The 42705-nt window shown below is 74.5% G+C and carries 34 protein-coding genes; 15 read left to right on the top strand and 19 right to left on the bottom strand.

Features of this window, described 5'->3' with window-relative positions; genetic code table 11:
• Positions 1-114: 114 nt before the first annotated feature.
• Entirely contained in the window at positions 115-1251 is a 1137-nt protein-coding gene (locus ACFVVU_RS35410) for a hypothetical protein (RefSeq protein ID WP_387793993.1), read from the bottom strand.
• Between the two features lie 253 nt (positions 1252-1504).
• Here ACFVVU_RS35410 and ACFVVU_RS35405 point away from each other — a divergent pair, with 253 nt between their 5' ends.
• Positions 1505-3697: a DEAD/DEAH box helicase gene (locus ACFVVU_RS35405; protein WP_387793992.1), complete on the top strand. Its 2193-nt coding sequence runs from the start codon at positions 1505-1507 to the stop codon at positions 3695-3697.
• 137 nt (positions 3698-3834) lie between these two features.
• The gene (locus ACFVVU_RS35400; protein WP_387793991.1) at positions 3835-6648 is read left to right on the top strand and encodes an ATP-binding protein; all 2814 of its coding nucleotides are present in this window, start codon (positions 3835-3837) and stop codon (positions 6646-6648) included.
• 68 nt (positions 6649-6716) lie between these two features.
• Here the strand turns inward: ACFVVU_RS35400 and ACFVVU_RS35395 are convergent, their stop codons facing one another.
• The 5 genes from ACFVVU_RS35395 to ACFVVU_RS35375 form a co-directional block, all read right to left on the bottom strand.
• A complete protein-coding gene (locus ACFVVU_RS35395; protein ID WP_387793990.1) occupies positions 6717-8426 on the bottom strand; it encodes an urease subunit alpha in 1710 nt (569 codons plus the stop codon).
• Positions 8423-9157 (bottom strand): urease subunit gamma, encoded by a 735-nt coding sequence (ureA, locus tag ACFVVU_RS35390; protein WP_387793989.1) that lies wholly within the window; start codon positions 9155-9157, stop codon positions 8423-8425. Before ureA ends, ACFVVU_RS35395 begins: the two co-directional genes overlap by 4 nt.
• Positions 9158-9240: 83 nt before the next feature.
• Positions 9241-10443, bottom strand: a complete 1203-nt coding sequence (locus ACFVVU_RS35385) for an agmatine/peptidylarginine deiminase (protein WP_387793988.1) — start codon at positions 10441-10443, stop codon at positions 9241-9243.
• A gap of 210 nt (positions 10444-10653) precedes the next feature.
• Complete coding sequence (locus ACFVVU_RS35380; protein WP_387793987.1) at positions 10654-12363, bottom strand: serine/threonine-protein kinase; 1710 nt, start codon at positions 12361-12363, stop codon at positions 10654-10656.
• Positions 12364-12537: 174 nt separating this feature from the next.
• Positions 12538-13110 carry a TetR/AcrR family transcriptional regulator gene (locus ACFVVU_RS35375; protein WP_387793986.1) on the bottom strand — a complete coding sequence of 191 codons (573 nt, stop codon included), beginning with the start codon at positions 13108-13110 and terminating at the stop codon, positions 12538-12540.
• Between the two features lie 183 nt (positions 13111-13293).
• On the opposite strand from ACFVVU_RS35375, the gene ACFVVU_RS35370 reads away from it, so the two are divergent.
• The 7 genes from ACFVVU_RS35370 (at position 13294) to ACFVVU_RS35340 (ending at position 20855) form a co-directional block, all read left to right on the top strand.
• Entirely contained in the window at positions 13294-14298 is a 1005-nt protein-coding gene (locus ACFVVU_RS35370; protein ID WP_387793985.1) for an agmatine/peptidylarginine deiminase, read from the top strand.
• A gap of 29 nt (positions 14299-14327) precedes the next feature.
• Positions 14328-15977 (top strand): ABC transporter substrate-binding protein, encoded by a 1650-nt coding sequence (locus ACFVVU_RS35365; protein ID WP_387793984.1) that lies wholly within the window; start codon positions 14328-14330, stop codon positions 15975-15977.
• Positions 15974-16933, top strand: coding sequence for an ABC transporter permease (locus ACFVVU_RS35360; protein ID WP_387793983.1), 960 nt, complete (start codon positions 15974-15976; stop codon positions 16931-16933). The genes ACFVVU_RS35365 and ACFVVU_RS35360 overlap by 4 nt, the downstream gene beginning before the upstream one ends.
• Complete coding sequence (locus ACFVVU_RS35355; RefSeq protein WP_387793982.1) at positions 16930-17784, top strand: ABC transporter permease; 855 nt, start codon at positions 16930-16932, stop codon at positions 17782-17784. Before ACFVVU_RS35360 ends, ACFVVU_RS35355 begins: the two co-directional genes overlap by 4 nt.
• Positions 17781-18746 (top strand): ABC transporter ATP-binding protein, encoded by a 966-nt coding sequence (locus ACFVVU_RS35350; protein WP_387793981.1) that lies wholly within the window; start codon positions 17781-17783, stop codon positions 18744-18746. The genes ACFVVU_RS35355 and ACFVVU_RS35350 overlap by 4 nt, the downstream gene beginning before the upstream one ends.
• Positions 18739-19536 carry an ABC transporter ATP-binding protein gene (locus ACFVVU_RS35345; RefSeq protein WP_387793980.1) on the top strand — a complete coding sequence of 266 codons (798 nt, stop codon included), beginning with the start codon at positions 18739-18741 and terminating at the stop codon, positions 19534-19536. Before ACFVVU_RS35350 ends, ACFVVU_RS35345 begins: the two co-directional genes overlap by 8 nt.
• A 128-nt stretch (positions 19537-19664) precedes the next feature.
• On the top strand, positions 19665-20855 hold the full coding sequence (locus ACFVVU_RS35340) for an agmatine deiminase family protein (protein ID WP_387793979.1): 1191 nt from the start codon (positions 19665-19667) through the stop codon (positions 20853-20855).
• A gap of 15 nt (positions 20856-20870) precedes the next feature.
• Here ACFVVU_RS35340 and ACFVVU_RS35335 read toward each other — a convergent pair whose 3' ends face one another.
• Positions 20871-21509, bottom strand: coding sequence for a TetR/AcrR family transcriptional regulator (locus tag ACFVVU_RS35335; RefSeq protein ID WP_387793978.1), 639 nt, complete (start codon positions 21507-21509; stop codon positions 20871-20873).
• A gap of 142 nt (positions 21510-21651) precedes the next feature.
• Here ACFVVU_RS35335 and ACFVVU_RS35330 point away from each other — a divergent pair, with 142 nt between their 5' ends.
• Positions 21652-22824 (top strand): agmatine/peptidylarginine deiminase, encoded by a 1173-nt coding sequence (locus tag ACFVVU_RS35330; protein ID WP_380714926.1) that lies wholly within the window; start codon positions 21652-21654, stop codon positions 22822-22824.
• A 45-nt stretch (positions 22825-22869) separates the two neighbouring features.
• On the opposite strand, the gene ACFVVU_RS35325 is transcribed toward ACFVVU_RS35330, so the two are convergent.
• The 5 genes from ACFVVU_RS35325 to ACFVVU_RS35305 form a co-directional block, all read right to left on the bottom strand.
• Positions 22870-23907 carry an agmatine/peptidylarginine deiminase gene (locus ACFVVU_RS35325; RefSeq protein WP_387793977.1) on the bottom strand — a complete coding sequence of 346 codons (1038 nt, stop codon included), beginning with the start codon at positions 23905-23907 and terminating at the stop codon, positions 22870-22872.
• Between the two features lie 137 nt (positions 23908-24044).
• Complete coding sequence (locus ACFVVU_RS35320; RefSeq protein WP_387793976.1) at positions 24045-24623, bottom strand: TetR/AcrR family transcriptional regulator; 579 nt, start codon at positions 24621-24623, stop codon at positions 24045-24047.
• Between the two features lie 72 nt (positions 24624-24695).
• On the bottom strand, positions 24696-25451 hold the full coding sequence (locus ACFVVU_RS35315) for an FAD:protein FMN transferase (protein ID WP_387793995.1): 756 nt from the start codon (positions 25449-25451) through the stop codon (positions 24696-24698).
• 32 nt (positions 25452-25483) lie between these two features.
• Positions 25484-25948 (bottom strand): FMN-binding protein, encoded by a 465-nt coding sequence (locus tag ACFVVU_RS35310; RefSeq protein WP_387793975.1) that lies wholly within the window; start codon positions 25946-25948, stop codon positions 25484-25486.
• A gap of 103 nt (positions 25949-26051) precedes the next feature.
• Entirely contained in the window at positions 26052-27413 is a 1362-nt protein-coding gene (locus tag ACFVVU_RS35305) for a ferric reductase-like transmembrane domain-containing protein (RefSeq protein ID WP_387793974.1), read from the bottom strand.
• Between the two features lie 231 nt (positions 27414-27644).
• On the opposite strand from ACFVVU_RS35305, the gene ACFVVU_RS35300 reads away from it, so the two are divergent.
• Positions 27645-28361: a response regulator transcription factor gene (locus tag ACFVVU_RS35300; RefSeq protein ID WP_380682569.1), complete on the top strand. Its 717-nt coding sequence runs from the start codon at positions 27645-27647 to the stop codon at positions 28359-28361.
• Positions 28358-29983: a sensor histidine kinase gene (locus ACFVVU_RS35295; protein ID WP_387793973.1), complete on the top strand. Its 1626-nt coding sequence runs from the start codon at positions 28358-28360 to the stop codon at positions 29981-29983. Before ACFVVU_RS35300 ends, ACFVVU_RS35295 begins: the two co-directional genes overlap by 4 nt.
• Here the strand turns inward: ACFVVU_RS35295 and ACFVVU_RS35290 are convergent.
• Positions 29962-31122: an iron-containing alcohol dehydrogenase gene (locus ACFVVU_RS35290; protein ID WP_387793972.1), complete on the bottom strand. Its 1161-nt coding sequence runs from the start codon at positions 31120-31122 to the stop codon at positions 29962-29964. The genes ACFVVU_RS35295 and ACFVVU_RS35290 overlap by 22 nt on opposite strands.
• A gap of 138 nt (positions 31123-31260) precedes the next feature.
• On the opposite strand from ACFVVU_RS35290, the gene ACFVVU_RS35285 reads away from it, so the two are divergent.
• Together ACFVVU_RS35285 and ACFVVU_RS35280 are read left to right on the top strand one after the other, a co-directional pair.
• Positions 31261-32268 (top strand): LysR family transcriptional regulator, encoded by a 1008-nt coding sequence (locus ACFVVU_RS35285; protein WP_380682572.1) that lies wholly within the window; start codon positions 31261-31263, stop codon positions 32266-32268.
• 42 nt (positions 32269-32310) lie between these two features.
• The gene (locus ACFVVU_RS35280) at positions 32311-33333 is read left to right on the top strand and encodes a heme A synthase (RefSeq protein WP_380682573.1); all 1023 of its coding nucleotides are present in this window, start codon (positions 32311-32313) and stop codon (positions 33331-33333) included.
• Positions 33334-33412: 79 nt separating this feature from the next.
• On the opposite strand, the gene ACFVVU_RS35275 is transcribed toward ACFVVU_RS35280, so the two are convergent.
• Genes ACFVVU_RS35275 through ACFVVU_RS35250 form a run of 6 tightly spaced genes read right to left on the bottom strand, consistent with a single transcriptional unit; the run spans position 33413 to position 38291 of the window.
• Positions 33413-34624, bottom strand: coding sequence for a hypothetical protein (locus tag ACFVVU_RS35275; protein WP_387793971.1), 1212 nt, complete (start codon positions 34622-34624; stop codon positions 33413-33415).
• Position 34625: 1 nt separating this feature from the next.
• Positions 34626-35549: a phytanoyl-CoA dioxygenase family protein gene (locus ACFVVU_RS35270; RefSeq protein ID WP_380682575.1), complete on the bottom strand. Its 924-nt coding sequence runs from the start codon at positions 35547-35549 to the stop codon at positions 34626-34628.
• Positions 35546-36004, bottom strand: coding sequence for a lasso peptide biosynthesis B2 protein (locus ACFVVU_RS35265; protein WP_380682576.1), 459 nt, complete (start codon positions 36002-36004; stop codon positions 35546-35548). The genes ACFVVU_RS35270 and ACFVVU_RS35265 overlap by 4 nt, the downstream gene beginning before the upstream one ends.
• Positions 36001-36249 carry a lasso peptide biosynthesis PqqD family chaperone gene (locus ACFVVU_RS35260; RefSeq protein ID WP_387793970.1) on the bottom strand — a complete coding sequence of 83 codons (249 nt, stop codon included), beginning with the start codon at positions 36247-36249 and terminating at the stop codon, positions 36001-36003. The genes ACFVVU_RS35265 and ACFVVU_RS35260 overlap by 4 nt, the downstream gene beginning before the upstream one ends.
• 8 nt (positions 36250-36257) lie before the next feature.
• Complete coding sequence (locus ACFVVU_RS35255) at positions 36258-38132, bottom strand: asparagine synthase-related protein (RefSeq protein ID WP_387793969.1); 1875 nt, start codon at positions 38130-38132, stop codon at positions 36258-36260.
• Positions 38133-38168: 36 nt separating this feature from the next.
• Positions 38169-38291 (bottom strand): lasso RiPP family leader peptide-containing protein, encoded by a 123-nt coding sequence (locus ACFVVU_RS35250; protein ID WP_380682579.1) that lies wholly within the window; start codon positions 38289-38291, stop codon positions 38169-38171.
• A 488-nt stretch (positions 38292-38779) separates the two neighbouring features.
• On the opposite strand from ACFVVU_RS35250, the gene ACFVVU_RS35245 reads away from it, so the two are divergent.
• Positions 38780-42705, top strand: a 3926-nt coding sequence (locus ACFVVU_RS35245; protein ID WP_387793968.1) for a hypothetical protein, incomplete at its 3' end; no start/stop codon positions are given.

Genomic DNA, 42705 nt, shown 5'->3' with positions numbered 1-42705 from the left:
GGTACTGCAGGGGGGACCCTGTGGGAGAGTAGGACGCCGCCGAACAAATTTTGAGAAGAACCCCCGCCGGATTACCGGCGGGGGTTCTTTGCGTTTACCGAGGAATTCTGCCCCTCAGTGCAGGACGTCGAGGGCGTTGTCGGCGTTGTTGACGAAGTAGACGGCGTCCTGGTCGAGGTCCAGTGCGAGGCCGAAGAGCGCGCCCGCGCCGGGCGGGGTGCCCTCGTTGTTGATCTGCTTGACCGCCACCTGATGGCCGGCCGGGGTGGTCTCGACGATGTTGCCGTCCCCGCCGTTGACGGTCAGGATGTCGCCGCGGGGCGTGAGGGCCAGCCCCAGCGGGCCGTTGAGGGCGCCGCCCGACGTGATGACCCGGCCGATTCCCGCGCTGTCCTGGCGGGTGAGCGCGTTCGGGATCGCGGTGATCCGGCTCAGCACCGTGTCGGCGACGAACAGCGTTCCGTCGTGGCCGAGGCCGACGCCGGTCGGGCCGACCACCAGGGCCGCCGGGTCGGTCCGTTCGGGGAAGCCCGAGCCGATCTCGGTGGTGGCGACCCGCTGTGGCAGGTCGTCCTTCTCGATGCACAGGGTGATCCGCAGGACGGTGCCCTGGTCGACCTGCGCGCCACCGCCGGCGACCGTGCCGTTGAGGACGTTGGTCACGAACAGGTCGCTCTGCTCGCCGGAGCTGACGGCGGTCAGGTCCCACGGCCCGTTGATGCCGTCCCCGGCGATGGTCTCGCGGACCGTGCCGTGCTTGTCGAGCACCAGCAGACAGCCGGCCTGCGCGGTGGCCGACGTTCCGTCGGCGGTGGGGAGGCTGCCGACCACGACCCAGCCGCCGGGCAGGACCGTCAGCGCCGTGGTGAGCCCGACCCCGCCGGGGCAGGGGCCGGGGAGGTGGGCCGGGTCGATGGTGGCGAACGTGGTACGGGTGCCGCCCGGGGTGATCTGCACCAGGGTGGTGCCGAGGCCCTGCAGGTTGGCCGAGTTGTTGAAGTTGCTGATCAGGACGTTGCCCCGGTGCAGGTCACCGATGCTCTCCTGGATGGTGAACGTGCCGTACGGGTTCACGTCGCCGTTCTCGGGGACGGTGGACGCGACGGTGGACACGGTGTTCAGCCGGTCCAGGAACGGCGGCGCTTTTGCCGCTCCTGCCGATCCTGCCGCTCCCGCCGGGGACGCGACGGCGGTCAGCGCGAGGGTCAGCGCGGCGGCGGCCAGCGTGCTCGAACATGCCCGAAGCTTCATGCGTACTGCCTTCTGGAAGGCGGGCCGGACCGATCGCGCCGACCCGCGGAAGTGCTTCGTGTACCCCCCGGATCGCCACGCTAGACAGCGGTCGGCGTCGACGCGCGACGGCATCGGCCAAATGCCGGTCACACCGGGCGGCGGCCATCGGCGGTGGGGGAGAGAAGCGGTGGGCAGGCGCCGCGGGCGCGGGTGGGATCATGGGGGATCCCGCAGAGGTGCCGGGTGGTGGAGCCGTGGGAGGGAACCGGGAGTGGAGCGTGGGCAGCGGGGAGACCGGAAGCCCCGGGTCGTGGTCGCGGAGGCCGAGCGGCTCCTCGCGTCCGCGCGGGTGGTGGTCGGCGACCACCGGGGGGCCGTGGACGAGGTGGGGCGGGCGGCGGCCGCTCTGCGGGGGCGGCTGGTGCGCGGTGAGCTGGACGCGATCCCGGTGGCCCGGCTGAAGGACGTGACGGACGGCCGGCTGCGGGTCGGTGCGCTGGAGGCCGCCGGCATCACGACCGTGGGGCAGGTGCGGGACGCCACGGTGTACTCGCTGCAACTGCTCCCGGGCATCGGCGCGCAGACGGCCGCGCAGACCCTCGCCGCCGCCGGGCAGATAGCCGCCGCGGCCGAGCGGACCGTGGCGGTGCGGCTGGACGTGGACGACCAGGACGCGCTGAGCACGGAGCTGGTCGTCGCACTGCACCGGTTGGTCGTCGCCGGGCCCGAGGCGACCCGCGCCGACGGGGTCGCACGGCGGGTCGTCGACGAGGTCGCCGCGCTCGTCGAGACGGCGCGACCGGCCCGGGGGTTCGTCCGCGGCCTGTTCGCCGGGCGGCGGCGCAGGCAGGAGGCGTTGCTCGCGGTCGACCGGCTGGACGAGCTGCTCGCCGAGTTCGAGGAGCAGGCCGTTCCGCTGCTGTTCGCCCAGGCGTCCGCGGACCTGCTGCGTCCGCCGGCCTCCGCGGTCGAGGCGTGGACGGACTTCGAGCACCGCTCGGCCGAGTTCTACGCCGTGCTCGCCGCGATCGGCGAGCCGGGCCCGTCCGAGGTCGACGCAGCCGAGGGGTTCCTGCCGGAGGAGCTGTCCGACCAGGTCCGGGCCGAGCCCCTGGACGTCAGCCGGTGCACGGTCTCGCTGCGCGGCTACCAGGCGTTCGGCGCCCGCTTCGCGCTCCGGCAGAAGCGGGTGATCCTCGGTGACGAGATGGGCCTCGGGAAGACCGTCCAGGCGATCGCCGCGATGGCGCACCTGCGGACGCGGGGGAGCACCCACTTCCTGGTCGTCTGTCCGGCGAGCGTCCTCATCAACTGGACCCGGGAGATCGAGTCGCGGAGCACCCTGCGGGCCTACCGGGTGCACGGGCAGGAGCGGGAGGCGGCCCTGGCCGAGTGGCTCGACGCGGGCGGCGTCGCGGTGGTGACCTTCGACGGCCTGCGCCGGCTGGAGGTGGCTCCGGACCGGGCCGTGGCCATGGTCGTGGTGGACGAGGCCCACTACGTCAAGAACCACGCGGCGCAGCGCTCGCAGGCGGTGGCCCGGTGGACCGACCGGGTCGAGCGGGTGCTCTTCCTCACCGGCACCCCGATGGAGAACCGGGTCGAGGAGTTCCGCAGTCTGGTGCACTACCTGCGGCCCGAGCTGCTGCCGACGATCCACAGCGGGTCGGCCGCCGCGGGGCCGAAGGCGTTCCGCAAGGCGGTCGCGCCGGCGTACCTGCGCCGCAACCAGCAGGACGTGCTCGCCGAGCTCCCCGAGGTCGTGCACGTCGACGAGTGGGAGGACCTCTCGCCGACCGACTTCGCGGCGTACCGGGCAGCCGTCGCCGAGGGCAACTTCATGGCCATGCGCCGCGCCGCGTACGCGGATCCCGCCGGGTCGGCGAAGCTGCAGAGGCTGCGGGAGATCGCCGAGGAGGCCGCCGCCAACGGGCGGAAGGTCGTCGTCTTCTCGTTCTTCCGCGAGGTGCTGGCCACCGTCGGGGACGCGCTGGGCGGGCGGGTGTTCGGTCCGATCGACGGCGGCGTTGCCGCGGAGCGGCGCCAGGACGTGGTGGACCAGTTCGCCGCGGTGCCGGGTCACGCGGTGCTGCTCGCCCAGATCCAGGCGGGCGGCGTGGGGCTGAACATCCAGGCGGCCTCGGTGGTGATCCTGTGCGAGCCGCAGGTGAAGCCGACCATGGAGAGTCAGGCCGTGGGCCGGGCCCACCGCATGGGGCAGCTCCGGCGGGTCCAGGTGCACCGGTTGCTCGCCGCCGACAGCGTCGACCAGCGGATGCTGGAGATCCTGCGGGCGAAGAGCCGGATCTTCGACGAGTACGCGCGGCGCAGCGAGGTGGCGGAGACGACGCCGGAGGCCGTGGACGTCTCGGAGCAGTCCCTGGCGGTGCGGATCGTGGAGGAGGAGCAGTTGCGCCTGGCCGCCGCCGCGCGAGACGCGACCGGGGGCGCCGCCGGAGGCTGATGCCCGTCGGCGCCCCGTACGGCGGCGGCGAGCGGCCGGTCCTCGTTCACCCGAACGGGCGGATTGTCAAGCCCGCACCGGATCCGGCCGTTCGGCAGTAGCCTCGGCGTTGGTGACGACGGCCGTGGAGGCGTGAATTGGGGGCGACGGTGGCCGAAGGGGAGTCCGCGGCCGGGGGTGACCGGGGCGACGGTCCGCTGCACGAGCGCGAGGCCGAGATCCGGTCGGCCCGGCAGGCGGTCACGGCGCTGACCCGGCCGGTCGCCGGTACGGCGCTCGGGGAACTGCTGGTCTTCACCGGCGCGGCCGGGCTGGGCAAGACCGCGGTGCTGACCGAGGTGCGACACGAGGCACGGCGCGCGGGTTGTGAGGTGCTGTTCGCCCGGGGCGGGGAGCGGCAGCGCCACGAGCCGTTCCGGGTGGTGCGCCAGCTGCTGCAGCCGGTGCTGGCGGCGCTGTCCGAGCGGGAGCGGGCGCAGGTGTTCGGGCCCTGGGAGGACATCGTCGGACCGGCGGTGGGGCTGCTGCCGCCCGGCGGGCAGCTCGATCCGCAGGGGGTGCGGGACGGGCTGGACTTCGTGCTCACCCGTCTCGTGCAGCGGCGCCCGCCGGTGGCCGTGATCGTCGACGACCTGCACTGGGCCGACCCGGAGTCGCTCGGCTGGCTGGCGAGCTTCGCGGTCGGCGCGCGGGAGCTGCCGGCCCTGCTGGTGCTCGCCTGCCGCGACGAGTTCCCCGACGACGCCCTGACGCTCCAGCGCGGTCTCCTCGCCCGGGCCGACCGGCGGCACGAACTGCGGCCGCTCCAGCCGGCGTCGGTCGCGCGGCTGGTCCGCGCCGCCCTCGGCGCGCAGGCGGAGGACGCCTTCTGCCGTCACGTCTGGGCGGTCACCGCCGGCAATCCGTACGAGACCACCGCCCTGCTGCGCGAGGTGGCCGACCAGCGGCTCGACCCCGTCGAGGAGAGCACCGTCCTGCTGCGCGAACTCGCGGCGGGGACCCGTGGAATGACGCTCCGCCACTGGCTGGAGAAGATCGGCCCGACGGCGATGCGGTTCGCCTGGGCGGCGTCCATGCTGGGCACCGACATCCGCCCGGAGCTCGCCGCCGTCATCTGCGCCCAGGGCCCGGAGACCGCCGCCGAGTCGGTCCGGGAGCTGCGCCGGCACGGGGTGCTGATCGGCGCGCCGGGTGGCCGGCTGGAGTTCGTCCACCCGCTGATCGCCGCCTCGGTGTACCAGTCGATGCCGCCCGCCACCCGTACCGGGATGCACGGGGTCGCCGCCGTCGAGACCGAGAACGCCGGTCTCGGCCTGCTGACGGCGTCCCGGCACCTGCTGGAGACCCTACCCGAAGGGGACGGGGACATCGTCCGCAAGCTGCGCCAGGCGGCCCGCGAGCACCTGGCCATCGGTGCGCCGGAGGCGGCCCAGCGCTGCCTGCGCCGCGCGATCAGCGAACCGCCCGCCGACCGGGACCGGGCCGAGGTGCTCTACGAACTCGGCTGCTCGGCGCTGCTCACCGACCCGGTGACCACGGTCAACCAGCTGCGGCTGGCACTCGCGGACCCGTACGGGCTGGGCCCCGATCTGCGGATCGACGCGATCTTCCGGCTCGCCCAGGCCCTCGCCCACAGCAACCGGCTGGGCGACGCCGCCGCGGTGTGCGCCGAGGCCGCCGAGCGCACGCTTCCCGGCCCGGGCCGGCTGCGCCTGGAGGTCGCCCACTTCATGTTCGCCGCGTTCCAGTCCGAGGACGAGGACGGTCCGGGACGCTCCCGCCGGCTCGCGGAGTTCGACCGGATGCTGGAGACGGTCGGGATGGCGTTCAGCGACGTCGGGGCGGACGGCCGGGACGCCGCCGCCACCGCCCATGCCGCCGGTCGTGGTGCCGGTGCGGACGGCGGGCGGCCCCCGGAGCGGAACCTGTTCGAACACAACGGCCTGGCCCACGCGGTGGCGGTGCTGCGCTGCTGGGACCTCACGCTGCGCGGCGTGGACCACGAGCAGGCGATCGCCCTGGCCGAGTCCGCGCTGCCGGGCGGGCGCCTTCCCCACAGCCTCGGCTGGACCAACACCGTCTGGGGCTTCGAGCTGCCCGGGATCCTCGGCATCAGCTACCTCTACGCCGACCGGGTCGACCGGGCGGAGGAACTGTTCACCGAGGCGGTCCGCGCGTACGAGGTGGCCGGCTGGAGCGGCGGCCACCTGGGCTTCGCCTACCTGCTGACCGGCATGCTCCGGTTCCGCTGCGGCGCGCTGGCGGAGGCGGAGGACTACCTGCGCCGGGCCCTGCGGCTCGCCGAACGGATGGGCCGGGGCGGCCCGTTGCACTGGGACACGGTCGGGGCGCTGGCCGAGACCCTGGCCGCGCGCGGCCGGGTGACCGAGGCGCTGGAGCTGGCCCGCGAGCACTCCTTCGGCCCGCCCTACCCGACGGTGATGGTGCTGCCCGACGCCCCCACCCTGTACGGCCGGCTGCTGCTGGCCCGGGGCGACGCGGCCGGCGCGGCCGAGACGCTGACCGCCGCCGGCGCGGCGCTGGACGCGCGCGGCTGGCGCAACACGGTGTGGGCGCCGTGGCTCGGGCACCTGGCGCGCGCGATCGCCCCCGAGCAGCCGGACCGGGCCCGCGAGCTCGCCGAGGAGGCGGTCCGCCGGGCCCGGGCGACCGGGACGGACTCCGCCGTCGGCAGCACGCTGCGGCTCTGTGCGGCGGTGCACGACCGGCCGCGCGCGGCCGAGCTGCTCGGGCAGGCCGTCCGGCACCTGGAGCGCTCGCCCGCCCGCTACGAGCACGCGCTGGCGCTGGTCGATCTGGGGGAGGCGCTGGGTGCCACGGCGGCGGCCCGTCGGGCGCTCGCCCGGGGGCTGGAGCTGGCGGCCCGTTGCGGCGCCGACGGCCTGGCGGCCCGCGCGGGGGCCCTCCTGCACGCGGGTGCGACGGGCTGAGCCGTACTGAGCCGTGTTGAGTCGCGCGGAGCCGCGCGCCGGGCCACCCCGGGTGCGCGGCGGAGGTGTCAGAGGAAGTAGAGGCGGTTCAGGGGGACGGCTTCGGCGGGCTCGGACCGCAGTGCGGTGCCGTCGAGGCTGACCGTGCCGTGGCGGGCGTCGACGAGGACCTCGCCGAGGCGGGCGTTGCGGACCAGATCGCGCGGGCCGATGCCCCGGGTGTGGCGGACGGCGACGCGCCGGCGGCGGGTGGTCATGGTGTCGTACGGGCGGGCTTGGCTGCCCGCTTCGGCGGCGGCGTGGCTGGTGAAGGCGACCGAGAGATCGGCGGGGGTGGCGCCGTGGGCCCCGAACAGCGGGCCCAGGACCAGGGGCTGGCAGGTCTCGGTGGCGGCGTTGGGGTCGCCGGTGACCCCGTAGGCGGGGAAGCCGGCCTTGAGGACCAGCTGCGGCTTGGCGCCGAAGGAGGCGGGCTGCCACAGCACGATGTCGGCGAGCTTGCCGATCTCGATCGAGCCGACCTCGTGCGAGAGCCCGTGGGCGATGGCCGGGTTGACGGTGAGCTTGGCGATGTAGCGCAGCACGCGCTGGTTGTCGTCGTCCCGGCCGTCGCCCTCCAGCGGGCCGCGTTCGGCCTTCATCTTGCCGGCCATGGCGAAGGTGCGGCGCACGGTCTCGCCGGCCCGGCCCATGCCCTGGGCGTCGGAGGAGGTGATGCCGATGGCCCCGAGGTCGTGCAGCACGTCCTCGGCGCCCATCGTGCCGGCCCGGATCCGGTCGCGGGCCATCGCGGCGTCGCCGGGCAGGTCGGTCTTGAGGCCGTGGACGGAGACGATCATGCCGTAGTGCTCGGCGACGGCGTCCCGGCCGAACGGCAGGGTGGGGTTGGTGGAGGAGCCGATGACGTTCGGCACGCCCGCCATCTTGAGCACGTTGGGGACGTGGCCGCCGCCGCAGCCCTCGATGTGGAAGGCGTGGATGGTCCGGCCCTCCAGGACGCGCAGGGTGTCCTCGACCGACAGGCACTCGTTCAACCCATCGGTGTGCAGCGCCACTTGGACGTCGTACTGCTCGGCCACCGACAGCGCGGTGTCCAGGGCGCGGGTGTGGGCGCCCATGTCCTCGTGCACCTTGAAGCCGCAGGCCCCGCCCTCCGCCAGGGCCTCGACGAGCGGGGCGGGGCGGGAGGAGGAGCCGCGCCCGAGGAAGCCGATGTTGACCGGCCAGGCGTCGAAGCTGTTGAAGGCGTGCCGCAGCGCCCAGGGGGAGTTGACGCCGACACCCCAGGCCGGTCCGAACTCCTGGCCGATGATCGTGGTGACGCCGGAGGCGAGCGAGGCCTCCATGATCCGCGGGGACATCAGGTGGACGTGGGTGTCGATGGCGCCGGCGGTGGCGATCAGGCCCTCACCGGAGACGATCGCCGTCCCGGTGCCGACGACCACGTCCACGCCGTCCAGGGTGTCGGGGTTGCCGGCCCGGCCGATCGAGGCGATCCGGCCCTCCCGGATGCCGATCGAGGTCTTGCGGATGCCCTGGACGGCGTCGATGACGAGCACGTTGCTGATGACGAGGTCGCAGGTGTCGCGGACGGCGGCGGCCTTGAGGTGCAGGCCGTCGCGGGCCGTCTTGCCGAAGCCGACCAGGAACTCGTCGCCCGGCCGCTGGGAGTCCGACTCGACGCGGACGACCAGCCCGCTGTCCCCGAGCCGGACCCGGTCCCCGGTGCGCGGGCCGTGCACGGCGGTGTACTCGGACGCCTCGATGCCGTTGCTCATGTCCGGTCCTCCTGTCGGTCGTCGTCGTTCGCGCCGGGGCAGCCCTGCTCGGCCGTCCCGAGGTAGCCCCGCTCGGCGGCCCGGCGCAGTGCCTCCTGCCGGACCGGCGGCGAGTCCAGCGGCCCGTCCACCAGCCCCGCGAAGCCGATCGCGACGCGTTCGCCGCCGATCGGCACCAGGCCGACCTCGACGGTGGCGCCCGGGTCGAAGCGCACCGAGGAGCCGGCCGGGACGGCCAGGTGGGTGCCGTAGGCGGCGGCGCGGTCGAAGGCCAGGCGCGGGTTGGCCTCGAAGAAGTGGAAGTGCGAGGTGACCGAGATCGGCACCCCGGAGGTGTTGCGGACCGCCAGGGTGAGCGTCGCGCTCGGCCCGGGATCGACGCGGTCGTCGAGGAGGACGGCGCCGGGTGCTGCCGGGCCGAGGCCCGCGCCGCCGAACGGGTCGGCGACGACGGCGAGCCGGGTGCCGTCCTCGAACACCGCCTCGACGTGGATCTCGGTGACCAGGTCCGGTACGGCGGGCAGCACGTCGGCGGGGGAGAGGACGGAGCGTCCGCGGGCCACGGCCTCGGCGAGCCGCAGGCCGTCCCGGGCGGCCTCGCAGACGGTGTCCGAGATGACCGCGGTCGCCTCGGGGACGTTGAGGCGCAGGCCGCGGGCGCGGCGGGCGCGGGCGAGTTCGGCGGCGGTGAAGATCAACAGCCGGTCGCGCTCGGTGGGGGTCAGCTGCACGGGGGTCCCTTCTCCCTCGGTGCCGGGTGGTGCGGTGCTCGGTGGTGCGCTGCTCGGTGGTGCGGTACCGAGCGGGCGGCGGGTCAGCCGGCGGGCTGGTCGTGGGTGGAGCAGTGGATGCCGCCGCCGCCGGAGGCGAGGGTGTCGATCTGCAGCGGGACGATCTCGCGCCCGGGGAACAGCTCCCGGAAGACCTCCTGGGCGTGGTCGTCGGCCCGGGGGTCGCCGAACAGCGGCAGGTAGACGCCCTTGTTGCCGACGTAGAAGTTCATGTAGGAGGAGACGAAGGCGTCGCCGCGGCCGGTGATCCGGTCCGGGTCGGGCTGCGCGACCTCGATGACCTTGAGCTTCTTGCCGGTGGCGTCGGTGGCCTCGGCGAGGACGGCGCGGGCCTGGTCGGCGGAGCGGGACCAGACGTCCGCCGGGGTGCCGGGGAAGGCCCGGTCCAGCAGGACGACGCCGGGGGCGGCGAAGCGGGCCAGACAGTCGACGTGGGCGTCGGTGATGTCCTTGCCCCTGACCCCCGCGAGCCAGACGATCTTGCTGAGGCCCAGCGCCCGCTTGAGCTCCGCCTCGACCTGGTCGCGGGTGCGGCCCGGGTTGCGGTTGTCGTTGACGATCGAGCTCTCGGTGATCAGCAGGGTGCCCTGGCCGTCGGTCTCGAAGGAGCCGCCCTCGGCGGTGAGCGCGGTCTCGATCCGCTCGGTCCCGTACTTTCCCAGGACGGTGCGCGCCACGCGGGCGTCGTTGCCGTGCTCCTGCTTGCGGCCCCAGCCGTTGAAGTTGAAGTCGACGCCCTTGACCTTGCCGCCCTCCTCCACGAAGACCGGCAGGGTGTCGCGGGCCCACAGGTCGTCGACCGGGACGCTGAGCAGCTCGACGTCCGTGCCGCAGGCGTTGCGGGCGGAGGCCTCCTGGCCGGGACGGACGAGCAGGACCACCGGCTCGCGCCCGCCGATGGCGCGGGCGACCGCGGCGATGTCCTTGCGGACGCCCGCGAGCTCGTTGCCCCAGACGTTCTCGGAGGCCGGCCAGGCCATGAAGGTCCGCTCGTGCTTCTCCCACTCGCCGCCGAGCCGTCGCCCCCGCTCGGGGGCGGGGACGGGGGCGGGGGCAGCCGTGGCGCCGGGATCGGCGGCCGTGGCGGAGGCGGACGGGGCCGCCGGGTCGGCCGGATCGGTCAGCTCGTCGATGCCGGGCAGGCAGGCGCTCGCGCCGAGGGCGACCAGGCCGGCGCCGGCGAGGGAACGCAGCACCGTGCGGCGCGCGAGGGGGGAGTGGGACACGGTGGCCTCCGGTGGGGCTCGGGGTGGATCGGTCCGGCGCGAAGGCGAGGGGCTCCGGGGGAGCGGTGCGCACGGGCGCCGGGCGGGCGGCGGGCGGACTCGCCCGGCATCGCCTGGACTGAACTGTCGCACTGACTGAAAAATCAGTCAAGCTCAGGGCCGGCGGGCGCCACGGACCCCGGCCATCGGGGCGCGTAGGGCGGAGAGCGCTCAGCCCTTGCGGCGGTAGCGGTCCAGCGAGACGGTGACCGGCCCGTCCGCTCCGGCGGCCGACAGCACCCGGACGACGGCGAGGTCCCGTCCGTCGGCGGAGCGGACGCAGAAGGCGCCGCGCGGCCCGAGGGCGCTGAACGGCACCTGCCGGGACGGGCGGGTCGCGAGCCCCTGGAGGCAGTCGGGGACGCCCAGGCCGGCGTCCCGGCCGATGAAGGCACCGGCGCTCTCCGGGACGAGGAACTCGCCCTCGCCGCGGCCGACGTACCAGGTGGCGCTGTCGGCCGGGACCACGGTGCCGGTGGAGAGGTCGAACTCGTAGCCGGAGTCCGCCGAGGTCAGCTCGGCCCCGCGGGAGAGGGCGGCGTAGTCGGCGGCCGGCCCCGTGGCGGCGGCCGGCGGGGTGGTGGCCGCGGGGGTGGGGGCCGAAGCGCCGGGCGTCGCGGCGGTGGGCGTCGGCCGGGCGGGGGCGGAGGATCCGCCGGGCACCGGGGTACGGGGAGCGGCGGAGCCGGGCACCGGGGCCTCGGCGGCCTCCACGGCGTCCAGGTCGTCGATCAGGAAGAGCGTCGCCGCGGCGCCGACGGCCAGGGCGACGCCGGCGGTCAGCGCCGTCCGCCCCAGGGCGCGTCTGCGACGGCCCGTCCCCCGGTCGGCGGTCGGCACGGCGGGCACCTCGGGCACCCCGGGCACGGCGGGCGCCGGCGGCGCCTGGGGCGCGGGTGCCAGGGTGGTGGCCGCGAGGAGGGTGGGCGTGGCCGCCGCCTCCCCGGCCGGTACCCGCGGCAGCTCGGCGTGCCGGGTTATCTGGCTGGTCAGCGGGTGCGGCAGCCAGTCCTCGCCGAACCGCAGCCGCCCGCCGACGGCCGGGTGGTCGCGGGCGGCGGCGATCACCTCGGCGGTGGTGGGCCGGTCCTCGGGCCGCTTGGCGAGGCAGCCCAGCAGCAGCGCGTGCAGCGACTGCGGCACCCGCTGGAGGTCCGGCTCCTCGTGCACGGCCCGGTAGAGCGCCGCCGCGTCCGGTCCGTCCCCGAACGGCGGGGCGCCGCCCGCGACGTGCACGGCGAGGGCGCCGAGCGCGTACACGTCGGTGGCCGGGCCGGCGGGCAGGCCCATCGCCTGTTCGGGCGCCATGTAGGCGGGCGATCCGATGCGCAGCCCGGTGCCGGTGAGAGCGGTGGCGTCGGCGGCCCGGGCGATGCCGAAGTCGATCACCCGGGGGCCGTCGGCGGCGATCAGCACATTGCCCGGCTTGAGGTCGCGGTGCACCACGCCGGTGTCGTGGATCGCCTGCAGCGCCTCGGCGATGCCGGCCGTCAGCAGCAGCACGGTCCGCTCGGGGAGCGGGCCGAAGTGCCGCACCACCTGCTGGAGGGACGGGCCCGGTACGTAGGTGGTGGCCAGCCACGGGGTGGCGTCGTCCACCCCGGCGTCGACCACCTGTGCGGTGTACAGCCCGTGGATGCGCCGGGCGCTGGCCACCTCCTGGGCGAAGCGGGCCCGGAACTCGGGGTCCCCGGCCAGCTCGGGCCGCACGACCTTGAGCGCCACCGGGCGGCCGCCCGGGGTGTACGAGAGGTAGACCCGGCCCATGCCGCCCGCGCCGAGCCGGGCGTAGAGCAGATGGCCGCCGACCTCGCGCGGGTCGTCCTGGCTCAGCCCCTGGAAGACCGGCTGGAGGGGGAAGGGGGATCGGTCGGCGGACATGCGGGCTGCCTCTCTCGGCGGTCACGGAGTGGGGCGCGCGCGGGGGCGGTCGGCCCGGAGGCGCGGGCGTGCGGGTGCGCGGCCTCGCAGAGTTTAGAGGTTTTGTCAGGATCGGCCGAATCCGGTCCCCCGGCGGCCGGATCCGCCCCGCCCGGCCCCGCGGAGCGCGCCCGGTCAGGCGCGCTCCAGCTCCGCCGCGACCGCCTCGCGCAGCAGGCGCCGGGCGTGCTCGACCGGCAGGGAGTCGCTGAGCCAGCGCACGCTCAGGCCCTCGACGAGCGCGGTCAGCCGCTCGGCCGCCGCCGCGTGCGCCGGGGCGGTGCCGCCCGGGTCGGCCCGGGCGAGCAGTTCGGCGATGTCGTGCACCCAGGTGTGGGTGGCCCGTGCGAGGTCCTCGCGCAGCTCCGGCTCGAACACCGCCGTCGCTCTCAACTCGCCCCAGGCGGTGCTGTTCTCCCGTACCTCCGCGGTGTCCTGGAGCTCCAGCAGCAGGACCTGTTCCAGGTCGGCGCGGGGGTCCTCGGTCCGGGGCGCGGACGCTTCCTCGGCGGTGTAGCGGTCGGCGCGGTCGCTGATGTGGTCCAGGGTCCGGCGCAGCAGGCCGGCCCGGTCGGTGAAGTGGTAGTAGATCAGCGAGGTGGACACTCCGGCCTCGGCCGCCAGCTCGCCCACGCGCAGTCCGCGCACCCCGCGGCGGGCGATCGCGCGGGTGGCGGCCTTGAGTATCTCTGTCCGACGGTCCGACATGGGCGTCCACCCTAGAGCTTCTCCGGTGGCCGGGGCCACTGTCCTGATGATCGTTTCAGTATCGCTTCCCGATCTGCTGCCCAAGTATTGACTGAATTTTCAGTTCGATGGAGGATGCGGGACAACTTCGGCCCGCGCACCGATCGCGCCGGGCCGGCCGGCCCCCAACGGAAGAGGTTTCCCGTGACGTACCGCATGCCCGCCGAGTGGACCGAGCACGAGGGCTGCCTGATGGCCTGGCCCGTGCGGCCGGACCTGTGGGGCGACACGCTCGACGAGGTCAAGCAGGAGTACGCGGCCGTCGCCCGCGCCGTCGCGGCGTTCGAGCCGGTCACCATGGTGGCGCCGCCCGGCCACGGCGAGGAGGCGCGCGCCCACTGCGGCGCCGCCGTCACCGTCGTCGAGCTCCCCCTCGACGACTCCTGGTTCCGCGACTCCGCGCCGATCTTCGTCCTGGACGCGGACGGCCGCCGCGCCGGCGTCGACTTCCGGTTCAACGCCTGGGGCCGCAAGCACCACCCCTGGGGCGCCGACGACCGGATCGGCGGCCTGCTGCTGGAGCACCTCGGCACCCCGGCGATCCGCTCCGAGATGATCCTCGAAGGCGGCGCGATCACCGTCGACGGCGAGGGCACCCTGATCACCACCGAGCAGTGCCTGCTGCACCCCAACCGCAACCCCGGGATGACCCGCGAGGAGATCGAGGCCGAGCTGAAGGCGCGCCTCGGCGTCACCAAGGTGATCTGGCTGCCCTACGGCGGCGCACTGGACAGCGAGACCGACGGGCACGTGGACGGCGTCTGCGCCTTCGTCGCGCCCGGCCGGGTCGTGGTGCAGCTCCCGGCCGATCCGGAGCACCCCGACTACCTGCGGATGCGGGCCAACCGGGCCGTGCTGGAGCACTCCACCGACGCGCACGGCCGGCCCTTCGAGATCGTCGACCTGCCGCAGTCGGCCTTCGTCGAGGTCGACGGCCACCGGGTGGAGGTCGGCTACCTGAACTTCTACCTCGCCAACGGCGGCGTCGTCGTCCCGGTCGCCGATCACCCCGAGGACGCCGGGGCGCTGGCCGTGCTGGCCGCCGCCCTCCCGGACCGCAAGGTCGTCGGCGTGCGCGCCCGGGTGATCGCCCACGGTGGCGGCGGCATCCACTGCATCACCCAGCAGCTCCCCGCCGCCGGCGCCTGAGCCCTCGCCGGCGAACGGAGAACACCCTCATGACTCCCCCCGCACCCGCGAGACGCCGCCCGCCGCGGCGCTGTCGCGCCCTGACCGCCGCCCTGCTCGCGTCGGCGGCCCTGGTGGCGTCCTGCGCCGGCCCGCCGCGCACCGACGCCGACCGCCCCCCGGTCCGGCTGTCCGTCGACACCCCGCCCGCGAAGGGCGAACTCGACTCCTTCAGCTGGGCCTCGTACGCCGAACCGCCCACCCTCGACTACCTCCAGGCCTTCGACTACCCGCAGAACACGGTGCTCGCCAACGTCTGCGAGAGCCTGATGCGCTGGACCCCCGGGCTCACCGTGGCCCCCGGTCTGGCCGAGCGGGCCACCAACCCCGACCCCCTCACCTGGGTCTACGACCTGCGCCCCGGCGTGCACTTCCACGACGGCTCGGTGATGACCGCCGAGGACGTCGTCTACAGCCTCGGCCGGCAGATGAACCCGGACAACGCGGCGGCCTGGGCCCAGGTGTTCCAGAACGTCGAGTCCGTCACCGGCACCGGCCCGCTCCAGGTCACCGTCAGGCTCAAGCAGCCCGACTCCCAGTTCCCGCAGTACATGGCCACCGCCGCCGGCACCGTCGCCGCCAAGGCCGGGGTCCAGGCCGAGGGCCGCGACTACGGCACCGGCGGCGGCCTGCACTGCACGGGCCCCTTCACCCTCGCTGCCTGGGCCAAGGGCCAGTCGATCGAACTCCGGCGCTTCGACGACTACTGGGGCAGCAGGGCCAAGGCCAAGAAGGTCGTCCTCCGCTTCCTCACCGACCCGTCCGCCCGCACCAACGCCCTGCTCACCGGCGACGTCGACGGCGGCTACCTGATCCCGACCGAGAGCTACGACCGGCTGCGGGCCGGCGGCTCCGGCACCCTGTACTTCGGCGAGGGCCTGAGCACCGTCAACCTCAACGTCACCAGCATGGACGGGCCGCTCGGCGACCTGCGGGTGCGCCGGGCGCTCTCGCTGGCCCTCGACCGCTCCGGCTTCGTCCGCACCGGCCTCGCCGGAGCCGGCACCGTCACCGGATCGCTCACCACCGGGGCCGCCTGGGCCGGCGCCCCCGAGTCCGTCCGGACGACGGCCTTCGCGCACCTCACCCCCACCACCCAGGACATCGACCGGGCCAAGTCCCTGGTCAAGGAGGCCGGCGCCGAGGGGGCCAGGATCACCGTCGCCACCAGCAGCATCGGCCAGGACGTCTCGCTGCTCGCCACCGCCGTGCAGGCCGCCGGCGCGCGGATCGGTCTGGACGTGCGGCTGCGCACGATCGCCCCGAACGCCTTCACCGCGCTGTTCACCGACCCCCAGGCCCGGGTCGGCCTGGACGCGTTCCCCGAGACCTACTACGACTCCATCACCGACCCGCTCGACCTGCTGGTCAACTTCAGGACCGGCGCCTACCAGAACTTCGCCGGCTTCAGCGACCAGCGCTACGACGACCTCGTCGACCGGGCCACCGCCGCCTACGACCCGGCCGAGCGCGGCGCGATCGAGGCCGAGCTCCAGCGGACCGCCTCCGAACAGCTGCTCTGGATCCCGGTCGCCGAGTGGCCCACCACCGTGTTCCTCAACAAGCGCATCACCGGCGCCCCCACCACCATCGCCTACCTCTACTACCCGTGGGCCGCCGACGTGGGGGCCGCCCAGTGAGCTTCCTGCGCTTCGCCGCCCGCCGGCTGGCCGGGATGGCCGCCACCCTGCTCGCCGCGTCCTTCGTGGTCTTCGGCGCGATGTACCTGGCGCCCGGCAGCCCGGCGAGCTTCCTGCTCTCCGGCCGCTCGGCCTCACCGGCCGCCCTCCGGGCGATCAACGAGCAGTACCACCTCGACGACCCCTTCCTGCTGCGCTACCTGCGCTGGCTCGGCCAGGTGCTCCAGGGCGACTTCGGACGCTCCCTCACCTACCGGACCGACGTCTCCACGCTGCTCGCCGACCGGCTGCCCGCCACCCTGACGCTGGTCGCGATGGCCCTGCTCGTGGTCGTCGTCATCGGCCTCGCGCTCGGCTGGATCGGCGCGGTGCGCGGCGGCGCCACCGACTCGGCGATCCTGCTCTCCACCACGCTCGCCGTCGGCACCCCCTCCTTCGTCGCGGCGGTCCTGCTGCAGGGCCTGTTCGCGGTCCAGCTGGGCTGGTTCCCCACCGGCGGCACCGGCGAGGGCTTCGGCGACCTGCTGTGGCACCTCACCCTGCCCGCGATCGCCCTCGCCCTGTACCTGATCGGCATGCTCGCCCGGGTCACCCGCTCGGCGATGCTGGACGCGATGGAGGGAGAGCACGTCACCGTCGCCCGCAGCCGCGGCGTGCCCGAACGCGAGGTGATCCGCCGCCATGTGTTCCGCAATTCGCTGGGCACCGTGCTGACCACCGGTGGACTGATCGTCTCCACCCTGCTGGTCTGCACGATCCTGGTGGAGTCCGCGTTCAGCGTCGGCGGAATCGGCCAGCTCCTCGAACTGGCCACCACCACCAAGGACTTCCCGACCGTCCAGGCCATCTCGCTGATCATCGTCGCCCTGTTCATGACCGTGAACCTGGTGGTCGACCTGCTGCAACCGCTGGTCGACCCCCGGGTCACCCTCGGAACGCGGAGGGCCGGGGCATGAGCGCCGTCCTCACCCGCAGGCCCGGCCTCGCCCGGCTCAGGGCCACCCGCGCGCCCCTCCACCTGGCCTGCCTCGGCATCGTCGCCCTGGTGGTGCTCGCCGCGCTGCTCGCCCCCTGGCTCGTACCGGACGACCCGAACGCCGCCGACCTCGGCGGCGCCCTGGCCGGCCCCTCGCCCGAGCACCCGCTCGGCCTCGACGCCGCCGGCCGCGACACCCTCGCCCGGCTGCTGCTCGGCGCCCGCACCTCCCTGCTCGGACCGCTCGGCGTGGTCGTCTTCTCCACCGTCGCGGGCGTCCTCGTGGGCCTCGCCGCCGGCTGGCGCGGCGGCCGGCTCGACGCCCTCCTCTCCCGGGGCACCGAACTGGTCTTCGCCTTCCCCGGCATGCTGCTCGCCATCCTGATCGTCTCCGTCTACGGGGAGGGCCTGCTCGCCCCCGTCACCGCCCTCGCGATCGCCTACCTTCCGTACGTCTCCCGGCTCACCCGCTCGCTGGTCGTCGCCGAAAGCGCCCGGCCGTACGTCGCCGCCCACCGCGTCCAGGGCCACTCCGGCGCGCAGATCTGCCTGCGGCACGTCCTGCCGAACATCGCCCCGACCGTCCTCGCCCAGTCCACCATCAACTTCGGATACGCCCTCATGGACCTCGCCGGCCTGTCCTTCCTCGGCCTCGGCGTCCCCGCGCTCACCCCCGACTGGGGACGCATGGTCTTCGACGGCCAGACCGCGATCCAGCACGGCTACCCGCTCTCCGCGATCCTGCCCTGCGTCCTGGTCGTGCTCACCGTCGTCGCCTTCAACGTCGTCGGCGAGCGCTGGGCCGACCGCGTCGCCCGGAGGACGCCATGACACCGGAGGAGCCCGTGAACGCCCTCGACATCCGGGGCCTGCGGCTGCGCCTGCCCGGCACCGCCCGCCCCGTCCTGGACGGCGTCGACCTCACGGTCGCCCCCGGCGAGACCGTCGCCCTGGTCGGCGAGTCCGGCTCCGGCAAGAGCCTCACCTCCCGCAGCGCCCTCGGCCTGCTGCCGCCCGGCGCCACCGCCGGGGGCAGCGTCCTGGTCGACGGCGAGGACGTCCTCGCCATGGGTCCCGACCGGCTGCGCGCCCTGCGCACCGGCCGGGCCGCGATGATCTTCCAGGACCCCCGCGCCGCCATCAACCCGCTGCGCCGCATCGGCGACTTCCTCACCGAGGGGGTCCGGCTCGGCGGCCGGACGGGCACGGCCGAGGCCGAGCGGCGCGCGGCCGAACTGCTGGACGCCGTCGGCCTCGGCCCGGAGCTGCTGCGCCGCCACCCCGGGCAGCTGTCCGGCGGCATGCTGCAACGCGTCATGATCGCCGCCGCGCTGATGGGCGACCCGGTCCTGCTGCTCGCCGACGAGCCCACCACCGCGCTCGACGTCACCAGCCAGGCCGAGGTCGTCGCGCTGCTCGGCCGGCTGCGCGAACGCTTCGGCACCGGGCTGCTGTTCGTCACCCACGACCTGGGCCTCGCCGCCGCGATCAGCGACCGCGTCCACGTCATGTACGCCGGGCGGATCGTCGAGAGCGGCCCCGCCGGGGCGCTGTTCGAGCACCCCCGCCACCCCTACACCGCGGCGCTGCTGGCCGCCACCCCCGCCCTGGACGCCCGGCCCGGCCGGCTCGCCGCGATCGAGGGTCAACCCCCGGACCTTCGGGAGGAGTTGACCGGCTGCGCGTTCGCCGCCCGCTGCTCGTTCGCGACCGATCTGTGCCGCGCGGAGAGCCCGGCGGCGCACCCGGTCGCCTGCCACCACCCGCTCGAAGGGAGCCGTACCGATGGCTGAGGCCGTACTGGAGGTCACCGGGCTGTGCCGCACCTTCGGCACCGTCCGGGCGGTGGACGACGTCTCCTTCACCCTCGCGGCCGGCGGATCGCTCGGCATCGTCGGCGAGTCGGGATCAGGCAAGACCACCACCGCCCGGATCGTCGTCGGCCTCGAACAGGCCGACACGGGAAGGGTCCTGGTCCGCGGGCGGGAGCGCGGCGGGCGGGCCCGGGGGAGGGGCGAACGCCTCGCCCGTGCCCGCGAGGTGCAGATGGTCTTCCAGGACCCGTACCTCTCGCTGGACCCGCGCACCAGCGTGGCGGCCGCGCTCCGGGAGACTTTGCGGCTGCACGCCCCCGGTACCGACCACGCGGCCCGGATCCGGGAACTCCTCGACCAGGTCGGCCTCGGCGGCAGGGCGGCCGAGGCGCTGCCCCGGCAGCTCTCCGGCGGCCAGCGCCAGCGCGTCGCCATCGCCCGGGCGCTCGCCGTCGAGCCGGCCGTGCTGGTGCTGGACGAGGCGGTGGCCGCGCTGGACGTGTCCGTACAGGCGCAGGTCCTCAACCTGCTCGCCGAGATCCGCGAACGGACCGGCGTCGGCTACCTGTTCATCACCCACGACCTCGGCGTTGTCCGCTGCGTCACCGACGACGTCGTCGTCATGCGGCACGGGCGGATCGTCGAGGCCGGTCCCACCGGGGAGGTGCTGGACGCCCCGCGGCACCCCTACACCCGGCTGTTGCTGGAGTCCGTCCCCCGGCCCGGCTGGGATCCCGAGCGGATCGCCGCCGCGCGCCGCGCCCTGTGAGGCCGCCCCCTGCCGGGGACGGCCGGGCCGTGGATTCCCCCCGAACGGCTGATGCGTGCCGCGCCGGGTCCCGCCCCGGTCGTCAGTAGCCTGCGGGAACCCCGCCCCACCGACCGGAACGAGGCTCCATGGCTCATCCACGGCCCTCCCGTCGCTCGTTGCTCCAGTCCGGGGCGGCGCTCGCCGCGCTGGCCCTGGCCGGCGGCTGCTCCTCCGACAGCGGCGAGGAGCAGCCGTCCGGTCCGGCCGCTATGGTGGCCACCACCCCGGCCGCCACGACGGACACCGGATCGGCGGCCCGGCGCGCCATGCCGGCCGAGTCCGCCCCGCACACCCGCACCTTCATGGCCTGGCCGGCCCTGGAGGAGGTGTGGGGAGACCAACTGCCAGGCGTCCGGCAGGACATCGCGGGCCTGGCCCGGGCCGTGGCCCGGTTCGAGCCGGTGGTGCTGCTGGCCCGCCCCGACCAGGCCGAGCAGGCCCGCCGGGCCTGCGGGTCCTCGGTGGAGGTGCTGGACCTGATGGTCGACGACCTGTGGGCCCGGGACACCGGGCCGACCTTCGTCACCGGCCCGCAGGGACTCGCCGGGGTCGACCTCGACTTCAACGGCTGGGGCGGCAAGCAGACCCACGCCAACGACGGCCAGGTCGCCCGCGGCCTCCTGGCCCACTACGGCATCACCCGTGTCCAGGCGCCGATCACCGGCGAGGGCGGCGGCATCGAGGTGGACGGGGAGGGCACGCTGATGGCCACCGAGAGCTCCTGGGTGAACGACAACCGCAACCCCGGCGTGTCCCGCGACCGGATCGAGGCGGCCTTCAAGGAACTGTTCGGCGTCGAGAAGGTGATCTGGTTCCAGGGCGTCGCCGGGCAGGACATCACCGACTGCCACGTCGACGCCCTCGCCCGCTTCGCCGAGCCCGGCACCGTCCTGCTGCACCGCCCCGCCGCCGACACCCCGCCGGACGTCTGGACCACGGCCTCGGCGCAGGCGCGCCAGGTGCTGCAGTCCGCGACCGACGCCAAGGGGCGCCCGCTGCGGGTGGTCGACCTGCCGGAGCCGGACTTCGAGCTGATCCAGGGCGGGGGCAAGGACTTCCTCGCCACCTACGTCAACTACTACGTCTGCAACGGCGGCGTGATCGTCCCGCGCTTCGGGGACCGGGCCGCGGACGACCGGGCGGCCGGGGTCATCGGCGACCTGCACCCCGGGCGCACGGTCACCCGGGTCGACATCAACCACATCGCGGCGGGCGGCGGCGGCATCCACTGCGCCACCCAGCAGCAGCCCGTCGCGCCCGGCGCCGGTCCGTCGTGAGCGCGCCCGGTCCGCTCACACCGTCGAGGACAGGGCGTCCAGCAGGGTCCGCAGCACCAGTCGGGCGTCCACCGCCGCGTCCAGCGAGCCGATGGCGGCGAGTCCGTCCACGGCCGCGGCGAAGGCCTCGCCGAGCGGGACCGGGTCGGCGGCGCTGCCGCGCTCGTCGACCAGGCACCGGAACAGGCGGACGAAGGAGGACCGCCAGCGCGCGTACTCGGCCTCCAGGCTCGCGTGCACGCGTTCGTCGTCGAGGGCGAGCCAGTGCAGGGCGGCGTGCAGGCGCGCCAGGTCGGGGCTCTCCGGCCGGGTGAGCAGGGCCAGCACCCGCTCGGACCGTTCGGCGTGCCCGCCGGGGCCGGCCACCGCCTCCTCCAGCGGGGTGATCCACTCCGGGCGGATGTCCGCCACGACGGCCACGATCAGGTCGGTGCGGTCGGCGAAGTGGTAGTGGCACATCCCGTGCGACACCCCGGACAGCGCGGCGACGTTGCGGGTGGTGAACCGGCCGGCGTCGCCGCCCGCGAGCAGGGTGCGGGCCGCCGCGATCAGCCGGGCCCGGGTCTGCTCGCCCTTGGCGGACGCGCGCGCCCGGCCGGTGCCGCGCGGTCCGGAGGCCGTAGCCGGAACTGTGCCTGTCGCCCGAGTCGCCATGGGCGCCACTGTAACGACCGGGGGAGTGCGGCAGGGGCGGTTCGGGGCCGATCTCCGTCCGAAGTATTGACCGAGCGCTTGGTCAGTTCTAGCTTTTCGGTCAACTGCTCGACGAGCACAGCACTTTGAGAGGGAGGCAGTGATGGACGAACGCTTCGAACCCGGGAAGCCGTTGGACCGGAACCTCGGCCGCCGCCGGTTCCTGGCGGCCACCGGGCTCGCCGTCGCCGGAGCCGCGCTGGCCGGCGCGGCCGGCGGCCCGGCGCAGGCGGCCGCGCGCCGGACCGCCGCCGCTCAGGCCGCCGCCGGCTTCCGGGTGCCGCTGGACACCGCCCGGCACACCCGGACCTGGATGGCCTGGCCGGACAGCAGCACCATCTGGCGCGGCCGGCTCGCCGCGGTCCAGGCGAACATCGCCCTGATCGCGAAGACCGTCGCCAAGTACGAGCCAGTGACCGTGTGCGCCAACCCGGCGAGCGTCGCCAAGGCCCGGTCGATGTGCGGCTCGGCCGTCACCGTCATCGGGGACATCCCGGTCGACGACTGCTGGATGCGCGACACCGGCCCGGTCTTCCGCACCGACGGCGCGGGCGGCCTCGACACGATCGGCCTCAACTTCAACGGCTGGGGCAACCACCAGAACCCGCACGGCAACGACGCCCTGGTCGCCCGGCGCCTCGCCGCCCACCTGGGCCTGCCGTTCACCGCCGCAGGCCTGGTCGCCGAGGGCGGCGGCGTGGAGACCGACGCCGCCGGCACGCTGATGGCCACCCGCAGCAGCGTCCTCAACGCCAACCGCAACCCCGGGATGTCCCAGGCGCAGGCCGAGGCCGCGCTGTGCGCCGCGTTCGGCGCGTCCAAGGTGATCTGGTTCCCTGGCATCGCGGGCCAGGACATCACCGACGACCACGTGGACGCCACCTCCCGCTTCACCGGCGGCGGGGCGGCCGTCGTCCAGAGGCCCGTGGCGAGTGACACCGACGTGTGGGCCGAGGACCAGCGCCAGCAGTACCGGGCCCTGACCGCGGCCACCGGTGCCCAGGGCACGCCGTTCGCGGTCAGCCAGATCCAGGGCCCCGACTACAACCTGATCCGCTCCACCGACCCGAACTTCGTCGGCTCCTACGCCAACTACTACCTGTGCAACGGCGCGGTGATCTCCGCGCAGTTCGGTGACACCAGGGCCGACGGCGCCGCCAGGGCCACCCTCGCCCGGCTGTTTCCCGGCCGCACCGTCGAGCAACTGAACATCGACGCCCTCGCGGCGGGCGGCGGCGGCATCCACTGCGTCACCCAGCAGCAGCCCGAGGCCTGAGGCCGTGGGGCCGGTCCCGGCGCGCACCCGGGCCGGCCCCGTCGGCTACGGCAGCGGCTCGTGCATGGTCGAGCAGTGGATGCCGCCGCCGCCGGCCATCAGGCGGTCGACGTCGAGCTGCACCACCTCGCGGCCGGGGAAGGCGGCGGCGAGCGCCTCCCTGGCGGCGGCGTCCTTGCGGGCGTCGCCGAACTGGGTGGTGATGACACCGCCGTTGACGAGGTGGAAGTTGAGGTAGGAGTCGACGAACTTCGAGCTGCGGGAGCGCACGGTGTCCGGGCCGTGCACGGGGACGACCTGGAGGCGGCGGCCCCGGGCGTCGGTGGCGGCGGACAGCAGGGCGAACTGCTCGCGGGCGTCCCGGGCCCAGGCGTCGTTCCGGTCGGCGGGCGGCAGCTGGACCATCACCACGCCGGGGCGCACGAAGCGGCTGGTGACGTCGACGTGGTCGTCGGTGATGTCCTGGCCCTTGATGCCCGGTAGCCAGATCATGGTGTCCGCGCCGTAGGCCTCCAGGACGGCGTCCTCGATCTCGTCCCGGCTCATCCCGCGGTTGCGGTTCTTGTTGACCAGGCTGCTCTCGGTGGCCATCACGGTGCCGTCGCCGTCGGTCTCGATCGCGCCGCCCTCGCCGACGAAGTCCGCGTAGGAGTGGCGCAGCCCCCGGCGGGCGGCGAGCCGCTCGGCGACCCGGGCGTCGTCGTGGTGGACCTGCTTGTTGCCCCAGCCGTTGAAGTTGAGGACCACGGCGTCCAGGCCGCCGTAGCCGTCGCGGCGGAACACCGGGGCGATGTCGCGCATCCACAGGTCGTCGGTGGGGATCGCGGTGATCACCTCGACGCCGGAGCCGCACATCGACCGGGCCTTTCCCGCCGTCCAGTCGTCGGGGGCGCACATCACCACCGGCTCGAACTCGGCGATCGTCCGGGCGATCAGCGCGATGTCCTGCTGGACCCCGCCCAGCCGCAGCCCCCACACGCCGCGCCGGGACGGCCAGGACATCCAGGTCCGCGCGTGCGGGACGTCGTCCGCCGGCACCCAGGGGAAGGGCTCGGTGGACCGGTCGTCGCGGTAGTGGCTCATGAGGGTCTCCAGATCGTGCGGCGGTGCTGCTCCAGCGTCGCACTGACTGAAAAGTCAGTCAAACCGACGGGCCGCGGTACCCCGGCGCATTGGTGAGCGGGGAGGTACGCGGTGCGACGGCCCGGCGGTCGGTCCCCTCAGGGCCCGAGCCGGGCCACCTCGGTGTCGATCGCGTCGGTCATCAGTGTCCGGGCGTGCGCCAGCGGCAGGCTGCCGCTCAGCCAGCGGGTGCTCAGCCCCTCCAGCAGCGCGGTCAACCGCTCCGCCGCACCCGCCAGCGCGACCGCCGAGGACATCGGCTGCACCGCGCCGAGCAGCTCGGCGATCTCCTGCACCCAGATCCGGGTGGCCCGCGCCAGGTCCTCGCGCAGGGTCTCGTCGAAGACCGCGCTCGCCCGCAGCTCGCCCCAGGCGGTGCTGTTCTCCCGCACCTCGACGGTGTCCTGGAGTTCCAGCAGCAGAGTCTGCTCCAGCTCCTCGCGGGCCGTCAGCGGTGGCGCGTCCGCGGTGCGTTCGGTGGTGTACCGCTCCGCGCGGTCGTTGATGAACTCCAGCGTCTGCTTGAGGATCCCCGTACGGTCCTTGAAGTGGTAGTAGATCAGCGCCGTGGACACCCCCGCCTCGGCGGCGAGCTCCTCCACCCGCAGCCCGCGCACCCCGCGGCGCGCGATCACCCGCGCCGCTGCTTCCAAGATCGACGTTTTACGACTGGCCATGATCCGCCACCCTACCCCGGGGCACGGGCCGTGTTCGGTCCGTCTGCTGAAGGTCCCGTCAGCCGGCGGCCCTCAGGCGACGGCCGCCGGGTGCCAGTCGGCCGGGCCGGTCGGGGGGAGGTGGCGCGGGAGGCCGTCGGTCCAGCGTTTGGTGCCGTCGGGCAGGACGGCCAGGGCCTCGACCCCGGGCTGCCGGGAGACCCAGGCGAGGGCGCGGTCCGGGCCCATGGCGAAGGCGGCGGTGGTCCAGGCGTCGAGGCGGGCGATGCCGGTGCCCGGGGCCCCGACCAGGGTCAGCGAGGTCAGCCCGGTCGCCGGCCGGCCGGTGTGCGGGTCCACGATGTGCGGGCCGCGTTCGGCGGTGCCGGAGGTGGCCACGGCGAGGTCGCTGCCGCCCAGGACGGCGGCGAGCAGCCCGGGCTGCCACGAGTGGGCCACCCCGACACGCCACGGGCCGCCCGCCGTCTGCACGTCCCCGCCGCCGCTGACGCAGAACCGCCGCGCGCCGTCGCGGCGCAGCATCCGGGCCGCCTCCTCGACCGCCCAGCCCTTCACCCAGCCGCTGGGGTCGAGCCGGCCGCCCGGCCGGTGGGTGAAGTAGCCGTCGGTCCGCTCGGCGGCCTCCCGGCAGGCGTCCAGCACCTCGTGGACCTCCGGGGCGCAGGCGTCGAGGCCGAGTTCACCGCGGTCGAGGCGGCTGATCTCGCTGTCCGCCCGGTAGGTGGAGAACCGCGCGTCGATGCGGTGCAGCCGCTCGGCGATCCGCCGCAGCGTCGCCGGGGTGCCCGGGCCGGGATCGCGGACGACGAAGGAGAAGACGGTGCCCATCACGGGTTCGGCGTGGCGCAGCACGGGGCGGTTCACCGCCCGGCCCGGTCGAGCGCGCTCTGCAGCGAGCGGATGTAGCCCTGACTGGTGTACGTCGCGCCGCTGACCACGTCGATCGCGGCGCTCTGGGCGGCGGTCGCCTCCCGGTTGAGCAGGGGCAGCGCCGAGCCGTTGATCTCCCGGTCCCGGCGGTTGTCCGTCGGGTACTCGACCACCTCGACGCCGGTGATCCGGCTGCCGGAGAGGGTGACGCGGACCTGGACCGGCCCGTAGCGGGTGTTCACCGCGTCGCCGGTGACGCTTCGGGTGCCGCCGCCGGTCGTGGCGGTGGCTTCCGGGGACGGCACGGCGGTGCCCGACGGGCCCGTGGCGGCCCGGGGGGCCTCGCTCCCGCCCGAGCCGATGACCGCGGGACCGACGGTCCGCAGTGAGTCGAGGGACAGCAGCAGGACGATTCCGGCCGCGCTGGCGGCGCTGCCGACGACGGCTCGGCGCATGACGGTGACTCCTCGGGGTTCGCTTCGGGCACGTGGGCTGGCTGCCGGGGCGTGAACTCGACGATCGGGACATGGACGTGGGGGCCGGTACGTGGACGCGGGCTCAGAACGTGAACGACTCGCGATGGATGCGCCCCCGCCGCACACCGGCGGCCCGCAGCGAACGGACCGCCTCCGCTGTCATCGCCTCCGGCCCGCACAGATAGACCTCGTGGTCGGCGAGGTCGGGGACCAGCCGGGCCAGCGCGGTCCCGAGGTCGCCCACCTGCGCCCGCGACCCGGTCAGCTCGTGGACCCGGGCGCCGCGCCGGCGGGCCACATCCGCGAACTCCGCCCGGAAGAGCAGGTCCTCCGGCCGCCCGGCCCGCTGCACCAGGGTGAGCTCGCCGGGCATCGTCTCGAACAGGGCCCGCAGCGGGGTGATCCCCACGCCCGCCCCGAGCAGCAGCACCCGGCGCCGGCGCAGGCCGCGCGCCGTGAACGCCCCGTACGGTCCCTCGGCGCGCACCCGGGTGCCGGGGCGCAGCGCGGCCACCGCCGCACTGTGGTCGCCGAGGCCCTTGACGGTGAAGCGCAGGAAGTGCGGGTGCGGTGCGGCGGACAGCGAGTAGGGGTTGGCGGCCCAGCGCAGGCCGGGTGCGTCGAACTGCAGCCGGAAGAACTGGCCTGCCTCGGCCCGCAGTTCTTCCAGCCGCCGGCCGCTCAGGTAGAGCGACACGACGCCGGGGCCCTCGGGGCGGACCTCGGCCACCGTCAGCCGGTGGCGGCGGTCGCGCAGCCACGGCCGGACCAGCCGGTACCAGCCGAGCAGGCCCGCGGTGGCCAGGTACAGGGCGCACCAGGCGGCCGTGGCGAGGCCGCCGCCGAGGTCGGCGCCGGTGGCCAGCTGGTGGCCGAAGGCCAGGGCCACGGCCAGGTAGGTCGCCAGGTGGAGGTAGTACCAGGTCTCGTAGGACAGCCGGCGCCGGGCGGCCCGGGCGGACACCGCGCCGGTGCCCAGCATCAGCAGGGTGGCCGCGGTGGCCTTGAGCATCTCCGGGAAGTGGAGGACGATCTCCACCCCCTCGCCGATCAGCCCCCTGCCGTCGGTCAGGGCGTACCCCCAGACGACGGTCAGCACGTGCGCGCTCACCAGGGCCACCAGCCACCGGCCGCCGCGGGCGTGCCAGCGGGTCAGCCGGTCGGCGCCGATCCCGCGCTCCAGCGGCGGCAGCCGGGCGACCAGGAGCAGCAGAACGGGGGCCGCGTACCCGGCGAGCAGCCCGCTGACCCGGCCCGCGGCGGTGGCCCAGCCGGCCACACCGGTGACCGCGGTGGTGCCCGTCCACCACAGGGCGACGGCACCGGCCGCGCCCGCGGCGAGCAGCCCCAGGACAGCTGCCGGTGCGGCGGCGCGCGGACGGCGCGGTGCGGCCCGGTGGCCCGGGCGCGGACGGCGCGGGCGCGGTGGGGCGATGGTGGCCATGCGGATCTCCTCACTGCCGGCGGCGCGGGGCCGCCGGGGTGATCACGATGGCACCGTTGGCTCTCAGCCGGCTCTGAACCGGCGCGCGTTCCCCCCGCTTCGCAGGGCATCGCCGCAGCTCACAGGGGGTTTCCCGGATCCTGGGGCCGTCGCGCTCTCATGGCTTTCTCACCGGGCCGTGGCCACAATGAGCGGCGAGCACGGCAGAACAGCGGGAACCGAGGGAGCAGCATGGACGACACCGCCGATCCGCGCGCCTGGCGGATCCTCGTGGTGGACGACGAACCCGATCTGGTCGAGGTCGTCTGCGGCGCGGTCCGCTACGAGGGCTGGCGGGCCCGCGGCGAGGGCACCGGCCTGGCGGCCGTCCGGGCCGCGGCGTCCTGGCGGCCGCACGCCATCGTGCTCGACATGATGCTCCCCGACCTCGACGGCCTGGAGGTGCTGCGCCGCGTCCACCGGGAGCAGCCCGAGGTCCGGGTGCTCTTCCTCACCGCCCGGGACACCGTGGAGGACCGCATCGCCGGCATCGCCGCGGGCGGCGACGACTACGTGACGAAGCCGTTCAGCCTGGCCGAGGTCGTCGTCCGGCTGCGCGGGCTGCTGCGCCGGGCGACCCCGGCGGGGCTGGCGCACCCGCCGCCGGAGCACGCGCTGGTGCTCGGCGACCTCGTCCTCGACGAGCGGGCGCGCGAGGTCAGCAGGGGCGGCGACACCATCGAGCTGAGCCCCACCGAGTACGCCCTGCTGGCCCATCTGATGCACCACCCGCGGCAGGTGCTGAGCAAGGCGCAGATCCTGGACGCCGTCTGGTCCTACGACTTCGGCGGACAGGCCCACGTGGTGGAGCTGTACATCAGCTACCTGCGCAAGAAGCTGGACGTCGGCCGGCCACCGATGATCCACACGGTGCGCGGGGCCGGCTACCTGATCAAGGCGGCCGCGTGAGCGCCGTGCCGCGCGGCCGGGCCGCCCGGCTGGTCCCGCGGACCCTGCGCGCCCGGCTGATCGCCGGACTGCTGGTGCTCCTGGTGGTGACCTGCGCCGCCGTCGGACTGGCCACCACCGCGGCGCTGCGCCACTTCCTGGTGGACCGGCTGGACCAGCAGCTCGCCGACACCGGCGGACGCTACGCGGCCAGCCTGGAGCACGCCGGACGGGACGGCGACACCAGGGCCCAGGCGCCCGGCACCTTCGGCGCCCGCCTGGTGGACGGCCGGGTCACCGCGGCCGGCGTCGTCGACGGCGACGCCGACGACGCGGACGAGCCCAACGCGGACGACCGGCTGGCCCTGCCGCCGGCCGAGCAGCACGCGCTGGCCGCGCTCGTGCCCGGCGGCCCGGCCCGCACCGTCGACCTGGGTGGCACGGCGGGGGACTACCGGGTGCGGGCCACGGCCGGCCGGGACGGCGACGTGCTGGTCGCCGGGCTGCCGCTGCGCCCGGTGGAGGACACCGTCGACCGGCTGGTGACGCTGGAGCTCACGGTGTTCGCGCTGGCCGCCGCCGGGGCGGGCGTGGTGGGGGCGCTCTGGGTCCGCTGGGCGCTGCGCCCGCTGGACCGGGTGGTGCGGACCGCCGAGCGGGTCGGCGCGCTGCCGCTCGCCAGCGGCGCCGTGACCCTCGCCGAGCGGGTCCCGGACGAGGACCCGCGCACCGAGGTCGGCCGGGTCGGCATCGCCCTCAACCGGATGCTCGACCACCTGGGCGCCGCCCTCGCCCGGCGGCACGCGGTCGAGGAGCGGCTGCGGGCGTTCGCCGCCGACGCCAGCCACGAGCTGCGCACCCCCGTGGCCGCCGTCCGCGGGCACGCCGACCTGGCCCTGCGCCACCCCGGCGAGGTGCCCGAGCCCGTCCGCCACTCGCTGGAGCGGATCAGCGCGGCGGCGCACCGGACCGGGACGATCGTCGAGGACCTGCTGCTGCTCGCCCGACTGGACGCCGGCCGGCCACTGGCCGAGGAGGAGGCCGACCTGACGCTGATCGCCCTGGACGCGCTCGCGGACGCCCGGGCCGCCGGGCCGGAGCACGACTGGCGCCTCGTCCTGCCCGAGGAGCCCGTGCTGGTGCGCGGGGACGCGTACCGGCTGACCCAGGTGGTGGCCAACCTGCTGGCGAACGCCCACACCCACACCCCGCCCGGCAGCGAGGTCGAGCTCAGCCTGACGCGGTCGGCCGGGCAGGTCCGGCTGGCCGTCGCGGACAACGGCCCCGGGATCGCGCCCGAGCTGATCGACCGGGTCTTCGAGCGCTTCGTCCGCGGCGACCGGGCCCGCTCGCGTGCGACCGGGTCGACCGGGCTGGGCCTGTCCATCGTGGCGGCCGTGGTCCGGGCGCACGGCGGCGAGCTGGAGGTGACCAGCCGGCCGGGACGCACCGTGTTCACCGTCCGGCTCCCGGCCGTGGCGCAGGCCGGTGCGTCGGCCGGTGGGTCGGCCTGCGCGTCGGCCTGCGCGTCGGCCGCGGCAGAGCCCGTGGCGCCGACCGGTGCACCGGCCGGTACGCCGTCGGGTGCGCCCGGCCGTCCGGCGCCCGCCGACGCGGCGGATCAGGCGAAGATCCGGGCGTAGAGCTCCTCGATCTCGGCGGCGGTGGGGACGGCGGGGTTGTTCGCGGGCGAGCCGGAGGCGAGCGCCTGCTCGGCCATCAGCGGGGTGAGGCGGGTCCAGGCGTCCTCGGCGATGCCGTAGCTGCGGGGGGTGGGGACGTCCAGGTCGCGGCAGAGCGCGCGCAGGGCGTCGACCAGCCGGTCGGCGGCCGCCTCGTCGGAGTCGGCGGCGGTGGCGGCTCCCAGCGCGCGGGCGCAGTCGGCGTACCGGGCGGGGGCGGCGTGCACCGAGAAGGCGGTCACCGCCGGGAACAGCATCGCGTTCGACAGGCCGTGGGCGACGTGGAAGTGCGCGCCGATCGGGCGGCTCATGCCGTGCACCAGGGCGACGCTGGAGTTCGAGAACGCGATGCCGGCCTGGGTCGCGGCGAGCATCATGGCCTCGCGGGCCGCGGCGTCCGAACCGTCCGCGTAGGCGCGACGCAGGTGGCGGCCGATGGTGCCGATCGCGGTCAGCGCGAGGCCGTCGGAGAACGGGTTGGCCTTGCGGCTCACATAGGCCTCGACCGCGTGGGTGAGGGCGTCGATGCCGGTGTCGGCCGTCAGCCGGGGCGGCATCGACATGGTCAGTTCCACGTCGACCACGGCGGCGATCGGCAGGAACGCCGGGCCCGGACAGAGCATCTTCTCGTCCGTGGCGCTGTCGGTGATGACGGTGAACTGGGTCGCCTCCGAGCCGCTGCCCGCGGTGGTGGGCACCGCGATCACCGGCAGCGCCGGCCCCCGGTTGACCCGCGGCGCCTTGTAGTCCCGCATCTCGCCGCCCCGCACGCCCAGCAGGGCGAGCGCCTTGGCGGTGTCCATCGGGCTGCCGCCGCCGAACCCGATGACCGAGTCGGCCTCGTGCTCCTGGAGCGCCTTCACCCCCGCGACCAGGGAGTCGGTGGTCGGGTCGGGCACGGTGTCGGCGAACAGCCGCGGGTGCAGTCCGGCGTCGAGCAGCGTCGCCGTCAGGCGCTGCGCCGCGCCGCTGCCGACCAGGAACGCGTCCGTCACCAGGAGCGGGCGGGCCAGCCCCAGTTCCTTGAGGACGTCGCCCAGTTCGGCGGCGGCGCCGCGGCCGACGCGCAGGATCCGCGGCAGGGAGAGGCCGGCAACCATGGAGCACCCCTCGACGGTGGGAGGAAGACCGGCCGGTGTTCCGGCCGGGGAGGCTTTCGACTGTGACGCCCGCGCGGGTGTGCGTTCAATCACCAATCACGCAGACGGCGTGTGCGCAAATGCAGATACGCTGACCGCGTGCGCTCCCGCTCCCGCCCGGTCGGCGACCGGCTCCGCGCGGACGACCTCCGCTACCTGCTCGCTGTCGCCCGAACGGGCCGGCTGGTGAGCGCTGCCGACGCGCTGGGCGTGGACCACACCACCGTGTCCCGCCGCATCGCCGCCCTGGAGAAGGGCCTCGGCGTGCGGCTGATGGAACGCGGCACGGAGGGCTGGGCGCTGACGGACGCCGGCAAGGCCGTCTGCGAGAGCGCGCGGGCGATCGAGGACGCCCTGGTCCGCGTCGTCGACGCGGTGTCGGGCCAGGACAGGCCGTCGCTGCACGGCACCGTCCGGGTGAGCGCCCCCGACGGCTTCGGCACCGCCTTCGCCACCCCGGCGCTGGCCCGGGTGCGCCGCCGACACCCCCGGCTGCAGGCCGAACTCATCACGGCGACACGGGAGTTGCCACTGCGTCCGGCCGGCTTCGACCTCGCCCTGACCATCGGCAGGCCACCGCGCAGCCGACTGGTGACCGAGCACCTCACCGACTACGCGCTCGGCCTGTACGCCGCCGACGACTACCTCGCGCGATGCGGCAGCCCCGGCTCGGCCGCCGAGTTGAGGGAGCATCCGCTGGTCTTCTACATCGAGTCGATGCTCCAGGTCGGCGACCTCGACATCGAACGCCACCTGCCGGGCATCACGCCCGCCTTCTCCTCCACCAACGTCTTCGCCCAGGTCGAGGCCACCCGCCTGGGGGCCGGCGTCGGTGTGCTGCCCGCCTTCCTCGCCGAACGCGCCGGGCTGCGGCGGCTGTTGGCCGACGAGGTCGACATCCGGCTGCCGATCACGCTCGCCGTACGGCGGGAGGCGGTGACCCTGCCCGCCGTCCGGGCCGTGCGCGACGCCCTGCACCGGGAGGTCGCCGACCGCGCCGCCGAGCTGCTCCCGGAGCCGGCCGGGGACCGTTGGTCGCAACGGCCGGGTCGTACCCGTCGTGACGCTGCGGAGGGTCTCGGTGACCGATCCGTAAGGCCGTCGTAGGGTGGGGCCCACCGAACGACGGCTCGATCGAGGATGGCCCGGATGGCACGAACTCCCTTGTCCTGGTTGGCAGGACGCTACACACTCGGACCGCGCAGCATCCGGGCGGCGGCCGTGGCCTCGGTGGTGGCGGCGATCGGCATCATCATGACCGGCGGCGTCGTCCGGGTGACCGGCTCCGGCCTCGGCTGCCCCGACTGGCCGATGTGCACCGACAGCACGCTCGCGCCGACCGCCGAGATGGGCCTGCACGGCGCGATCGAGTTCTCCAACCGGATGCTCACCAGCGTGCTCTGTGTGGTGGTCGGCTGGGTGATCATCGCCGCCCGGCTGCAGAGCACCCCCATGCCGCGGGTGCTCCGGGGCGGCTGGGCGCAGTTCTGGGTCGTGGTGCTGAACGCGGTGGTCGGCGGCGTCACCGTCTGGCTGAAGCTCAGCCCGTACATCGTCGCCGCGCACTTCCTGGCCGCGATGCTGCTGCTCACCACGGCCGTGGTCACCTGGGACGCCACCCTGCACGCCACCTCGGGCGAGGCGGCGGACGCCGCACCGGACGACCGGCGGAGCGTGCCGTCCGGGCGGGCCCGAGGTCTGGCGACGGCGCTGATGGCGGTCACCGCGGTGATGGTGGTGGTCGGCACGGTCACCAGCGGCACCGGCCCGCACGCCGGCGACTCCTCCGACGTGCCCCGGATCGGCCTGGACTGGACGACGGTGACCGTGGTGCACGGCGTGCTCGCGGGGGCCGTCCTGGTGCTCGCGGCGCTGCTGTTCGCGGCGCTGCGCCCGGACCCGTCCGGCGGTGGCGCCCGGCGCCGCACGGCGCTCTTCCTGGTGGCGCTGGTGGCCCAGGGCCTGCTGGGCGTGGTGCAGTCGCTGACCGGTCTTCCCGAGGCGGCGGTGATCCTGCACCTGCTCGGCGCGGCCATGGTCTGGGTGGGCGCGCTGCGGGTGCTGCTCGCCGTCCGCCCGGCGCGGCGGCCGGTCCCGGCCGGACCGGAGACGGCCGGACCGGAGACGGCGCTCCCGGCACCGGGCGCCCGGACCCCCGAGCACGCGGCCTGAGCACGCGGCCCGCGCACGTGTGGCCCGAGCGCACGCGGCTCGGGGGGCCCGGCGCCCGCGCCGCGTCGCGGGGCGGGGGTCAGCGGTGGGCGCCGGCGGCGGCGTCGACCCGGTCGGCGGAGAGATAGAGGGTCAGTTCGCGGTCGGGCCGGGCCAGTTTGGCAGCCACCCAGTGGAACGGGTTGCCGGCCCCGCCCCCGTCCGCCCCGCCCCCGTCCGCTCCGCCACCGCCCGCTCCGCCACCGCCCGGCGCGGCCGCGCAGTGGGTGACCAGTGCCTCGACCAGCCCCCGCGACTCCGGTGCCAGCAACCCGGCGAGCCGGGCCGACGCCGCCTCCGGTCGCGGGGTGTAGTGGTTGAACGGCAGGTAGAGCGCGGCGTCCTCGGGCCGCCCGGGGCACCGGGCGGTCAGGCTCCAGCAGAGCGTCGGCCGGATCCCCGGCGCCGCCAGCGCCTGCGGCCCGGCGACCGGGAGTGCGGCCAGCAGCGCCGCGGTGCGCCGGCGGGCGGCCGGGGAGAGCCGGGCCATCCGCTCCTCCAGCCGCTCGGCCGACCGCTCGGTCACGGTGGTGTAGAACTTCGCCCGGGCGGCCGGCGACTCCACCAGGTCCAGGGAGAACACCGCCGGCATCGGCACCTCGATGCTCGCCGGGTCGTTGCGGCGCAGCCACCGCCAGGCCTCGCCGTGACCCAGCCGTTCCAGCGCCTCGCCGACCAGCTCCCGGTTGCGCGCGCGGCCCTGGGCGAGGGTGTCGAAGTAGACCTTGACCCCGGAGAGTCCGCCGGGCCGGACCGAGGCGGCCAGGCAGAGCCCGAACGAGGCCTGCCGGTCGACCGGGCGGAAGAGGTCGTACAGCGCCGCCGCCCGGCCGGTCGAGGCGAAGCCCCGCCGCTCCAGGGCGGCGAGGATCCGCCGGCCCTGCTCCCAGCTGCCGAGCGCCGTGGTGTCCCCGGCCGGGGGCAGCGGGCGCAGGAAGATCCGCAGCTCGGGCGCGCCCCCGCCGAGCACCACCGAGTACTCGAACGGCGCCACCCGCGCGGTGGGATCGGCCGAATCGGAGCAGCGCGAGTCCCGGTGGCCCCAGCCGTCGAACAGCAGGGGCACGGCGTCGTCGACGGCCGCCGCGACGTCCGGGCCCAGGCCCAGCATGCCGCTCAGCAGGCGCAGTCCGCGTGCGGCACGCCCGCCGAAGCCGTCCGCCGCCGGTGACGCGTCCGCCCGTGTCCGCCCACGCGTCGCGGTGGCCGGGGGAGCGGGGCGGGTGCCGGGGCTGCCGGGGCCGCTGGTCATCTCAGCGGCCCCCCGCTCGCGGCCCGGCCGGCGCGTAGGGAGCGGTGTCGATGCCCGGGTACAGCTCGGCCAGACGCTCCAGCGACTGCTCCGTCCAGTAGCGGTCCCCGGGCGGGGGGAAACCGAGCAGGTGCCGCTGGCGGGGCGAGAGCCCGACCATGAACTCGCGGAAGTCGTCCCAGCCCGGGGAGGCCGGCCGCATCGACCACAGGTGCTTGTCGGTCCACCGGGCCACCGCGGCGTGGACGTTGAAGAAGAGGGCGAGCCGCCGCCCGTGGGTGCCCAGGTAGCCGGCGCCGCGGTGCACGATGTCGCCGACGAAGAGCAGCACCGAGCCGCGCTTCGCCTCGATCGGCCGCTGGCGCTCGTACAGTTCGGGGTAGCTCTCCTTCTCGTAGGAGGCCTTGCCGGTCGCCGTGAGCAGCGGTACGCCGAGTTGCTCGGCCCGCGCGACCACGTAGGTCGGGCCGGTGTCGACCGTGACGTCGGTCAGGTAGACGATGCCGAACAGCCGCTGGTAGACGCCGTCGGCGCGGGGCGGCAGCAGGCTGCTGGCCGCCCAGGCGTCGTTGTGCAGCGTCTGGTCGATCGAAGGCCCGTACGCCGTACCGTACTTGGCCTGGATGAACGAGCTGGTGAGCCGCAGGTCGGTGTCCCCCAGCAACTGCTCGGCGACGTCGATCACCCGGGGGTCGAGGGAGAGCCGGTTGAGGGCGTTGGAGGAGAACGGGAACGGCACCGCGTGCTTGAGCGCGGCGACCTCCTCGGCGGTGGCCCGGCCGTCCTCCGGGTCCGGGAAGTAGCCCTCCATCGCGGCGACCGCGTCGGTCAGGGCCTGCCCGGTCACGAAGTCCGGGACCAGCGCGTAGCCGTTGGCGGCGATCTCCTCGGCGATCGCCGCGGCGTCCAGGGTTGCCATCGTCATTCCCCTCCGTCCACGGGGGCCGCCCGTCCGGCCCGGGCGGGCCGGCGGGTGACCAGGATGTTCTTGTGGAAGCCGTCCAGCCGCAGCGGCTCGCCCACCGGCTTCCCGTCGACCTCGATCCAGGCGTGCGCCGCGAACGGCGCGAGGTTCACCCCGGAGACCCAGTCCGCCCAGCCGCCGCGCGCACGCACCAGCAGGACGGCGGCCAGCGAGCGCTCCAGGCAGTACTGGCCGGCGCAGCGGCCGCTGACCGCGACCACGTCCTCGCGCGCCTTGAACGCCTCGGCGTAGGAAGCCGGCCGGGCGCCCGCGCTCAGTCGGCGCAGCAGCCGCTCCAGCCGGTCGGGGCTGGCGGCGGCGGCCAGCAGCCGGCCGGCGGCGACGGCGAGCAGCGGCACGATCCGGCGGTGCGGCGGCAGCCAGGCACGCGGCTCCGGGGTCATGTGCAGGGTCACCGGTCCACCACGATTCCGGCCGCGCGCAACTGGCCGAGCAGCCGGCGGACGTCGTCGGGAATTCTCTCGCGGGCCGCCGGAAACCTCGCCAGGAGGGTTTCCGTGATTTCCTCCGGGGATTTCCCGGCGGATAACAGATCGAAAACGTCGGCGCCGATCCGGTTGAGCCGGAAATAGCGCCCGGATTTCTTGTCGAGGAGCACCGCCGCCTCGCTCTCCCGGACCAGCGCGACATGCTTCGCCACCCGCGGAGTCACGGTGCCACCGGATAGCTGTCCACCAGAATTCCTCCCGGTCCCCTCGGTGCGTCCGCCGTCCGCCCGGCCACCGTGCGCAGCCAGGCCTCGGCGCCGAGCGTCAGCTCCAGGGCCGCCGTCTCGTGCTGGGGGCGCATGGTGTCCCGGATGCTCGCCCGCAGCGCCTCCGGGTCCACCAGCCCGTACGCGGCGAGCAGCGGCTCCTCGACCATCGCGAGCAGCTCCCGCCGGTTGCGTTGCAGGCCGCGGTAGACCGACATGCTGAACTCGCCCTTGGTCGAGCGGGACAGCGCCCCGCTCCCGGTCGCCCCCATCGCGGCCTTCAGCAGCGGTTTGTAGCCCCGGCCCGGCAGTGACTCGCCGCGCGGGACGGCCAGCGCGGCCTCCAGCACGTGGTCGTCCATGTAGGGCAGCGACAGCAGGACCCCGCAGCGTGCCATCAGCTCGCGCAGCGGCCCGAGCCGCTGACCGCCGATCCGCTGCCCGGCCACCGCGGTGTGGGTGGCCCGGTCCGGGGCCTGCGGGCGGGCCGCGGCGGAGCGCTCGCGGGCCACCTCCCGGATCGCCTCGGCGGCGTGCGCGGTGGCCCAGGGCGGCAGGTGCAGGGCCGGACCCCAGCCGACGGTCGGCCCGTCGGCGTCCGGGCGCGGCAGGTGCAGGGTGCGCAGTTCCTCGGTGAACCACGCGGCGTACGTCCGCCGGTCGGCGAGCGACCGCACCACCTGCGGCAGCGTCCACCGGCGCAGCCGGGCGAGCGGACGGATCCCGCGCAGTGCCGCGACCGGCGCGCTCCGGTAGAGGTCGGCGTAGTAGGAGGGGGCGACGGTGAACAGCTCGTCGCCGCCGAAGCCGCCGAGGTGCACGGTCGCGCCGGTGGCGGCGAACAGCCGGGACATGGCGGCCTTGCGGGTGCGGTTGCGGATCAGGGTGTACGGCTCGCCCAGGCCGTAGGGCACCTCGGTGGCCAGGCCGGTGGCGGTGGACCAGATGCCGTCGTACGGGCCCGGCACGTCCTCGGGGCCGAGGACGGTCAGCTCGCGGCCGATCTCGCGCGCCGCGAGGGCGGCCCAGCGGGCGTCGTCGTGGTTGGGGTCGACCGTCTGCTCGACGAACGAGCGGAACGCCGCGCCCTGGCCGGCCAGCAGGTAGCAGAGCGAGGTGGAGTCCATGCCGCCGGAGAGGTCCGCGGAGAGGCCGGCCGCGGTGCGCACCCGCACCGCCACGGCCTCCTCCAGGGCGGCGCGCAGCAGCGGCGCGCCCTCGGCGAGCGGCAGGTCCCCGGCCGGGGGCCGCCACCAGGGCCGGGGGTCGGCGTGCTCGGCGGTCAGCCGTAGCCGGTGGTCGGCGGGCAGTCGGCGCACCCCCGTCCAGTGGGTGCCGTCGGTCAGCCCGTAGTCGAAGCCGGGGTGGACCAGCCCCCAGGCGGCCATCTCCGGCCGCGGGGCGCCCCCGCTCCAGTCGATCAGGGGCTCCACCGCGTCGGCCGCCGCGTAGCCGCCCTCGGGATGGCGGGCGTAGCAGACCTGCCGCAGCCCGGAGGCGGTGCCCTGGACCCAGAGCGCGTCGCCGTCGGCGCAGATCAGGTGGAAGCTGCCCGGGAGGCGGTGTGCCGCGGCCAGCAGTCCGGGCACGTCGTCGTGCTGGTCGAGCAGCCGTGCCAGGTGCCCGGCGTCGGTGTCGAACTCGCCGAACAGCGCGAGCCGCCGGCCGGGCGGGCCGGCGACCACGAGCCGGGCGTGCGAAGCGTCCGTGACGATCCACGGACGCCCCGACGGGTGGTGCACCACCCGCACGCCCTCGGCCGGCACCGGGATCCTGGGCGACGGGCCTTGGGCCTTCTCGGGGAAAGCGACGAACCAGGACGTGCCCACAACCCCTCCTTCACCGGCCTGTTTCACGGGGTGGGATCAGATGATCGCCACGCCCTCACCGTCGTTGCTCGCCCAGCCGTACCAGGTGGTCACCTCGTTGAATTCACCGACCGGCAGCAGCGCGGGAGCCTCGTACTCCATCTCCTCGATCTCCTTCATTGATATTCACCTCCTCCGGCAAAGTTGACTGGAGCTAATCACGGTTCGGTAGCGGGGGCAAGAGTACGTACAAGTCTCATCCATTTCCCGGTTTTCGGACGCACGAATTCCGGAAGGCCGGGCGATGGTAAAGCAGCGGCCATGTGCCGGGGGTGTCTGCGCGAACTCCGACCGGAATCCGGGGGAAACGTTCGCCGGGCCTTCGGGGGTCGTCCACATCCGGAGCGATGGTCTGCCGGTTGCGGGGGCGGCCTCTCGGCGCGGGCTCCGGCGGGTGCGTGGACCGGTTGGCCCGGCGTCGGACTGATGCAGCGTCCGGATGACGCGGCGTCCGGGTGGCGGTGCGTCGCCCCGGACGGCGGAGGCCCTCCGATGGGTCAGGTGACGGTCCGCCAGCATGACAGAAAGTAATACTGTGTGCACATAGTGTTTTCATGACAAGAGACCTTCGCGGGCCGTCGCGCCTTCTGGAACGCACGGCCCGCCTCGTGACGGCAGCGACCATGCTGGGATTCCTCAGTGCCGGCCTCACCGGACTACCGGCCCGGGCCGTACCGGCTCCGCAGAAGGCGCCGCCCGCCGGCAGCGGCGGGCACGCCGCCGCCGGTGAGCGCGTCCTGGCGACCGGTACCCCACTGCTGCAGGAGACCTTCACCGGGGCCACGGCGGACTCCCGCTTCACCGCCGTGGGCACCGCGTGCCTCACCGGTGCGCCCGCCGGCGCGTTCACCCCCGGCAGCCACCCGCTCGCGGGCTGCCCGGCGGTCGAGGTCGGGCCGGTACCGCCGGTGAACGGCGCGCCGCACGGATACCTCCAGATCACCGACTCCGGTTTCGACGAGGCGGGCGCCGTCCTGTTCGACCAGGCGCTGCCGGCCGGCAACGGTCTGGACGTCTCCTTCGACCAGTGGCAGTACGGCAGCACCACCCCCGCGACCCCGGCCGACGGCATCTCCTTCTTCCTGGTCAACGGCGACACCGCGCTCACCCACCCCGGCGCCTTCGGCGGCAGCCTCGGCTACGCGCAGAAGCTTCCCGACGACAACCCGAACCTGACCTTCCTGCCCGGCGTCGACCGCGGCTACCTGGGTGTCGGTCTCGACGTCCTCGGCAACTACTTCGGCGACTGGGAGCACCGCGGCAACGGCTGCGCGACCCGCTCGCCGGCCGGCACCGGCTTCCGCATCCCCGCGCCGGGCGCCAACATGGTCACCGTCCGCGGCCCCGGCGACGGCACCACCGGCTACTGCTTCCTGACCGCGACGACCAGCAACTTCACCACCTCCGGCCCGTGGCCCTCGACCCTGCCGGGCAAGCTGCAGGGCCCGCTGACGGTGCTGCCGCCCGCGGTGACCCCGGCGCAGGCCGAGACCCTGCTGGAGCCCTCGCGCCGCCGGGTGAACGTGCACCTGACGCCGGCGCCCTCGCCGGTGCTGACGGTCGGCGTCGACTTCAACGACGGCACCGGGCCGCACCAGGTGCTGTCCACCCCCGCCCCGACGCCGGTTCCGTCCACCTACAAGTTCGGCTTCGCCGGCTCGACCGGCGCGTTCACCGATGTGCACCTGATCCGCAACGTGGTGGTCGGCACGGACCAGCCGCTGCCCGAGCTGAACCTGGTGAAGCAGGTCCGCGAGCCGCTGCCCGGTCTGATCACGGTCGGCACGCCGGTGCCGTACGACTTCGTGGTCACCAACGCCGGGACCGTGCCGATCGACAACCTGGGTGTCAACGACCCCAAGGTCGGACCGGTCAGCTGCCCGGTGTCCACGCTCGCCCCCGGCGCGACCGTCACCTGCACGGCCACCTACCTGGTGACCGCCGCCGACGCCCAGTCCGGCCACATCGCCAATACGGCCGTGGCCACCGGGACGGCCGACGGCACCCCGGTCGAGTCCCCGCCGTCCATGGAGAACGTCCCGGTCGTGGCCCCGCCGGGCATCGAGCTGACCAAGCACGTCGACGCCCCGGGACCGTTTGCGGTCGGCGAGACCGTGCCGTACACGTATGTGGTCACCAACACGGGCGGCGTCCAGGTCGACGCCGTCGGCATCACGGACGACAAGGTCACCGGCATCACCTGCGCCGCCACCACGCTGGCCCCGGCCGGCAGCCCCGGCGACAGCACCATCTGCCACGGCAGCTACGTCATCACCCAGCCGGACGCCGACGCCGGCGAGGTCACCAACCACGCCGTCGCCAACGGCACGGCCAACGGATCCCCGGTTGTCTCCCCACCGACCCAGGCCACCGTCCCGGTGGTGTCCACGTCGAGTCTGGGTCTGACGAAGCAGGCGAGCACCCCCGGTCCGGTGAGCGTGGGTGACACCATCACCTACACGTACACGGTCACCAACACCGGCGTGACGACGCTGAACGGCGTGAAGGTCACCGACGACCACGTCACGCCGGTGGACTGCCCCACGACGACCCTCATTCCCGGGCAGGTCATGACGTGCACCGGTGGCTATGTGGTGACGGCCGCGGACGCGGTGCTGGGGCACATCACCAATGTGGCGCTGGCGAGCGGTCTCAACCCGCTGGGGCTGCCCGTCGAGAGTCCGCCGGCGGAGGTGACGGTGCCGGTCACGGCTGTGGCGAGCCTGTCGTTGGCGAAGGAGGCGAACACGCCCGGTCCGGTGAATGTGGGTGACACGGTCACGTACACGTACACGGTGACGAATACGGGTACGGCTGCGGTGCACGACCTGACCGTGACCGATGACCGGGTGTCGCCGGTGACCTGCTCGGCGACGACCCTGGCCGCCGGTCAGAGCACGACCTGCACCGGTACCTACGTCGTGACGAGCGCCGATGCGGTGGCCGGTCACGTGCTGAACGTGGCGACGGCGAACGGCTTCAATCCGCAGGGTGAGCCGGTGGCGAGTCCGCCGGCGCAGGAGACGGTGCCGGTTGTGTCCGTCGCGAGCCTCTCGCTGACGAAGAAGGCCGACACCGCCGGTCCCGTCAACGTGGGTGACACGATCACGTACACGTACACGGTGACGAATACGGGTACGGCTGCGGTGCACAACCTGACGGTGACGGATGACCGGGTGTCGCCGGTGAGTTGTGGGGCGACCGCGCTGGCCGCAGGACAGAGCACGACGTGTACCGGTACGTATGTGGTGACCACTGCTGATGCGGTGGCCGGTCATGTGCTGAACGTGGCGACGGCGAACGGCTTCAATCCGCAGGGTGAGCCGGTGGCGAGTCCGCCGGCGCAGGAGAACGTCCCGGTCGCGTCCACGGCGAGCCTGTCGTTGGCGAAGGAGGCGAACACGCCCGGTCCGGTGAACGTGGGTGACACGGTCACGTACACGTACACGGTGACCAACACGGGCACGGCGACGGTGCACGACCTGGTCCTCACCGATGACCGCGTCTCGTCGATCACCTGCTCGGCGACGAACCTTGCCGCCGGTCAGAGCACGACCTGCACCGGTACCTACACGGTGACGGCGGCGGACGCCGTGGCCGGCAGCGTGACGAATCACGCCACGGTGAAGGGTCTCGACCCGCAGGGCGAGCTCGTCCAGAGCCCGCCGGCGGAGGAGACGGTCACGGTTGCGTCCGTCGCGAGCCTGTCGCTGACCAAGAAGGCCGACACCGCCGGTCCCGTCAACGTGGGCGACACGATCACCTACACCTATACCGTGACCAACACGGGTACGGCTGCGGTGCACAGCTTGACCGTCACCGATGACCTCGTGTCCCCGGTGACCTGCTCGGCGACGACCCTCGCGGCCGGTCAGAGCACGACCTGCTCCGGCAGCTACGTCGTGACGAGCGCCGATGCGGTGGCCGGTCACGTGCTGAACGTGGCGACGGCGAACGGCTTCAATCCGCAGGGTGAGCCGGTGGCGAGTCCGCCGGCGCAGGAGAACGTTCCGGTCGCGTCTGCGGCGAGTCTGTCGCTGACGAAGAAGGCGGGCACTGCTGGTCCCGTCAACGTGGGTGACACGGTCACGTACACGTACACGGTGACCAACACGGGTACGGCTGCGGTGCACGACCTCACCGTGACCGATGACCGGGTGTCGCCGGTGACCTGCTCGGCGACGACCCTCGCGGCCGGTCAGAGCACGACCTGCACCGGCAGCTACGTCGTGACGAGCGCTGATGCGGCGGCGGGACACGTCACCAATGTGGCGACCGCGAACGGTCTCAACCCGCAGGGCGGGCCGGTGGCGAGTCCGCCGGCGCAGGAGACGGTGCCGGTTGTGTCCGTCGCGAGCCTCTCGCTGACGAAGAAGGCCGACACCGCCGGTCCGGTGAATGTGGGTGACACGGTCACGTACACGTACACGGTGACGAATACGGGTACGGCTGCGGTGCACGACCTCACCGTGACCGATGACCGGGTGTCGCCGGTGACCTGCTCGGCGACGACCCTCGCGGCCGGTCAGAGCAC

This window comes from Kitasatospora sp. NPDC057965 (genome assembly GCF_042887135.1).
Classification (GTDB): domain Bacteria; phylum Actinomycetota; class Actinomycetes; order Streptomycetales; family Streptomycetaceae; genus Kitasatospora.
Note: the sequence above shows the minus strand (reverse complement) of the source record. Positions and strands in the feature narration are given on the sequence as shown.

Bases quoted from the DNA above. Each gene is read 5' to 3' on its own strand.
- ACFVVU_RS35340 (WP_387793979.1), top strand. From the start codon at position 19,665: ATGGCTCATCCACGGCCCTCCCGTCGCTCGTTGCTCCAGTCCGGGGCG.
- ACFVVU_RS35395 (WP_387793990.1), bottom strand. From the start codon at position 8,426: ATGAGCAACGGCATCGAGGCGTCCGAGTACACCGCCGTGCACGGCCCG.
- ACFVVU_RS35375 (WP_387793986.1), bottom strand. From the start codon at position 13,110: ATGTCGGACCGTCGGACAGAGATACTCAAGGCCGCCACCCGCGCGATC.
- ACFVVU_RS35315 (WP_387793995.1), bottom strand. From the start codon at position 25,451: ATGGGCACCGTCTTCTCCTTCGTCGTCCGCGATCCCGGCCCGGGCACC.
- ACFVVU_RS35290 (WP_387793972.1), bottom strand. From the start codon at position 31,122: ATGGTTGCCGGCCTCTCCCTGCCGCGGATCCTGCGCGTCGGCCGCGGC.
- ACFVVU_RS35410 (WP_387793993.1), bottom strand. From the start codon at position 1,251: ATGAAGCTTCGGGCATGTTCGAGCACGCTGGCCGCCGCCGCGCTGACC.
- ACFVVU_RS35365 (WP_387793984.1), top strand. From the start codon at position 14,328: ATGACTCCCCCCGCACCCGCGAGACGCCGCCCGCCGCGGCGCTGTCGC.
- ACFVVU_RS35335 (WP_387793978.1), bottom strand. From the start codon at position 21,509: ATGGCGACTCGGGCGACAGGCACAGTTCCGGCTACGGCCTCCGGACCG.
- ACFVVU_RS35380 (WP_387793987.1), bottom strand. From the start codon at position 12,363: ATGTCCGCCGACCGATCCCCCTTCCCCCTCCAGCCGGTCTTCCAGGGG.
- ACFVVU_RS35275 (WP_387793971.1), bottom strand. From the start codon at position 34,624: ATGACCAGCGGCCCCGGCAGCCCCGGCACCCGCCCCGCTCCCCCGGCC.
- ACFVVU_RS35350 (WP_387793981.1), top strand. From the start codon at position 17,781: ATGACACCGGAGGAGCCCGTGAACGCCCTCGACATCCGGGGCCTGCGG.
- ACFVVU_RS35280 (WP_380682573.1), top strand. From the start codon at position 32,311: ATGGCACGAACTCCCTTGTCCTGGTTGGCAGGACGCTACACACTCGGA.
- ACFVVU_RS35300 (WP_380682569.1), top strand. From the start codon at position 27,645: ATGGACGACACCGCCGATCCGCGCGCCTGGCGGATCCTCGTGGTGGAC.
- ACFVVU_RS35345 (WP_387793980.1), top strand. From the start codon at position 18,739: ATGGCTGAGGCCGTACTGGAGGTCACCGGGCTGTGCCGCACCTTCGGC.
- ACFVVU_RS35305 (WP_387793974.1), bottom strand. From the start codon at position 27,413: ATGGCCACCATCGCCCCACCGCGCCCGCGCCGTCCGCGCCCGGGCCAC.
- ACFVVU_RS35310 (WP_387793975.1), bottom strand. From the start codon at position 25,948: ATGCGCCGAGCCGTCGTCGGCAGCGCCGCCAGCGCGGCCGGAATCGTC.
- ACFVVU_RS35270 (WP_380682575.1), bottom strand. From the start codon at position 35,549: ATGACGATGGCAACCCTGGACGCCGCGGCGATCGCCGAGGAGATCGCC.
- ACFVVU_RS35355 (WP_387793982.1), top strand. From the start codon at position 16,930: ATGAGCGCCGTCCTCACCCGCAGGCCCGGCCTCGCCCGGCTCAGGGCC.
- ACFVVU_RS35330 (WP_380714926.1), top strand. From the start codon at position 21,652: ATGGACGAACGCTTCGAACCCGGGAAGCCGTTGGACCGGAACCTCGGC.
- ACFVVU_RS35250 (WP_380682579.1), bottom strand. From the start codon at position 38,291: ATGAAGGAGATCGAGGAGATGGAGTACGAGGCTCCCGCGCTGCTGCCG.
- ACFVVU_RS35325 (WP_387793977.1), bottom strand. From the start codon at position 23,907: ATGAGCCACTACCGCGACGACCGGTCCACCGAGCCCTTCCCCTGGGTG.
- ACFVVU_RS35320 (WP_387793976.1), bottom strand. From the start codon at position 24,623: ATGGCCAGTCGTAAAACGTCGATCTTGGAAGCAGCGGCGCGGGTGATC.